Raw genomic sequence first — 57,671 nt, forward strand, 5'->3', positions numbered from 1 at the left:
TACTAAATTGTCAAAAATTAAAGACTCCCGTAATATTTTAGTTATAATTGTAATGAAACAGAAATATAGAAGGCGTTTCTTAGCGAATTCTGCCACTCCCCCACCAACTTCACGAGTTTCTTCTTTATTAAGTAAATAATCAATTCTATCTGTCCCCATGTTGTAATAATAGATTGCCACTTTTTATGCTACACTTTTGATAGTTTGATAGGACATGATCAACTACTGAAGGGAGCTTGAAAAATGAAACGTAAATTTCCTCTTTATGGAGCAGTTTTGGCAGGTATGTTATATCTTGCCCCTACTACCGCTTCAGCAGAAGATATTTCAAAGCACTGGGCCTACCATGAAATGAACTATCTCATTACCAACGATTTAATGAAGGGCGATGAATTCGGCCATTATCGTCCTAATGATGCTGTCACTCGTGCTGAATTTGCTGCTTTTCTTGTCAGAACCCTGAATTTGCCAGCAGCTTCTAGTCAGGCAACCTTTGCAGATGTTAAAAAAGGTGACTGGTATTATGGAGTGGTTGAGCAAGCAAGCTATCACGGATTAATTAAAGGTGACGAGCAAGGCAAGTTCCATCCGAATAATCATATTAATCGTCAGGAAATGGCGGCTATGTTAAAAAGAGCTCTTACTTATCAAAACATCAACACATCTTCCTCCCCTATTGCTTTTAGTGACAATGCACGCATTGCCAAATGGGCCTATGCAGATGTACAAGCTGTCGTCTCAACAGGACTACTTGTTGGGAAGCCGAATAATCAATTTGCACCTCTTGCTCAAACAACTCGTGCAGAGGCAGCTACCGTGCTCTATCGTTTAATCCATCTGGAAGCGCCTGGGACAGGTGGTAAGCAATACATGACGACGAATTACTCACATGATTACTCTTCTGTAGTGAGTAAACAAACAAAGAATAATCCAAAGGTCGATGGTGCTGGCATTTTCACGGCTAGCGAGGCACTAGTGTCATACTATGTACACCCAAAAAGCTTTATGCAGGATAGCCCATCTTATTATCAATTCTTAAAATTATCTACGGTAGTCAACAACCTGAGTGCAAAAGAGCTGAATGATAAAGTACTTGCAAATAAAGGAAGCTTAGCTGGTACCGCGGATGCCTTCATTCAGGCTGGTGTCGACAATAAGATCAATGCTATTTATTTGGTCTCCCATGCCTTACATGAAACAGCCAATGGTGGTTCTGCTCTTATTAAAGGGATTGAAGTTGGCTTAGATACAAATGGCAAACCAATGATGGCAACATCAGAAAATCGCGATAAATTAACAGCAATTAAGACAGCCTACAATGCTTACGGTATTGGCGCTATTGATGCCGATGCTAATAAGTATGGTGCTGAGCGTGCTTATACAAATGGATGGTTTACTGTTCAGGATGCCATTATCGGTGGTGCCCAATTTGTAAAAGACCAGTACATTAGCAAGGGTCAAGATACGCTCTATAAAATGCGTTGGAATCCTGACAACCCGACAGTCCATCAATATGCAACACATGTGATGTGGGCCGTCATTCAAGCGAAAAAGATTTATGACATTTATGAATTAATTGGTGCTCATACGACAACTAATCTAGTGTTTGATGTACCTGCTTATCAAAGTCAATCTTCCGCTCCTTCATTACCAAGCCCAACGAAGCAATATGCATTGGATTTAGGTTTAGCTGGAGCAACAGGGACGACGACGATTAATCTCAATATGAGAACGTATCCAAATATAACAGATAATGCTTCGATTATTACGAATTTGCCAAAGGATACCTCCTTTAAAGTTCTTGGTGAAAATGGTGGTTGGTTGAAAGTGAGCGTCAATGGACAAGAAGGCTGGATGCTTGATGATTATGTGAGTCTTGAAAATGGTTTACAAATTGTCAACATGAACATTACACTCAATGTTCGAAGTGAACCATCTACTACGAGTGCTATTTTAGGTACTGTTAAACCGAATGGCTTTATTATCGGCGTTGTAGACGATAAAGGTGAATTTGTAAAAAATGATGCCTGGTATCAGGTAATCTACAACGGAAAAACAGGCTGGGTACATGGCGATTATATTGTAAAAAAATGATTTTAATAGGATGCGTCAAAGAAGAGTGCGATGATGATTCGCACTCTTTTTGTTGGTCATTTTTTATCACGGAGATGTAAGCGCTATATAATAGAAGAAACTCGAAATTTTAGGCTATCATTTTCAAAATGTTTCCCTAAAATTTAGTAAATTTCTACGCCTAAAAAGTGCGCTAAAAAGCTTCATATGATGATCCATATTCTTTTTAAAATTCGTTATCTTATGAGAGCTATACCCTAGTTAATCCCCGTTAAACCCATTATCGAAAATTTCCTGTCAATATTGCTTTTATGGTATGATAGATTGCAGTGAAAATGGAATTACAGAAAGGTTTGAACACTATATGAGGCATGTAACGATTATGGGCGTACCCTTTTTACATATTGGTCAGCAAGGGTTTGTTGATTTACTCGTTAATCGTATTGAACAGCAAGAAAAAACTTTCGTTGTGACAGCCAATCCTGAAGTTGTCATGCAGGCAAATGAAAATCCAACTGTCATGAATTACTTAAAGCAGGCAACTTACATTTGTGCGGATGGCATTGGTGTCGTTAAGGCTGCACAAATTCTTGGTGAGTCACTTCCAGAGCGTGTAACAGGCTATGATACGATGGTACGTCTGTTGGAAGTTGGTCAACAAAAGCGTTTTAAAATCTATTTATTAGGTGCTCAAAAGGAAACCATCGAAAAGACGGTTGCTAATATTCATAAGAACTATCCAAACGTTGATGTCGTTGGCTATCATGATGGCTACTTCGACTGGAATGATAATGATTTTGCAAAAGAAATTGCTACTCTACAGCCTGATCTTGTATTTGTGGCATTAGGTGTACCAAGACAGGAAAAATGGATAACGGAAAACCTTGAGAAATTTTCAAAGGGTGTATTTATCGGTGTAGGTGGCTCCTTCGATGTCATCGCTGGCACTGTCAAACGTGCACCAGTTATTTGGCAAAAGTTAAATCTTGAATGGCTCTATCGACTGTTACGCCAGCCAAGTCGATTTGGCAGAATGCTTGTACTTCCACGCTTCGCTTTAAAGGTATTTGCATTAAAGCTTAAAGGTCAGGGCAAAACAAAATGAGTCAGTCAACATTTGTTAAAAGCACACTCATCTTAACGATTGCGACCTTACTTTCAAAAGTAATCGGTAGTATCTTCCGTATACCACTTCAAAATATTGCTGGTGATGAAGTACTCGGTATTTTTAGTCTTGTCTATCCTGTTTATATGGTAGCACTTTATTTATCCGTTGCAGGTATCCCTATCGCTATTTCTAAGCTGATTGCGGAAGCCAAGTCGAGTCATGATACTGCCAAAATTAAGAAAATTTATGTGACTGCAAGAATCCTTGCATTATCCTTTGGCGTCATTAGTTTTACAATCATTTACGGCTTTTCAGAGCAGATAGCGAATGCACTTGGTGGGCCTTCAACAGAGATTGCCTTAATTATTGTTGCCCTCACATTACTGGTAGCGCCCTATATGGCTGTCTATCGTGGATTTTTCCAAGGTTTTGGAGATATGCGACCTACTGCCATCTCGCAAGTGATTGAGCAGTTAGTACGTGTTGCGTTAATTTTAATTGTGGCGTATTTCCTAGTTGCGATGGATTATTCGAATGATATCGTAGCTGGGGGGATTATGGCAGGCTCTGTACTAGGAGCTCTCGGCTCACTTTTCTATTTACTCTTTAAATATTTCCGTTCTTCGGTAAAAGTGACGAGCAAGGAGAAATATTCTGGTAAGGATTTCTCTAAATACAGTAAAACCATTTTAAAAATTTCCATTCCAATCGCGATTGGTTCTGTCACAATGGCACTCTTTAACTTTGTAGATTCCTTTACGGTTACATATGGCTTAAGAAGTGCTGGTGCAGATGCTAGTGAGATCAGTTACCTTTATGGTATTTATGGTCGAGGACTAACATTAGTTCAAATTACGACTGTTTTTGCTTCTTCGATTATCTTACCGCTTGTACCGCTCATTACAACGAAGCTAGCTGAACGTAAATTGGATGAAACACGCAATATTATCGAAAAAACCCATCGTATGACACATCTTATTTCATGGCCAGCTGCGATTGGACTACTAGCCTTAACCTTGCCTTTAAATCTAGCTCTTTTTAAAGACTTAGAGGGAAGCTTAATGTTAGCCATCATCAACCTGAGCTCTGTCTTTACATCTCTGACTTTGCTTGGAACAGGTATTCTACAGGGCATGAATGCTGCCAAAACAGGGGCTATCATTATATTGAGTGGTGTTGTCCTTAAGGTGTTTTCTAACATCTTCCTTATTCAGGCATTCGGTTTAGATGGTGCTGCCTATGCAACTTTGCTCGTGTATTTTGTGTTATTTATTGTGAATTCTGTCTTTATTTATCGTACGATTCGCTTTACTGTCCTTGGAAAAGATACGGTAAAAATGATTGTGTCTTCGATTGTAATGGGAGCAGCAGTTGGATTACCAACGCTTTGGCTTGACTTTACACATTGGTCAAGAATGGCGGCAATGGGCTATCTAACTGTCGCAATCGTAGCTGGAGGGGCTCTTTACTTCCTTCTACTATGGCTAATGAAAGCTATTCATAAACAAGATTTAAAGAAAATCCCTGTTATCGGAAAAAGATTTTCATAAATAAGAGAGGTAGGACACTTATGTCAAAACAGAAATGGCTTTGGGGAATCATTGTTCTTTTACTCGTCGTTTCCTCTACAGGTATCATGATGAGGTGGAATGCGGAGCAATCGAATGATGCTTATGAGATTGTCATTCCCTATGATGAAATACAAACCGCAGAAAAAAATAGCGACCTAACAATGGATGAAATCCTTTCCTCATTAAAGGATGCTGGACTGAATACTGTGAGTCTAGAGCCCTTAACATTAAAGGAAATGGAAAAGCAAAACTTAATTACCGTTTATAAAGAAAGTGAATTGGCCGCACAATTATTGTTTACACCTTATAAAGATGCTGTTGATATCTCTAATAGCGGCTATTATATTCGAGTGCCTGAAAATGAAAGCTACCAAAAGCTAATCATGGAGAGCGTTGAACCAGCGGAAGTACAAATAGGAGAAGAAGCTTTCTATTTCCTTCCTGCTTCTAACCACAATTTTGATTTAAAAACACCAATTGGCTACGATCAGCCTGCTATTGACATGATTAGTAAGCATGGACTAGCTCACATCTTTAAGGTAGAAAATGCAGATAATGAAGTAGCTAATGAAAAGTTGGTTAATCAATTAGTCGCTTTAAAAGAAGCTTCTGCTGGCCGCTTACTTGGTCAAGGTGATGAAGCTATTGGTTTTGGACAAGAAGACGGCAATCAATTAGTTGAAAAATTAAATGATGCTGGCTATTACTTCTACACAATTGAAAGTAACCCACTTAAAGGTGAAAGTAAAATCGCTCAAATAACGGATTACAATATGATTCGTTTGCATAGTATCAATGTCAACAGAGAGACTAAATTAAAGTTAAATGCAAGTATTGACCGTACAACACGTGCTGTCAAAGAGCGTAATATTCGCTCCATCTTCTATCATATTAAAACAACAGGCAATGCCAAAGAAAATGTAGAAGAAACGATTGATTACTTAAATGGCGTGCATGACACAATGCCAGATCATTTCCAACCAGGTGAACCAAAGCTGTTTGATAAAGTAGCCGTACCAGCTTGGGTTACAGCAGCCGTATTAGTAGCAGGTATTTTATTTACCTTTATCATTTCAGAATTAGTAAAATGGATGCCTCTTCGTATCGCGGCAGCTGGCTTTATGGCTGTACTAGCCATTGCGTACTTTATCCTGAAAAGTACCCTATTCTTACAAGCATTTGCACTCATTATTGCAGTCCTTGCACCAACCTATGCAGTCATCAAATCGGCGCAAGGTTCTACGAAGCTGTCTAACATATTGGTCCAATATTTAAAAGCAGTAGCGATTAGTGTTATTGGTATTGTTATTGTTATTGGCTTATTGAATGGTAATGCCTTTATGACAGGGTTTGCAGTATTTAAAGGAGTTAAGCTTGTTTATCTTATTCCAATCATGGGTGTTTTATTATTTACAGTGATTGAGATTAACCGACTAGCGGATCAAAACATTAAGAACTCTTTATCGAATACGGTAACATTGTTAAATAAAGAATTAAAATATTGGCATGTGCTACTACTCGTTGTGTTGGCAGGTGTCGGATTATTTTACATTAGCAGAACAGGTAACTCTGGCTCTGTGAGTGATATGGAATTAGCCTTTAGACAATGGCTAGAAAATACATTGTATGTTCGACCAAGAACGAAGGAATTTTTAATTGGTTTCCCATTCTTTATTTTAGCGTTATATGTAATGGGTATTAATCGCAAATGGGGTAGCATTCTCCTTGTACCAGGTGTTATCGGTTTCTTATCCATCATGAATACATTTACTCACCTACACATCCCAGTAGCTGTTTCTGTCTTACGTACACTGTACAGCGTATCTCTTGGTCTTGTAGTAGGACTAGTGTTTATCCTACTCTTCAAAATCGGTTATCGTTGGGTTTCTAAGGCAATCGCGAGGTGGTCATAATGCACGTTGTTTTATCTGGCTATTATGGATTCGATAATGTCGGAGATGATGCCATTCTACTGTCCATCATCCAATCTCTCAAAAAGTGGCAAAATGATATAGAGATCACGGTATTATCTAATAACCCAGCAGCTACTGAGCAAACATATGGTGTCAAGGCCGTTAATCGTTGGAAAATGAAAGAAATTCGCCAATTACTTAAGACAGCAGATGGACTTATTAGTGGTGGCGGCAGTCTCATGCAGGATCAAACAGGCATGAAAACTATTCCTTACTATGCGGGCATTATTCAAATCGCAAAATGGTTGAAGAAACCAGTATTTGTTTACGCCCAAGGCATGGGTCCGATTAATCACTCGCTTAGTAAATTCATTGTTCGTACAGTCTTTAATAAGGTCGAGCAAATAACCGTTAGGGATAGAGCCTCTCTAGCTCTTTTAACAGAGATCGGTGTGCGAAAAGAAACAATGATAGTACCAGACCCTGTTATGGGACTTAACGGTAATGACTTTCATTGTGATTGGCTAGAAAATGAATCTTTGTCAGCCGATAGCTATATCTCGGTAAGTGTTCGTGACTGGCCTTCCGCTGTTGCCTACAAAGAAAAAATTGCACACAGCCTCGATGAATTAGCGCGCCAAGGTGAGCAAATCGTCTTTCTCCCTATGCATGGTGAGCATGATTTTATCACTTCACAGGAAGTAGCAGCACTCATGAAGGAAAAGAGCTTGATTGCTCCTGCTGATTTATCCATTGAGGAGAAAATTGCCGTGATTGGTCAATCGCAACTATTAATAGGTATGCGACTACATTCCTTAATTTTCTCCGCAATCTATGCAACACCTTTTATTGCGATTTCGTATGATCCGAAAATTGATGCATTTGCTGATATCGTTGAACAACCTGTAATCGGTCATGTCGAAGTAGATGATTGGAATGGTGTGACATTGTTTGAACAAGCTGTGGCAATCCTTGAATCCTATACAACGGTTCAAGAAAAAATGCGCCAGGCTGTCATCCCATTGCAAGACGAAGCAACAGCAACAGCTAAATTAGCAATTGAAGCTTTTTCAAAATAAATATTAAAAAATGATGAATTTCAATGTTTATTGAAATTCATCATTTTTTTCCTACTTCTAATAATTTTAATATCGATTGTGCTTGCTGCATATGCATGGCTAACACGTATTGACTTGCTTGCATCAAAATTTGCGCCTTCACCATATTCATCATCTCTTTTGCGATATCTGCATCTCGGATTCGAGATTCTGCTGCTTGTAAATTCTCTGCGGTGTTCACATTGGCATTGTAGGCATGTTCCAAGCGGTTTTGATAGGCACCAAGTCTTGAGCGTTCATTGGAAACTCGTTTTAAGGCTTCATCCATTGAAGACATGGCTTTTTCCGCTTCCTCACGAGTGGCAATGGAAGCATCCTTCAAACCAAGTGCCTCGGACCCCATCCCATTGATAAATAATTCTATATTTTGCCCTGCATTGGCGCCTGCTTGAATCTTAATGCCATTTGTTTCATAATCCCCATTGAGCAATGTCTTCGTATTAAATTCTGTATCGGTCGATGTGCGCTGGATTTCCTTTTTTAATTCCTGGAACTCCAGATCTAATTGTTTACGATCCTCATCTGTTAATGTATCATTGGCTGCCTCCACTGCTAGCTCACGCATACGCTGAATCATGGCATGTGTCTCATTTAATGCGCCCTCTGCCGTCTGCACAAGAGAAATACCATCCTGTATATTTTTAGCTGCCATATTCAATCCACGAATTTGTGCACGCATTTTTTCAGAAATCGCCAGTCCAGCCGGATCATCCGCCGCACTATTAATCCGATAACCGGAAGAAATTCGTAGCATGGCTTTACTCATCGCACCATAATGACGATTCATATTATTCAGGATCGCCATCCCCGTTGCTGACCACTTACCAAGCATGATTTCACCACCTTCTTGACCTATATATCGGTTCGTCCACTCATCTATTGACTTTATTTTTGGAAATGGTTTCTAATTTTTTATGAGTTATTAACATTTTATAGTTGATTAACCACATCATAAAAGCACCTGCTTTTCATTTATGAAAAGTAGGTGCTTACTGGACAATCCATCTATTCAATTTTGAAACCTCCAAGTTGATGGCTCTTTTGCTGTAGCAACTCGAAAAAGAGTACTTTATCATTCTCTAATAATGCCTGATCAATTAAATGATCCAAATTTTTCTCCTCTAGCTCTGCAATAAGCTGATCGATTTCGCCAACCGTCACAGTAGAAACCATCGGAATTTGTTGCTTTGGTGTAGCGCTTTCAAGTATTGGTGCTAGATGCTCGTGAACATTGGTAATAAGCAATAGTTGATAAAGTGGTAATCGAATAAAACGATTTCCTTTTTGGAAAACAAATACCTCAGATAAATTTTCAATTTGCTGTGTCTTCATGTTGATGATCATCTCTTTACCTTCTATGGGAATGAAATGGAAAATCTCATTCTCTTTTAAAATAGAGAAATATTGATAAGCAAATACGAGACGTAATTTATCTCCAGTAACTTTTGTGTAAAACGGCTTCATGTATTGAACTTGCATCATCCTTCATCCCTCCTTAGTTATCTGATTATTCAGATTTTAACACAAATCAAAAGCCTTGTTAACTATCTTTATTTCATTTTTTTCTTTCTGATCATTCAGCTTATCATTACTGCATTTTAATCGTATAATGGAAGGACAGTCTTTTTTTCCTTTTTACAATTAACAATGTTAACTATAGCCATACATGATGAAAGGAGTGAGGTTATGGCATTGTCTATATCGCAATTAGCTAAAGAACATCAAGCATTTGTGCTGACTAAATTAAAAGAAGCTGAACAAGGCTTACATCCTTCCTCTACCGAGGATGAGGAACTAGTGCGTCGTGCTGTCTTTTCTGTAAGGAATAAATCCATTGTTTTTGAACGGTTTAATGGAGCGAGTTCTATATTATATGCAAGTGTTCAAGATGTCAGACCCGCTTCTGTTGAAATTGATTTTTCCAAGGAAGAGCTACACTGTAGCTGTCCTCAAGCAAAATGGTGCCGACATCAAATAGGTGCTTTACTCGCTCTCTATCAATATTTTGATTCAGTTCAAAATTGGTCGAGTGCTTGGCGTGCTCAAAAATCAGTTCAGTTAAAATTTTTAGCAGACGAACGCAGCCCGCAAAGCTGGTCGATGATGGTGGATGAGGTGATGAAACGATTATTACCACCTGGGCGCGTATTAGAAGGCTATGGGCTCTCCGCTGTAAGAACCGATGCATTGGAGCGTCTTCGTCGACATATGCCCTTTGAGCGTGAATGGCAACCCCTTTATAAGCTGTATATGGAGCTAGCTATTTTTAATTCGATATGGCGGCATTTAAATGAAACACCTGGACATTCGTTAGATTCACCTTATATGAAATATTTTATCGATCAAAGCACTCAATCTTTTGAGAGCATTCTCACAGAGCTTTCTAATCGGTCACGTCTGTTTGCGACTGACCCATTTTATGATGCCATCCAAGAGCTAGTAAGAGAATTTTTATTAGAACGACAAGGGCTTTTCGCTAACCGACTTCGTCTATACATGCTGCTGTGGGCAGTGCTTTTTTATGAGAAGCCTCGACGTGAACAGGAATTGGCATTTATAAATAATCTTGATCACCCTTCAGCAGAAATTTCTCTACAATCGCTAAAATTATTATTTTATGTGCTATTACAAAAAGAAGATTTGCTGCTTGAAAGTTTGGCACAGATTGATTTACCACAAATGCAGGATTTGTTTGAACTAGCTACTTTTGCTCAACGTGCTGGTGAGTCCTATTCATTAGCAGTCATTTTACGAGCAATTTTACCTTTGACTGAAGAATTTCTACAGGAAGTCGTTCCAGTTGTTCAGCGTGCCCAATACGTAAGGCAATTCCAACTTTTATTTGACGAGATACAGCTTACAGATGAAGAGGAAGCAATGCTATACAGTGCCTTTGGTGTGTATGGGCTACAGCCGTTCTCAAGTTTTTTAATAAAAAAAGGACGTTATCGTGAATGGGCAGCTCTCCATCAATTAAACCCATCATCTCTATCCTATTTAGAACTGTGTGGATTAAAGGATGTATTACAGGTTGAACCTGCAACTGTTTTACCTTTATATCATGTCTATGCCATGACTGAAATTGCTCAAAAATCGCGACTAAATTATAAGCAGGCTGTGCGTATTTGGAAAAGTATGCGTAGCGCTGCAAAACGGGCTGGCAAAGTAGCTTATTTTGAAACATATATGCAAACCATTCGTGCAGAATATAAACGACTCCGTGCGTTACAAGAAGAAATTGAGAAAGGAAACTTAGTATGATGACAATAAATGCTCCTTCCCCTTTTTCCAAAACACAACAGCTCCGTATTGAAGTAGCTCGGGAAGGATATTTTACGTTGCAGGGTTTTACTGCAAATGGTACAACAATCGATGTTGATACATTAATTTCTTCGCTATTCTTTACTTATGAGGCAAATGTTTATGGATTATTAACAAATCGGGCTGATTTTACGATTGAGGTTTCTACAGCTGAGTTACTAGATATTTTTTCATCAAGCTTCCAGCACCCCTTTATCAGTTGGATTGGTGCAAATGAAGATAGTATGGAATGGTTGAAAAAAGTATACGCCTTACAGGAATACTGGCAAGAGCCTTCACTTTGGTCACATGCTGTCATTGCAGATGATTTTTCATCATTAAGTTTTCCTATTGATCATATAGATTCAGCATTATTGGAAACAGCTGTACAGCAAAAGCTTTCACAGGTTGGACTAATACTAGCTGATTTACCAAAGTTACTACCCTTTTTCCTACGAGGCGGCTGGCCATTGGATCAAGCTCGTCAAGCTGGAGCTGTTTCCGTTTCTTTACGGTTAAGTGAGCCAGAAGAAGATGCCGATGTATGGTTATTAGAAACGGTCCTAAGTACTGCTACAACAAAAAACTACTGGACACCTGCTATTCGTAAACAATCCTTACCTATAGAAGAAGCACTACCTACAAAGTGGCGAATGTTTGCAACTGAAATTGCGCAGCAACAACAGCAAATTGTAGAACTTCTATCCACCGATACGATCAATAGTGACATCTTTATTCGTGTGACACTGGAAGATTTAGAAGTGCGCTCTTTCCTACGTGAGGATCTCGCTAGATTGCAGGCACTTGGTTTTGATGTTGTACTACCAGCATGGCTAAAGGATTTAAAACAATCCAAAATTAGAGTACGCGTCACAACTAGCAATGTCTCCACAAGAAAGGTAGCAGGTTTAGATGATATTTTAACGTTTAAATGGCAGTTTTCTATGAACGGACAAACGATTTCAGCTGAGCAATTTAAAAAGCTCGTGGATGAGAAACGTGAATTTATTCGTATTGGAACTGAATGGTTCCGAGTAGACGCCAATTGGATGCAAGAAATGCGTGAATTAATGCAGCAGGCTGAAGATGAAAGCTGGACTGTTCGGGAATTGTTATTTAGAGAGTTACCAGAAGACTTGTCTGCTCCTCTTGAGGAAGAAGATGCAGATGATGCACTGAGAGATGATCCAATCTTTGCATTAGAAATACAACAATCATTAAAAGCATACATGGAGCAGCTTTTGGAGAAGAAAGGCTTGCCTGCCGTTCCAATTCCATTGTCCTTACAAACCGAATTACGCCCTTATCAATTAGAGGGCTTTGAATGGTTAGTCTTTATGCGTCAACAAGGTTTCGGTGCGTGTCTAGCCGATGATATGGGCCTTGGAAAAACGGTTCAATTGATTACCTATTTACTTCATATTTATGAGTCCGCAGCTGATTACACGAAACCATCCATCATTATTTGTCCCACTTCAGTGCTTGGGAACTGGCAAAAAGAACTTGCTCGATTTGCTCCGTCCCTGATTGTGCATACGCATTATCAAACAAATCGAGCAAAGGATGAAGAGTTTAAACAGCTAGTGACAGCAGAAAAGCCACATGTCATTTTATCAACTTATGGTACTGTGTCACAGGATACTGAATTTTTACAGAATATCGATTGGGCAACGGTTGTACTCGATGAAGCTCAAAATATAAAAAATATGCAAACATTACAATCAAAAGCCATTCGTAAATTGCTAGGTGACCATCACATTGCTCTCACTGGGACACCTGTAGAAAATCGTTTATCTGAGTTATGGGCTATTTTTGATTTCATTCATAAGGGCTATTTAGGTAGCTTTGGCCGCTTCAATGAAGAATTTATTTTGCCTATTGAACGGGACGAATCAGAATCGCATAAGCAGAAGCTTCGAGCTAAAATTCAGCCATTCTTATTGCGTCGTACAAAGCGTGATCCACATTTACAGCTTAACTTACCTGATAAGCTAGAATCGAATGAATATTGTCCATTAACAACGGAGCAAGCTTCACTCTATGAAGGCTATATTTTAGAAACACTTGATCAACTAGAGCAGTTAACAGGCTTTCAAAAAAAGGGTCGCGTCTTAAAGATGCTCAGTAAATTAAAGCAACTATGTAATCATCCTGCCTTATATTTAAAGGAACCTTTCGAGGATGCCGAAACAATGCTTGCACGTTCAACTAAGCTGGAGCGCATTGTACAAATGGCAGCTGAGATTGTGGACAATGGGGAGCAATGTCTCATCTTTACACAGTATATTGGCATGGGACAATTGCTACAGCATTGCTTTAGTGAATTATTTAATGTAGATGCACCGTTTTTAACTGGTGCCATGCCTAAGCAGCAGCGAGATCGCTTAGTAGAGGCTTTCCAGGCAGGAGATTTCCCTATATTTATCCTTTCATTAAAAGCAGGTGGAACAGGACTTAATTTAACAGCTGCTACTCATGTTTTACATGCGGATCGCTGGTGGAATCCCGCTGTCGAAAATCAAGCAACAGATCGTGCTTATCGCATCGGACAGACACAATTTGTGCAGGTCCATAAATTTGTGACAATTGGTACGATCGAAGAAAAAATTGATAAAATGCTGGTGCAGAAATCTGCATTATCGGAAGAGCTTATTCAATCAAGCCAGTGGTTGACCGAGTTAGAAGATCAAGAACTCCGCGATTTAATAACATTAGATATATAATAATGAGATGCGCCAAGAGCAAATAGTTCTTGGCGCTCTTTTAGTGGAACTTGCTACTTCTTTTCCCTACTTACTTCATCATTCATATTTAGTTGTGTTGTAAATTCCATTGCTGTGCGGTCTTCAGCAATGTTTATTATTAGTGGTACACATCATTCCTTTCTGCTGTTACGGTGCAAGAAATATAAGGAGAATGGCGGATCAGACAATGAATGTTCTCTTGCCCCGTATGTAAACTTTCCTTGCTAAGGTAAGACAAAATCCTTTAAGCCTTCCTGTTCATTCGGTGGCTGCGACGGTACTATAGCTGTTTCGTCACTATCTCTTTGTTTAAGTTGATAAAATCTAACATCCTCAACCACTACCTCTGTCATAAAAATCTTCGTGTTCTCCTCATTTACAAATGACCTTGTTTGAATACGGCCATTGACACCGATTAATGAACCTTTACCGCAATATTTAACGATGTTCTCTGCAAGCCTTCCCCAAGCTGTACAGAAAACAAAATCTGTATCTACTTCCCCATGATTGTTTTTAAAATTACGGTTAATGGCTAGTGAAAAATGAGTCTGCACACGATTTCCAGATAAGTAACGTAACACCGGGTCTTTCGTAAACCTTCCAACCAATCCGACTTGATTCATCCGTTCACCTCCTTTGTTTTTGATTGCTCTCATCTTACAAAATGATTCCGGCATTAGCAAAAATCAATATTGTTAATTTCCTTCAGTTTTTGAGCATAAATTGGGTAAATTAACATTTTTGTTTTTCTATTTTTTATTAATTTTTTAGCTGAATGCTTTAGGCTTTAATAGCAAATGCTATTTCATGAAATCTGCAATTTCGCAGTTTTTGAAAAATCGTCACAGGGGCACATCACAAACAACCGCTACCTCATGTGTTATACTAAAAGAATGACAGACTTAGGAGGAATATACATATTGAAAACATTTAAAATGCTTTCCTTTGACCTTGTCACAAAAGATGGCGTGCAACCATTCCCTTTAATCGATGGCATCATTATTAATCAGGAAAATAGTCATCAATCTTGGGTACTTGAATTGTTTATGGAAAAACAATATCGCTCAACCTTTGATGAGCTCTTAGCGAATGCTACAGTATTCAATGTACGTGCAGTTATTTCGTTTCCAGATAATGAACCCGCTCCTTTCCAAGTGATCGTACATACTGTTGAAGAAATCGGTGACCATGTTTCAGTACTATTAAAAGGTACGCTTAAAATTAAACGCTCTAAATATGCTGAGCAATTACTGTCAGAGTTACTTGCTGAGGGCGTTTCCCTAGAGGATTTATTGGATCGCTTTACACAAGATATGAAAAAGCGACCAAAATTAAAAAATGACTGACGATGCGAATTTTTGCATCGTTTTTTTTATTGGACAAGCAGTAATTTTTTTGTACAATACAATTTGAAAAAGGAGGGTTTCATTTGGTGGTTGCTATGAGGGGGAGGCCTTTAAGGCTGTTGGAGATGTTCGTTTTGTCATTATAGGAGTATAGGAATTTTCTCAGGGCCATGCTTGATTAGTGATTAGTTACTCTTCATGAGTATTCTGCTTCTGGCATTTCCCGCTTACATGGGTATAAAAAAGAGTGTTTTCCGCAGAGGAAACACTCTTTTTATGTTATCGGTTATTCATACCATCACGGTATTTTTCAGTGTTGTTTACTTTATCGTCGACAACATCATTATTATTGTTACCGTTCATGTTGTCATTGCGTTCAACACCATTTACACCGTTTGCATTTGGTGTGTTGTCATAGCCGTTTGTGCTGTTGATATCGGCATTTGAACCAGGTGTTGTTGCTTCAGGTAATGTTGTATTATCGTTAACAGTACCTCGATCTACACCATTCCCATTTACATTATTGCGATCGTATGCATCGTCACGATTATTCGGATCTAATGCGTCCTCGACATCGTCGACTCCTCGACGTACGTCATTCTCGACTTCTCGAACAGGGTGATCTTCTACTGCATTATTTCCCCAGTTACAACCTCCAAGGAATGCAGTTGCAAGAATGATGGTTAAAAATGACATTTTCCACATAGTAAAAAACCTCCTTTCTTGGGTACTATGTCATCAAATACATCTACTGTATTTGTGATCCTACATAGATTGCCCGAGAAAGGAGGGAACTATCCGATTTTTGTACAAACTATTTTTGTTTTTCTTTTAATAACTGTTCAATATATGCTGCCTCTGCTTTACAGTCGTAGCTATAGTTTGTGCCTAGCTCTTTTTGCAATGCCTCGATTGTTTCGACTTGCTGTGCTGTTGGTTCTTCATTTAAAATTTTGGCAATAACCTCATCGATTTTTTGTGCCATTTCTTCATGAAACTGTGCGCTCATCAATGTATCAGCAGGGATTTTTTCGATCCACGCGGCATTCTCCTGAAAATAAGTCTGCCAGTTTGCAATGAAGTCTTCCATGGAAAAGCGCTCTTCATCCCAACCAATACTTGCTAAGTATGTTTCAAAAGATGTTGAAATCGAACGAGTAATGCTAATTTTAATACCTGAAGACAATTCCTTATACATCTTAATAATCCTCCTACGTTTGTAAAACCTAAAAATTACATCTATTTCAATTCACAATCGCTTATTTACCATCGCAATTTAAGAACCTACTAATCAATTTTTGACTTGACTTTATCTATTTTATATCTTTTGGTCTACAAATGCAAATTAAGCTTGTTTAGGCTGTTCAGGCCCAATTGCAAATAGAATATCGGCTTCACATACAAGTTCTCCATCTACAGTTGCTACACCATGACCTTTACCCATTGCGCCACGAAGTTTTACAAATTCTACTTCCAATTTAAGTTGGTCGCCAGGTACGACTTGACGCTTGAAACGACAATTATCAACACCCGTTAAAAACGCTAAACGACCCTTAAATTCTTCAGCATTTAATAAAGCCACTCCACCTACTTGAGCTAAAGCTTCCACAATTAACACACCTGGCATAACTGGATAACCTGGGAAGTGCCCATTAAAAAAATCTTCGTTAATTGAAACGTTTTTTAATCCTACTGCACGTTTCCCTTCTTCTAATTCAATGATGCGATCGACGAATAAAAAAGGATAGCGGTGTGGTAAAATTGCTTGAATTTGTTCTGCAGTTAACATGTCATTTCCCCCTCAAAAATTAAGTATGTATACACAAAGTAAGGTAAAGAATAATGTTATTCTTTACCATTCATAATATCAAATATATGCTGCCATGTTTCTCGTTTAAAAATATCCATAGCATTGCCTTCTCCAATAACGCTAAAGCCAAACATTGCGCCTAATGCTGCGGCAACAACGACTAAAATGAGAACAATTACAATGCGTAACCAAATCGGAATCAGTCGGATTTGCACCCATCGAACCTCGCGTTGCTCTCCAGTCGAGCGGCGTTCTTTCTTTTCTGGTTGCGGTTGCGTATCGGTTTCTTGTGTCGGCACAGAACGTCGACGTGAATCGTTTGTCATAGATTGTACTCCTCTTCATTCCTTACTATGCGTTTTTGGATAACTTCCTATCGAATGCCATTAATAAGTCCTAGCATTTGATCTGCTAATGTCACCGCTCTTGCGTTGAATTGATAAGAACGTTGTGTTTGAATGAGTTCTGTCATTTCTTTCGAGAGGTTAACATTGGACATTTCTAGTGTACCACTTTGCATGCCAATTTGCTGACGGTTGGCTCCCACAAGCTCTGTCAAAACTTCTGCCTGCGTATAGCCAAGTTCAGCTAAATTATTAGGTAATCCCATATAAGAACCGGCAACATGCTCCATTAATTGCGGCTTTTGGAATTCTGTTACAGCTAAATCCGTACGAATAATATCCCCATTTGGATAAGATGCTTCTAATACGCCACCATCTCGAACAGCAAACTTTTGAACCGTGTCTGGTAATGTAATAGCTTGTCCTGCAGCATTAGCTACTGGATAACCCTCTGCTGTTACAAGCATAACTGTTCCATTATTCAATGGAGATAAATAAAAGTCACCTTGTCGAGTATACACTGTTTCAGTTCCATTTTCACCATCTGGCATCAAAATATTGAAATATTGTTTCGCTTTTGTGAAAGCTAAGTCTAAATCACGATTAGTTGTTTGTAATGAACCTTGCTTTTCATTGGATTTAATTTGCCCAATCATTGCGCCAGATCCATAGCGAATACCAACAGGTGTTTGTCGTTCTGCACGATCCTGCTTATCATTATTAAATTGCTGATAAAGTAATTCATTAAAGGATGCTTCCTTTGTTTTATAGCCTGTTGTATTACTGTTAGCAATGTTATTACTAATGGTATCCAGTTTGTTTTGTAATTGCCCCATTGTGTTTGTAGCTGTAATCATTGTACGTAGCATTGATAAAAGCCTCCTGTTCGCCCATTAAATTTTTCCGATTTCATTTACAGCCTTTTCCATGCTACGATCATAAGCTTGTAATACTTTTTGATTTGCTTCAAATGCACGGTAGGCAGTCATTAAATCTGTCATTGTGCGACCAGAATCTACGTTTGACCCTTCTAAAAAGTTTTGACGTAGTGTAAATGAAACATCATTCGCTCCATAAGCTGTTGGCAAGTTCTCACCATTTTCTGTACGAATAAGGCCATTATCTTGTTTTTGTAGCATGTTCGGGTTAGCAGCAAATGATACACCAACACGAGCTACTTGTTGATTATTTACAAAGATAGCGCCACTTTCATCTAATCGGAAATCATCATTTGGTAGCTGGATACGTTGCCCAGCATCATTTAGTACATATAATCCTTGACCGTTAACTAAATAGCCTTGCCCATCTAATGTGAAATTACCATTACGTGTGTAAGCCTCACCACCAGCAGGATGCTCTAGTCGGAAGAAAATTGAACCCGTAACACCATCTTCATTTTGTGGTAAGTTTCCATTAATCAATGCCATATCTGTTGTAAAATCCGTGTTATAGATTTGGCCTTGTATGTAATTTGGCAATGTTTCTTGTAAATATGTCCCTGTATTTAAAGCTCCTACTTGACTCATATATTCAGCGCCGGCTTGTTGGTGAGCAGGAGCATTTGTTTTTCCAATGCTAGACATTAGCATATCTGGAAATGAGCGAATTGTAGATTGATCTGCCTTAAATCCTGGTGTATTCGCATTTGATAAATTATTGGTAAGTAATTCTGTTCTTCTTTGTTGCGTGATCATACCTGTTGCAACTGTATAAAATCCTTTAAACAAAGAAATCACCTCATTTTATTTTTATAAGGATGCTGGCACACGATCAATATTTTCAAGCATGATACCTGTACCAATGGCTACACAATCCATAGGTCTCTCTGCAATGAAAACAGGTACCTTCAACTCTTCTATTAATAGCTGGTCCATTCCATGTAACAATGCACCACCACCAGTTATAATCACTCCACGATCAATGATATCGGCTGATAGTTCAGGTGGTGTTTTTTCTAAGACATTTTTAGCTGACTGGACAATCATGGCTACTGACTCATGTAGTGCACGTTCAATTTCTTCAGACTCAATTGTAATTGTACGTGGTAAACCTGTTACCATATCACGGCCACGAATATCCATTGTATCATTGCGACTACCTTTGAAAACTGTACCAATTGTCATTTTGATTGCCTCTGCAGTACGTTCTCCAATCAGCAATTTATATTCTTTTTTAATATATTGCAAAATATCGTTATCAAACACATCGCCTGCTACTTTAATGGATTCACTTGTTACGATATCACCCATTGATAGAACCGCGATATCTGTCGTTCCGCCCCCGATATCGACTACCATATTTCCACTTGGTTGGAAGATATCCATTCCAGCACCTATTGCTGCAACTTTTGGCTCTTCCTCTAAATATACTTTTTTACCACCGGATTTTTCAGCAGCTTCACGAATTGCCTTTTGTTCAACACTTGTAATATTCGTTGGACAACAAATTAATATGCGTGGCTTCGCCAAAAATCCTTTTACGTTTAATTTATTGATGAAATGTCTTAACATCGCCTCTGTCACATCAAAATCTGCAATGACTCCGTCTCTTAGTGGACGAATAGCTGTGATATTACCTGGCGTTCTCCCTACCATTTGGCGGGCTTCTTCCCCAACCGCTAATACTTTATTTGTCTTTTTATCGATCGCCACAACAGATGGTTCATTGAGGACGATCCCTTTCCCCTTAACGTGGATTAATACGTTCGCAGTCCCTAAGTCAATGCCAATATCTTTCGAAAACATTTTATAATTTCTCCTTCCCGCCAGTTCCAACTACATAACGTTCATTTTATCTCTTTATCTAGAATATTTTATCATATTCTATTGGTAATTTCACCTAAATTTAGTGAATAAGACTGTTTTCTTTTTAGGCAGTGAACGGCTATAATATAGAATTACTATTCTTAGAAAATCATCACTTATGCTTGTCCAACACAGCAAAAAAGAACGAATCATTCTTGACTCGCTCTTTCTTTCCACTTGTTTTTCGTTGCTTCTCCTCCGCGAATATGACGTACGGCCTTATGGTAGGCGAGTATTTCTTTCACTTGGTCAGCTAATCCTTCATGAATTGTTGGTAATCGCTCTGTTAAATCCTTGTGCACCGTACTTTTTGAATAACCAGTCATTTTCGCGAGGACACGCACAGTCTCACGCGTCTCAATCAGTAATTCACCGAGGCGTATGCAGCGCTTCCGAATGTGCTCATGCACGTTCTTCGTCCTTTCCACACAATTTCACAAAATGCTTTGGCAATCAGATGCACATTTGCGCATTTCTTCACCTTATGTGAGGACAAAGCTATTCAGAACACGTTTTGCATTTTCTTGATAAAATGCTGACTTTTTATGCGTTACTAGCTTTTCTCATTAAAAAGCTAGTAATTTTTTCGGATTGATATATTTTCCGTTTTCAAGAATTTCGAAATGCATGTGGACGCCAGCCGCTTGATTCCACTCGTTGTCAGTCGCTTTTCCTAATGCTTGACCTTGTGTAACCTCATCGCCTTCTTTAACAGCGATATCCTTCACAGAACTATAATGTGTCTGCATACCATTTGGATGCTCAATCACGATCTTATTGCCTGTAAATGCGTCTAGTTTTACCTCTAGTACTTTACCACTCATAGCAGCTAGTACTTCAAACTCTTCACCATTCATAGCAATAGAGATTCCTGAAGATGTAGTAAATGTTTGATTAAATACCATTAGTGCATTTTCACGAGACTCTTCATTTGCCTCTAACTCGTAAAATTCTTGTAAGACTTGTACTTTACTAAAATTCTCTTCTTTGAATGGATACTTCATGTTTTCAGTTCGTGCATTAGTTTCCACTACAGGACCTGGATCTACTTCAGCTAAATCTGGTAAAGGAGCCTCTTCTACTTTTGATACGAGACTATTGTAACCAAATAACAATCCTGCTAGAACAAGTGCACCACCTGTGTAAACTACTGGCCAAAACCACGGTTTCTTTTGTAATTGGCCATTTTCCTTTTGATTTGGATCTTGGTTTTGAGAAGCTTTGTTATTTTTATCCTCTCTCATTTTCATCACCTCTAGTTGCAGTGTGAACAACTAGAAGTTATTTTAAACATGCATCTATTTTTTTTATTTCAATATCTTGATAATAATAGTGTAAAATTTCGGCAGCTGTTTTTCCTTCATTTGCCATTGCCTCAGCTCCATATTGACTCATGCCCACTCCATGCCCATAACCTTGAGTTTTCACTTGAACTTTTCTTTTATTGGCATTAAAGATGATTGTGAAATCAGTTGATGGTATACCAAGGAGCGTTCTTACCTCTCTCCCTGTCCAGACGTTATTCCCTAGCTGTAAACGTTCTACTCGTCCAGAATCATTATAAAATAACTGGATACGATTAAAATCACTAGGTTGCCATTGTATAGGCCATAGCTTATTCCATTGAGCTAAAGTCCATTCTTGCTCAGCCTCAAACTTAGGAGATGTTTGATCAGATATACTTGCAACACTTTGCAAATATGGAATATCATTTCCACCATATCCATAAGCACTTTCTGTTTTACCATTGCTTGTTGAATGAAACATGGCTGTAATCAATTCATTATTATAAAGAATAACTTGTCCTTGTGTTTCATTGATAGCTTCGACAATTTTCTTTTCATTTCCCAGGAAATTGCTAGCCCAATTCGCCTTTCTTTGCTCTTCATCATAGAAGACTTGCTTTGCCACAGTTGGAGCAATTGCAATTTTTCCGTAATTTGTCGTTTTCAACGCATATGTGCGTGCTGCAATAGCTTGTGCCTTCAGTGCCTCTTTTTTAAAAGAAACAGGCATTTCTGCAGCAACTACCCCTGTAATATACGTTTCCAAAGGGATTTTTTCTTCTTGCCCCTCCACTTCTATAAATATTTCACAAGCATTCTTATCACTAGTTTGAGGTATGAGAGCCTCTTGTCTTTCACTAAACCCTACTATAGGAAGCATATATAATGCCCCAATCAAGCAAATGACACCTATACTAATCATCCATTTTTTCATAAGGAATAATATGCTAGATTTCTTGTAGTTATGAGAAAACAAAAACCCTCTGCATAAAAAGCAAAGGGTTTTAAAATCTATTTAGTTTGTAGGCAATTCAACTGTTACATCTTCAATTGTCACTACTTCTTCTGTAATACGTTCAATATTAGCACCAAGAGATGCTAATTTTCCATGGAAATCAACATAACCACGATCTAAATGATGAAGTTTTGTGACACGTGTCATTCCTTCTGATACAAGACCCGCTAAAATTAATGCAGCCGCAGCTCGTAAATCCGTTGCCATTACCTCAGCTCCCTGAAGATCCACAGGCCCCTCGATAAACACAGAACGTCCCTCTATTTTAGCACCAGCATTCATGCGACGGAATTCTTCAACATGCATAAAACGATTTTCGAATACCGTTTCTGTAATAATACTCGTACCTTCAGCAGTAAGCATTAACGCCATCATTTGTGATTGCATATCTGTTGGGAAACCAGGATGTGGCATTGTTTTGATATCAACTGCTTTTAGTGTTTTAGGAACTCGTACACGGATTCCTTCATCCAACTCAGTAATTTCTACGCCCATCTCACGCATTTTAGCTATTAAAGCAGTCATATGCTCAGGAACTGCGTTTTCAATCACCACATCTCCTCTCGTAATAGCTGCTGCCACCATAAATGTACCAGCTTCAATACGGTCAGGAATAATATGATGCTCTACTCCATATAATGTATCGACTCCTTCGATACGGATTGTATTTGTCCCCGCACCGATTACACGGCCACCCATACTATTAATAAAGTTTGCAAGATCCACGATTTCAGGCTCTTTCGCTGCATTTTCAATTACAGTTGTCCCTTCAGCTAAAGATGCAGCTGTCATAATATTTTCAGTTGCCCCAACACTTGGGAAATCCAAATACACATTAGCCCCTTTTAAGCGACCCTCTGTCTTCGCCTCAACATAGCCATGGCCAAATGAAATTTTTGCACCCATTGCTTCAAAGCCTTTTAAGTGTAATTCAATCGGACGTGATCCAATTGCACAGCCTCCAGGAAGTGCTACACGAGCATAGCCATTACGAGCAAGTAGAGATCCCATTACTAAAATAGATGCACGCATTTTACTAACAAATTCAAATTGAGCTTCACTTGAAAGTTCTTTTGTTGCATCTATATATACGGCATTATCTTCAGGTATATATGTAACTGCTGCGTTTAAACTTTTAAGTACTTCATTTATTGTAAAGACGTCTGCTAAATTAGGGACTTCTTTAATTACATTTTCTCCTTTTGAAGCAAGTAAAGCTGCTGCAAGGATTGGTAACACTGCATTTTTTGCGCCCTCTACACGTACTTTTCCCTGTAGTTTTTGGCCGCCAGTCACTATTATTTTATCCACCCTATGTCCCTCCGAATTCAATCTATTAACCTACCAAATTTTTATTTTAATAAAGAAGTATAATGTCATAATCAGTAAACAAACAACTCTATAGTACAACTTTTCTAACGCTCGTTCAAGCGTCCAAATCACTATTTTAAGCCATTATTAGATTTTTTGCTATTTATTTATTGTACGCTGCTAAATTTTTTTTGTGAATGACCAATAACCCGTTCGCTTCTAATACATACCCAAAGATATATGAATAAAAAACAACTTTTCATTTTTTTCTATAAAAAATGAAGTGGCAGGCCCTATTATCGTACATTTATCAATGGGTATCTTGGTAGCTAATAGCGTAAAATTCATAAGAATTTAATGTATTAGCGTCTTTTTACATAGTTCAAAGGGCCACACAAATGGTATTATAAAGTCCTTTGAAGTATGTAGACCTATAAATTTATGAAAGAAAGCAACGAATTCTTTAAAATAAATAAGGAAGTTTGCCTGACCAGCTAGATATTTGAAGAAAGAAATTAGATACTGCTGAGCCTATCGCAATACTAAGTAAAATATAAATGAGCTGAATTTGAAAAACTCGATTCTTTTTAAATAGTTTCTCGATCATAAAAGCTTGTAATGCGTAAAAAGTAATAGCAATAAAAAATAGGTGGGATAAAATACCCAATAAAGCTTCTTGTCCGATCGCTTCATATATTTCCATGTAGCATCCTCCATTTCTCCTTCAATACGTTTATTCACCTTAAAAAACGGGCAGATGCGATATCTGCCCGTTAAAAATGAATTAGATATTACCCTCATGAACGTTGATACGATTCAACGCACGTTTTAATGCTAGGTCAGCACGTTTGAAATCAATGTTGTCTTGTTTACTTTGAAGACGTCCTTCAGCACGTTTAACGGCTTCTTTAGCACGTTGAACATCGATGCTTTCAGCAATTTCAGCAGACGGCGCTAAAATTGAGATTTTTTCTGGACGAACTTCAATGAAACCACCGCTTACAGCAACAATATCAGTCGAACCGTTTTCTTTTTTAAGCTTCACTGCACCAATTGCAAGTGGAGCAACCATTGGAATATGGCCAGCAAGAACACCGATTTCTCCTGAAGTTGTTTTAGCGATTACCATTGATACTTCAGAATCGTATACTGGGCCGTCGGGAGTGACAATATTGACTAGAACTGTCTTCATATTTTTTCCTCCTCGTCCCTAGTATTAAACCTCTACGCCCATGCTTTTCGCTTTTTCAACTACTTCATCAATTGAACCAACTAGACGGAAGGCATCTTCTGGTAGGTGATCCCATTTGCCATCAAGGATTTCCTTGAATGAACGAACAGTTTCTTTTACAGGTACATAAGAACCTTTTTGACCAGTGAATTGTTCCGCTACGTGGAAGTTTTGTGATAAGAAGAATTGAATACGACGAGCACGTTCTACTGTTTGTTTATCTTCATCAGATAACTCATCCATACCTAAGATTGCAATGATATCTTGTAATTCACGGTAACGTTGGATTGTACGTTGTACACCAGTAGCAATTGCGTAGTGCTCAGCGCCTACGATTTCAGGTGATAATGCACGAGAAGTCGAAGCTAATGGGTCAACCGCAGGGTAGATACCCATTTCAGATAATTTACGCTCAAGGTTAGTTGTTGCATCTAAGTGGGCGAAAGTTGTAGCTGGAGCCGGGTCAGTATAGTCATCGGCTGGTACATAAATCGCTTGAATAGAAGTTACAGATCCTTTGTTCGTAGATGTGATACGTTCTTGTAGTTTACCCATTTCAGTTGCAAGTGTTGGTTGGTAACCTACCGCAGAAGGCATACGACCTAATAGGGCAGAAACCTCAGAACCTGCTTGTGTGAAACGGAAGATATTGTCGATGAATAAAAGTACGTCTTGACCTTGCTCATCACGGAAGTATTCCGCCATTGTAAGACCAGTTAAAGCAACACGCATACGTGCACCAGGTGGCTCGTTCATTTGACCGAATACCATCGCTGTTTGCTTGATAACGCCTGAATCGCTCATTTCGAAGAATAAGTCGTTCCCTTCACGAGTACGCTCACCTACACCAGCGAATACAGAGATACCAGAGTGCTCTTGTGCGATATTGTTGATTAATTCTTGGATTAATACAGTTTTACCTACACCGGCACCACCGAATAGACCAATTTTACCACCTTTGATATATGGTGCAAGTAAGTCTACTACTTTGATACCTGTTTCAAGAATTTCAACTGTAGTTGAAAGATTCTCGAAAGTTGGTGCTTCACGGTGAATTGAATCACGACGTGCGTCTGCTGGAATCTCTTCACCTAAGTCAATTACTTCTCCAAGTACGTTGAATACACGACCTAGTGTAACTTCACCAACTGGTACTGAGATAGCTTTTCCTAAGTCTGTTACTTCTGCTCCACGTTGTAAGCCATCAGTAGATGACATCGCAATTGTACGAACAGAATCATCACCTAAATGAAGCGCAACTTCTAATGCAAGAATTGTTGGTTCTTCATTAGGACGTTCAATCTTAACTGTTAAAGCGTTATAGATTGCTGGTAATTGGCCATTGTCGAATTTAACGTCAACAACTGGACCCATTACTTGAATAACATGTCCTTTATTCATTACTGTGTACCCTCCTATCGTATTCTTATACGACATTGGGAAGCTGCTTGCCTATTCTAAGGCTGCAGCTCCACCAACGATTTCTGTAATTTCTTGTGTAATCGCCGCTTGACGTGCACGGTTATATTGCAAAGAAAGGTCTGAAATAAGATCAGTTGCATTATCTGTTGCATTTTTCATAGCCGTCATACGAGAAGCATGTTCACTTGCTTTTCCATCTAATAATGCGCCATAAACTAAGCTTTCCGCATATTGTGGAAGTAACACTTCTAGAATTGCTTCACCAGATGGCTCGAATTCATAAGAAGCAGTACCGCTTGCCGGGGCAATATCTGTTAATGGAAGAAGTTTTTTCTCTGTCACTTCGCTAGCAATAGCGCTGACAAAGTGATTATAGTACATATAAAGTTCGTCATACGTACCATCAATGAACATACCAACAGCATTACGAGCGATTTCTTTAATATCAGCAAATGTTGGTTGGTCAGGTAGACCGACAACATTACTGATGACATTATGATCACGTTTCACAAAGTAGTCACGAACAACACGACCTACTGCTAAAATAACGTATTCGTCTTTTGATTTATGACGCTCGTTAATCGTACGTTGTACTTGACGTAGGATACTTGAATTGTAAGCACCTGCAAGACCACGGTCAGAACCAATGACTAAGTAAGCCGTTTTCTTAACAGGACGAGCAGTTAACATTGGATGTCCGCTGTCTTTTGTCCCTGAAGCGATCGCGCCTACTACGTCCTGAATTTTTTCCATGTAAGGAACGTAAGCTTTAGCATTTTGCTCTGCACGACGTAACTTAGAAGAAGAAACCATCTGCATTGCTTTTGTAATTTGCTTCGTACTCTTTGTTGAAGTAATACGACCTTTAATTTCGCGTAAGTTTACCACTGGTATTTCACCACCTTCTGTTTTTTAATCAAGTGACTAGCTAAGACTTATTCTGATTTAGCGAAAGTTTTTTTGAATGCATTGATTGCTGCTTCATAATCCGCATCAGGAGCAAGCTCTTTAGTAGTACGAACATGATCTAAAACGTTTGTGTGGTTTGAATCTAACCAGCTTAAGAATTCTGATTCGAAGCGAACGATATCTTGTACTGGAATATCATCTAAATGACCTTTAGTTAATGCGTAAAGGATTGCAACTTGTTTTTCAACTTTTAGTGGTTTGTTAAGGTCTTGTTTAAGAACTTCAACCGTACGTTTACCACGCTCCAGTTTAGCAAGTGTTACTTTATCTAAATCTGAACCAAATTGAGCAAATGATTCAAGCTCACGGAATGCAGCTAAGTCAAGACGAAGTGTACCCGCAACCTTTTTCATCGCTTTAATTTGAGCAGATCCACCTACACGTGATACAGAAAGACCGGCGTTAATCGCTGGACGTACACCTGAGTTGAATAAGTCAGATTGTAAGAAGATTTGTCCATCAGTGATTGAGATTACGTTAGTTGGGATGTATGCAGAGATATCCCCAGCTTGTGTCTCAACGAATGGAAGAGCTGTAATTGAACCATTTTGATATGTTTCATTTAACTTCGCAGCACGTTCAAGTAAGCGGCTGTGTAAGTAGAAAACGTCACCAGGATATGCTTCACGACCTGGAGGACGGCGAAGAAGAAGTGAAAGTTCACGGTAAGCTGATGCTTGTTTAGAAAGATCATCATACACGATTAATACGTGTTTACCTTGTAACATGAATTCTTCAGCCATAGATACACCAGCAAATGGTGCTAAGAATAATAATGGAGCTGGTTGAGAAGCAGAAGCTGTCACAACGATTGTGTAATCTAAAGCGCCATGTTTACGAAGAGTTTCTACAACACCACGTACAGTAGATTCTTTTTGACCGATTGCTACGTAGATACAAATCATATTTTGGTCATTTTGGTTAAGAATTGTATCAATAGCTACAGATGTTTTACCAGTTTGACGGTCACCGATGATTAACTCACGTTGACCACGACCGATTGGTACTAATGCGTCAATCGCTTTAATACCAGTTTGTAGTGGTTCGTGTACTGATTTACGAGCCATTACACCGAAAGCTGGACTTTCGATTGGACGAGATTTTGTAGTGTTGATAGGACCTTGTCCATCCACTGGTTGTCCAAGTGGGTTTACAACACGACCAATTAGTTCTTCACCAACTGGTACTTCCATGATACGACCTGTACGACGAACTTCATCGCCTTCTTTGATGTCAGTGTATGGACCTAAGATTACGATACCAACGTTACCTTCTTCTAGGTTTTGAGCCATACCCATAACACCATTAGAGAACTCTAGTAGTTCTCCAGCCATGGCGTTGTCGAGGCCATGAGCAAGAGCAATACCGTCACCAATACGGATAACTGTACCAACTTCGCTTACTTTAAGTTCAGATTCATAATTCTCAATCTGTTGTTTAATCAGACTGCTGATTTCTTCAGCCTTGATGCCCATGTATGTCACCTCTCACATTTCTAAATTATTAACCGATTAATTCACGTTTTAGACGCTCTAGTTTATTAGCTACTGAGCTATCATAAATATGGTTACCGATTTGAACACGAATACCACCAAGTAAAGATGGATCAACTTCGTTTGTAATATTTAATGATTGTTTTCCAACAAGTTTCGCGAACGCTGCTGAAATATTAGCGCTTTCTTCTGCAGAAAGTGCACGTGTTGAAAATACTGTTGCATCTGCAGTGCCTTGTGCTTGCGCAGCAAGTTCAGCATATGCCTTAGCAATTTGTGTCATCTCGTTTACACGTTTTTTCTCAACTAGAAGTTGAACAGTGTGTAAAACTTCTGGTGTTGCACCATTAAAGATATCAGCTACCATTTGTTTTTTTCGTTCAACGGAGAACTTAGGTGCATTTAAAAGCGTTAAAAAATCAGGCGATTCTTTTACTACTTTTGTTAGTTCACTTAAGTCTGCTCCTACTTCAGTAAGAATATTTTTTTGTTGCGCCAATTCAAAAAGCGCTTGAGCGTAACGTTTTGCTACAGTTGAATTACTCATCGAGCTTCCCCTGCCTTCGCAATCGTCTCTTCAATTAGAGCACGGTTGTCTGCCTCAGAAATCTCTTTGCTAAGGACTTTAGATGCTGCAAGTACAGATAATGAAACGACTTCATCACGTACAGCTGCAATAGCTTTTTCTTTTTCAGACTCAATTTCACGTAAAGCCGATTCTTTTAAGCGATTTGCTTCATTACGAGCTACAGTAAGAATTTCTTCTTTTTGTAATTCGCCTTGCTTCTTAGCGCCATCAACAATCGATTGTGCTTCTGTACGAGCTTCCTTAAGAAGGCTCTTTTGTTCTTCTAAAAATTGGTGCGATTCTTTGCGCGCTTTTTCAGCTGCTTCGATTTCACTCGCTACTAATTCTTCACGCTGTTGCATAATGCCCATAAGTGGACCCCAAGCGAATTTCTTTAGTAGTAACATTAATACGATGAAAATAACTAATGTTGCGATGATATCTCCACTATTTAACGAAGCACCGCCTGCACCTAGTACAAGATTATCTAAAAACACGATTGTTTCACTCCCTTCAAGAGCTTTAACTTCAACATAATTTAATGACTAAAAAACTACCTATTTTAAAAAGCTATATTTACACATAGCTTTTATCAGTTCCAAAATGAAGGGCGAAGTTTCATCTGGTGAATCCTGCTTCGCCACTAGTAAAATTCAGTGTTCAACTGAATTATTTGTTCATTACGATGAATGCTACTACTACTGCGATGATCGGTAGGGCTTCAACTAATGCAACCCCGATGAACATTGTAGTTTGAAGAACGCCACGAGCTTCTGGTTGGCGAGCGATACCTTCTACTGTTTTTGATACGATAAGACCGTTACCAATACCTGCACCAAGTGCACCTAAACCGATTGCGATTGCTGCTGCTAATAAACCTAATGAACCTGTCATTTGAAAATTTCCTCCTTGGAATTGTTTGTATTTGTTGTTCAAGCATAGGATATATGCTTTATATTAATGGTCATCGCTCACTTTATGAGCCATGTAAACCATTGTTAACATTGTGAAGATAAAGGCTTGGATAAAGCCGATGAAAATTGAGAAACCTTGCCATGCCATCATAGGAACGATTGCCCCGATGAATCCCACAGCACCTGATGATGCTAAACCTGCAAGTAAGCCAAGTAAAATCTCACCCGCGTAAATGTTACCGTAAAGACGTAAACCTAATGTTAATGTGTTTGCAAATTCTTCTACTATTTTAAGTGGGAACATGAATGACATTGGTTTGAAGAATGTACCAACATAATGACCTGTACCCTTCATTTTAACACCATAGTATTGCGTTAAGACTAAAATCATCGCTGCCAACGTCATCGTAACTGTAGGATCAGCTGTTGGTGATTTCCACCATAGCTCATGATCATAGACGATAGAGAATGGAAGACCTAATAAGTTAGATACTGCGATAAACATAATTAGCGTAATGGCTAGAACGTGGAATCGTCCACCAGTTTTCCAGTCCATGTTGCTTTTAATAATATTCTTAACGAAATCCATAATCCATTCCATAAAGTTTTGCATACCAGTAGGTTTTAACTTTAGGCTTCTAGTTGAAATAAAGGCAATTAAAAATACGATAATTGCTGCAACTAGTAACATCATAACTGTCGATTTGTTAAATGTTAAAAAACCGACTTCTAGTAACGGAGCTTCATGATTCATTGTTATTTTTCACCTCTCTTTCTAATTTAAAGCACATTAGCGGTTCCTTACATGTGACACAATTCTCTCGACAAAGAGAAAAACGTACGGAATCATTAGCCCTATAACCGTGCTAATTAAGTGAAAATAGTTTGGCAACGAAATGGCTATTGCGACTGCCGCAACACCTGATCCAAAGCGAAGCGCTGTACCAAGTGAGCCTATTTTCTTCCCTTCACTAATGGATCTGTCAAACTTCTCCATACGACGAACTAAGATCCAAAAATTATACGTACCAAAGAATGCACCGACTGCGATGCCCGCAAAAACAGTTTGATAGGGGGTAAATCCCCAGCCTAATGCGCAGAGTGCAAGCAAAAAAAATAACGCCCTCTTCTGCACAGCAAAAATGTGATGCAAATCTAGCATTGGTTGTAATCTCCTGAATCATTTTTTCGAGTAATGAAAACGTTTGCTGACCACTATGTGAAATCAGAAAAGAGCAGTGAAAAGCACTACTCACAGCGGAATAGTAATGGGAGAGTCATTTCAATTACAGGTGTAAATGCCCAAAAAAATAACTTACACCCCTTACCGACTCGGTAAAAACCGAAACGCACAAAACGTTGCAAATCGACAGTTTTATTTTGAACTGTCAATTTAGTAGAAAGTTGATATAACAAGTGTTTCAACGTCCTATTTATGAACAGAAACCCTTATCATTCTTACCCTTTGTAAGCATACAATAGGTGATATTTGAAGTCAATTGGTAAAGGAGAAAAACTTCACAGCCTCTATACTCTTGTCAAATTGTTGACAAATTTGTGTATGAAATTTCATAGTTTCAAAATTTCACAACCTTCTCACGCATAAAAAAAGCTAATTTACGACAAGATTATGCTCGTAAATTAGCTTACCCATTTCAATAGGTACATTAGACTTATTTTTAATATAAAATATAGTATATTAATTAGTTTTTTGTAAAAATCCTAGCAATGCCTCCACAATACGCTTAGATGCATGCCCATCGCCATATGGATTTGATGCTTTAGCCATTGCTTCATAGGCGTTTTTATCTGTTAGTAATTCCTTTGCTAAAGCGTAAATCGTTTCCTCTTCCGTTCCTGCTAGCTTTAATGTTCCTGCTGCAATCCCTTCTGGACGTTCTGTCGTATCTCTAAGAACAAGCACCGGCTTCCCTAATGAAGGAGCCTCTTCTTGTACACCACCTGAGTCCGTTAAGATCATATATGAATTTGCCGCAAAGTTATGGAAATCAAATACTTCAAGAGGCTCAATTAAATGCACTCGTTCATTATCCCCTAAAATTTCATTTGCAATTTCTCTCACAGCTGGATTCATATGCACTGGATAGACAACTTGAACATCCTCATGTTCTGCTAGTATTCTGGTGATCGCTTTAAACATATGGCGCATTGGTTCACCAAGATTTTCGCGACGATGTGCCGTTAATAAAATCATGCGATCTTCACCCATTTTATCTAATACAGGATGTGTGTAGTGTTCACTGACCGTTGTTGCTAATGCATCTATTGCAGTATTACCTGTAACAAAAATCGTCTCAGAATTTTTATTCTCATCTAAAAGATTCTTTTTAGATACTTCTGTTGGCGCAAAATGTAAATCAGCCATCACACCTGTTAGTTGACGGTTCATTTCCTCTGGATATGGTGAATATTTGTTCCATGTTCGAAGTCCTGCTTCTACATGCCCTATAGCAATTTGGTTATAGAACGCCGCCAAGCTTGCAATGAAAGTCGTCGCTGTATCACCATGTACCAACACGATATCTGGCTGTGCTTCTTTCATTACTTTATCTAAACCTTGTAATGCGTTTGTCGTTACATCGATTAATGTTTGGCGATCCTTCATAATATTTAAGTCATAGTTTGGTGTAATTTTAAATGTCTCTAGTACTTGATCGAGCATTTGGCGATGCTGTGCTGTTACAGTTACAATGGATTCTATTTGCTCAGGATACTTTTGCAACTCCAAAACAAGAGGAGCCATTTTAATTGCTTCTGGTCTTGTACCAAAAATCGTCATTACTTTCCATTTCTTTGTCAAAACGATCTGCACCGTCCTTTTTGTTATTGTATGCAAAGGTCAATCCTCCCCATTGATGCTAATCAAGAGGGATTACTTACCTACACATACTATGAAACGCCCTTCAATTTGAAGGACGCTTTCACAAGTTATTAGTTTCCTAAATGAGGAAACTTCATGTATTGATTTTTATTTTGTACCGAATAAGCGGTCTCCCGCATCACCTAAACCTGGTACAATATAGCCATGATCGTTTAATTTTTCATCAAGTGCAGCAATGTAAATATCTACATCCGAATGTTCTTCTTGAATAGCTTTTACACCCTCTGGTGCAGCGATTAAGCACATGAATTTAATGTTTTTAGCTCCACGTTTTTTCAGTGAATTGATTGCTTCCACTGCAGAACCACCCGTTGCAAGCATTGGATCTACAATGATGAAATCGCGTTCTTCAACATCTGCAGGAAGTTTTGCGTAATATTCAACTGGTTTTAATGTTTCTGGATCACGATAAAGACCAATATGACCAACTTTTGCAGCAGGGATAAGCTTTAATACGCCATCTACCATGCCGATACCCGCACGTAGAATCGGTACAATTGCAAGTTTTTTACCAGAAAGTACTTTTGTTTTTGCAATTGTTACAGGTGTTTCAATTTCAATTTCTTCTACCGGCATATCGCGTGTAATTTCAAATGCCATAAGTGTTGCCACTTCGTCTACTAGCTCACGAAATTCTTTTGTTCCTGTGTTCTTGTCGCGAATATAAGTTAATTTGTGTTGGATTAGTGGATGATCAAATACATAGACTTTGCTCAAAGGGATTCTCTCCTCACCGTTCGGATTCATTTTTATCTCAACTAGTATAACAGAAAAAAGGAGTCGCCTCAAAAATAAATTTAGGACGACTCCATTTATCATCTATTCTTTTGTCAAAAATAAGTTATTGATCCAGGATTATATCTAATTGTTCAATTGGCATTGGCTTAAAATAGAAGTATCCTTGTCCTACTGTACAGCCTAGCGCACGTAAAATTTCAACCTGTTCCTCCGTTTCTATGCCCTCTGCCACTGAAATCATCCCTAAATTTAATGCTAACTGAATGATAGAGCGAACAATAGCTAGTGTTGCGGGATCTTCAATAGCATTGATAAAGCTACGATCAATTTTTAATTCAGCAAACGGTAGTTGTTGCAAATAGCTTAACGAAGAAAAGCCTGTTCCAAAATCATCCACTGACGTTTTAAAGCCATAGCTCTTTAGCTCTTGAATTATTTTATAGGCAGATTGAAAATCTACTAAACCAATATTTTCCGTCACTTCTAAGATAACATAGCTAGGGTCAATATTATACTTCCGCACAAGTTTCAGCGTATCCTGAACAAAGTGTGTGTAGTAAAAATGATCAGGTGAAATATTGACAGCTATTTTCACTAATTTCTTTCCCAAGCGTTGTCGTTCGGAAAGCCATGTGAGCACCGTCTCTAAAATAAGCACATCAATTTCTCGAACCTTGCCAGCACTCTCTGCCACAGGAATAAAGACTGCTGGTGAAACAAAACCTAGTTTTGGAGAAATCCACCTTGCAAGTGCTTCAATACTTTGAATTTCTCCATTGCGTAAATCGACTTTAGGCTGTAAATGGACTGTAATTTCTTTATTTTTGATGGCTTCTGACAAATGATTTAAAACCGTCATCTTCTGTACAAGCACATCATTTTTCTCTGTTGTAAATATTTCGGTATGTGTGCCTGGTCTATCGATTGCAAAGGATAGCGCATTATCTGCAAAACGGATCGCATCATTAATATTTGTATCATCATTATATGAAGCAATTCCTGTTTTTAATGTAATATAGATTTGCTTTCCTCCTATAATAAAGGGCTGGCGAATCGTTTCTTTTATTCTCATCTCATAATCATGCAAATTTTCTTTCAGTGACATTGTAGTCATAATCAAACTAGAACTTGTAAATCTAGCAACATACTCATTATTTTCCAACTTGTCTTGCTCAAGACGTTTGGCAAGTTGTCTTAAAAGTTCATCACCAATTTCACGGCCGTACAGTTCAACTACTTGATGAAATTCACTTGGTTTTAATATTTTAATAAAACCGCTTTGTCCCTGTTGAACTTCTCGTTCAATCGTATTAACAAAGCTGTGACGATTAGGTAAACCTGTTGTAATATCTGTATAGGCTAAATCCCAAATTTTTTTCTGCGTCCTTGCATACGAAAAAGCCAATGCAACAAGTGCACCCATTTTCCGAAACATATTTTTAAACGTTTGGTCACTTTGTGTTTTTTGGCTAAATATCGAAAAAACACCTATCACTTGCCGCTGTTGATTGCGTATAGGTATAAACCATCCATGCGGCTTTTTAGCTAGCGAAGCATATTGCTTATGTTCTATAGGAATATTCACTTCATCTAAATTCTCTATAAAAGTAGACGTTTCTGATTGCATAACCTCGTTAAAGAAATCATTGTTTGCACAACATCTTGGTATGCTCTCTGTTTGATTATCTCCTGTGAAAACTTGTAATTGATTTACTTCTGTTTTTATGAGCACCATACTCGCAATATTTGGCATAAAAAATTCATTGAGACCGTTACAAATAATCTTCATCTTCTGCTCGAAGGTAAACTCCTTCTCAATTGCCTTGTACATATCATTTTCTAGACGCATTAAGAAGTCTTCCGTATGATAATACGTAACATCCTTCACAAATACTAAAACAAATTGCGTTATATTTGCATCATTGCAAAATGGTAGTGCTTGTATTTCTGCCCAAAAGGGAGGTTTATTGATGCCGTTATGATTTAGTTTTGCCTGCACCATTATGCCGTTATGTATTTTTTCTTTAATCATTTCAATGGTTGTCTTTTTTTCGTCCATAGATAGCCATGAAAAATAATTAGTATTTAGAATTTGAGCGCGTGAAGCATTAGTAAGCATACAAAAAGAATCATTACACTCTAATATGCAATGATGATTTGTTGCATCAAAAATAACGTAGCTTTCTTTCGAATTATTCCCTAATTTGCGAATGCTGTTTAATAATACATCATAATCTGTGTTTAACGATTTAGTGACCATCCAACCCCTCCTTTTCTATCACTTCAGCTCATTTCCATTGTACATAAAATTTAATTAAATTTTCACTTTTATTAAAAAAAACTTCTTTTCTAGGACACTATCTGTCCTCTGCCTACTATAATATATCCTTTTATACCGATTTAATGTAAATTTATTCAAAAATAAGGGGATTATTCTACTTTATTAGAAAAAAGATGTTTTTTACAGTTTAATCCTTCGTTTACAAAATAAAAAGCTGTATTTAAAGTAAAATTTGTACTTTAAACACAGCCCTATTATTCTATTGATTATGCGTATAGTGGATGCTTATCTGTTAATGCTTTCACACGATCTTTTGCATCTGCTTTAACTGCTTCATCTTCAGGGTTTTTAAGAACTGCTGCAATAATTGCTCCTACTTCTTTCATATCTTCTTCTTTAAACCCACGAGAAGTAACAGCTGGAGTACCAATACGAATTCCAGAAGTAACGAACGGAGATTCAGTATCGTAAGGAATTGTATTTTTATTTGTTGTAATACCCACTTCATCTAGTGCATGCTCTGCTACTTTACCTGTTAAACCAAGAGATTTAACATTTAGCAGTAATAAGTGGTTATCTGTACCACCAGAAACAATTTCAACACCTTCAGCAATTAATACTTCAGCTAAAGCTTTTGCATTCGCTTTAATTTGTTTTGCATAGTCTTTAAATTCTGGTTGTAATGCTTCTCCAAATGATACAGCTTTAGCAGCGATAACATGCATTAATGGACCACCTTGAATTCCTGGGAAAACAGATTTATTTAGTTTTTGCTCCCATTCCTTTGAAGCAAGGATTAATCCACCACGTGGTCCACGTAATGTTTTATGTGTCGTTGATGTAACAAAGTCAGCGTATGGTACTGGTGATTGGTGTTCGCCAGCAGCAACAAGACCAGCGATGTGCGCCATATCCACCATGAAATAAGCACCTACTTCGTCTGCAATCTCGCGGAATTTAGAGAAGTCAATTTCACGTGGATAGGCAGATGCACCTGCGACAATAAGTTTTGGTTTATGTTCTAAAGCTTTTTGACGTACATCTTCATAATCAATCACTTGTGTATCTTGTGTTACGCCATACTCAACAAAATTGTATAGGATACCAGAGAAGTTTACTGGAGAGCCGTGTGTTAAGTGACCACCATGAGAAAGGTTCATACCAAGCACTGTGTCTCCTGGTTCTAAAATTGTATGGTAAACAGCCATGTTTGCTTGTGCACCAGAGTGTGGTTGTACATTTGCATATTCTGCTCCAAAGAGTTCTTTCACACGATCACGCGCAATATCTTCTACTACGTCTACATGTTCACAGCCACCATAGTAGCGTTTACCAGGATAACCTTCAGCGTATTTATTTGTCAGTACTGATCCTTGCGCTTCCATAACTGCTTCGGATACAAAGTTTTCTGATGCAATCAATTCAATATTTGCTTGCTGACGTGTTTTTTCTGCAAGAATTCCATCTAATACTGCTTTGTCTTGTACTGCTAATTTTTCATATGCCATGTTTGAAAAAGCCTCCTAAAGTATCATTATTTATCTATACCACTAATAAATAGTAGTAATTATTTATATACTGCACGTTCTCCGCCAATTAGCTTTGGACGTGTTGTTGCAATCGTTACAACTGCGTCTCCTACCATTTTTACCGATGTTCGAACTGGAACAGCTACTGCTTTCAAATGCATACCGATTAATGTTTGTCCAATATCAATACCTGCATGTGCCTGTATTGTTTCAACAATCACTGGGTTATCAAATTGCGTATAGGCATATGCTGACATTGAGCCGCCTGCCGTACGTACTGGGACTACCGCAACTGGATCATAGCCAAATTTTTCAGCTGTCGATGCTTCCATAGTAATGGCACGATTTATATGCTCACAACCTTGGAATGCTAAATGCAATTGATGCTTTGATGCAAATTCTTGTAACGGCTCAAAAATGGCTTCTGCTATTTCCAATGCGCCTGCTGTGCCAATTTTCTGACCAATCACTTCAGATGTAGAGCACCCTACTACAAAAATTGTATGGGGTCGTATCGTTACCTGCTCTTCAAATTCACTGAGTAACTGAGTCAAATGTGTTCGTATTTGTTTTACAACCATTAAGCTCAGCTCCTTCATCTATATCCATTAAAATCATGCCATATATGACATCCTCTACGAATGCCATATATGGAATAACAAAATCACTATTGCTCTAGTTCAGTAATTTTTTCAATACGGCGTGTATGACGGCCGCCTTCAAAATCTGTTTCTAGCCATGTTTGTACGATTTCACGTGCAAGGCCTGGACCAATAACACGTTCACCCATCGCTAAAATATTTGAGTCGTTATGGCAACGCGTTGCCTTGGCACTAAATACATCATGTACTAATGCACAACGAATGCCCTTAACCTTGTTAGCAGCAATGGACATACCAATGCCTGTGCCACAAATTAAAATACCTTTATCAAATTCTCCGTTAGCAACACCCTCAGATACAGGTTTTGCATAGTCTGGATAGTCTACTGAATCCGCAGATTGTGGACCAAAATCTTCGTAGCTAATGTGAAGTTCATCTAATAGCTGCATAATCTCACGACGTAAGTTATTGCCTCCGTGATCAGAAGAAATTGCTATTCTCACTGGGTTCCCTCTTTTCGAATTATAGTCAACCTTAGTGTACCACTTCTTTCTGAAGAATAACATGATTTTTCTTGTATTTTTACGCTGATTTCTCCCGAAAGACGAACATTAATTGTATATTAACATAAAAACATTCACTTTTAAACCTATATTTTTGTGGATAATGTGAATATCATGTTAATAAGTTCGGATAATGGTCTTTTGTTGTAATATTCCATCTTCTGAAGTTTTTTTAGCTTTTTACTTACAGTGGACATAAATTGCCCTCTAATAAAAAAGGCTATACATAAATCCGATTTTTCATCGCATTTACGTATAGCCTATAGCACTATGCTTGTCTATCAAATTGTTGAATCATTTTATGCAGTGCTTCCGATTGCTTTTTCAAACTTTGAGCTAGATGCTCTACCTGTTCAATTGCGTAGGCTTGCTCTTCAGCGGCACTACGAACTTCCTGTGCACCAGCTGACGTTTGTTCCGCAATGGCAGCAACTTCCTGTGATTGTCGCGCTGTCGTTTCAATATTATGCATTTGCTGTTCGATTAAAGAAGAAATCTCAACAATTGATGCTGCCATTTCATGTACATTAGAAGCCATATTTTCTACTGCTGTCGTTGTTTCAGAAACTCGATCGGCTTCCTTTGTAGCAAAGGCCACTTGTTCGTTCATTTGTTTCACAACTACTTCTACATTTTGCTGCATGGATTGAATTAAAGCTGTAATCCCTTGCACAGCTTTCGCACTTTCATCAGCCAAACCACGAACTTCCTCAGCTACTACCGCAAAGCCCTTTCCATGCTCCCCTGCACGTGCAGCTTCTATAGAGGCGTTTAGTGCCAATAGATTGGTTTGTGCCGCAATGTCACCAACTAAGCTAATTATACGTTCTACCTGTCCCGCATTTTCTTCTAGCGCATGAATGCTCTTTAATGCTTCACTATTGCCTGTCGCAATTTGTTGAATACTATTCACTAATGTTTCAATGGCTTTTGTTGTCGTCGATAAATTATGTAGAATCTCTTTCGTTTGTGATGCTGATGCCTCTGCTCTACTATTTACTTCTGTTGCAAGCGTTCTTACATCTTCAATTGCTTCAGCAGTATCTTGTACAGCTGTTGCAGATGCTTCTGCTCCAGTAGAAATATGCTTTACTGTAGACGCAATACCCTCTGCCTTTTTTGTTGCCACGCCTGCCTCATCGGATAGCTGAATAATTGATTGATTTGTTTGTTGGAAGTTATGATCAATACTTTCCACCATTTGGCGCAAGTTTAACACCATTTGTTGGAATGCCTCTGCAACTGATCGAATCTCATCATTTGTATTAGGCATTTGGACATCCTGCCCTATTTTTCCTTCTGCCACAAGTGTTGCTGAATGCTCAAGCTGCTGTAATGGCTTGATGAGAATTACACTTAAAAAGGCAGCTAGTATACCTGACCATGTTATGCCTAACGCGTAAGTAATCACTTCAAAAACTTTCCTGTTAGTGTCAGGGAAGAAGGTAGGTTGTAAAAACTCAATGAATATAAAACTGACACTGTAGGTGATTAGCGCAAGAACACTAACAAATAATACCAACTTTAGTCGTAAACCAAATTGTTTTTTCATAGGACCCCTCAATTCTTTTCTAGTTTTTGTATTAATTGATCAACCAGTTCCTTTAATTCTGCAAATGTTGCTTCGTAAATTGCTCTATTACCACCGTAAGGATCCCCTACATTTTCCAGACTGCCCTCATTTGTATACTCTTTCAATGTAAATACTTTATGTTCAGCTTCTGGATAATTAGAAATGACGGTATCTTTGTGAGCAGTCGTCATCGTTAAAATTAAGTCTGCCCATTCCATTTCAGCTTTTGATAATTGCGTTGCCAAATGCTGATGAGGCATTTGGGCTTCATTTAGCACTTGTTGTGCATGTGCTGACATTTGTGCATTAGGCATCGCATAAATACCTGCTGAGCGCACGTCTACATTGTTTATTTGTTTATGTTTTAAAATAGCTTCTGCCATCGGACTGCGACAAGTATTGCCTGTACAAACAAATAATATTTTCACACTTATCACTCTCCAGTTTAATCTATTGTTGAATAGCTAGAATACTCATGATAATAAATATAATGCCAGCAACTACTTGAATTTTATTGCCAAAAAAGACTTGGCTTCTACGTGCAATGACTAATGACCCATATGCACAAATTAATGCACTTAAGCCTGCACTCATAATAAAGATTGTTTTTTCTAAGTTAAGCATACCAAAAGAAACACTAACTGAAAAGGTATCTAGGCTTGCAGTCACTGCTAAAAGTACAGGTGAAATTGTTACTTTTTCATCTCTATGAGAAAATAATAGTAAATGTATACCGATACAAAATAATAAAATACTTGAAATCCATTGTCCCCATTCTAATAGAAATTGAACTAAATAGCTTCCTAATTCAAATCCTAATAAAGGGAAAAGCATATGCAATGCAGCCGTCCATAATGATAAAAATAATCGATATCTAACATTGGGCAGCAAAACATATAGACCAATCACATCAACAGACGTTAATATACCTGCAAGAATTCCCTGCAAGAACGCACTCCTTCGCTCCCTAATATTTTATCATTTTATGCTCGAAAATACATTATTATCATAGTTGTTCACTATTGTTTTTCATTTTTAAAGTATAATAATTAGACAAAAAAAGACAAAAAACATCAGGTTGTTCAATGTCTTTTGTCTATAATGACTCTATTATTCTTTACAATGAATACCATTTACCTCCAGAGGCTTTTTCAAGTCTATTCATAATAGCTGCTCCAACTCCTTCTATTGAAGTAGTTGTTGCTAATATAACGGTAGCGGTAGTTTTATCACATGCTCTTAGTGCATTGTATAAGGCCGCACCCATTTCTTCTTTACTTCCAGCTTCACCAATCGAAAAGTAAAAATCAGCCTTGATCTTCTCAAAATTCACAGGTGCAAGTAGCGCTACGCTATGTCCATCACTCTGTAATTGCTGAACTGCTTCACTGACTTTCTCAACATCACAATCTATTAAATATACTGGAGCATTTGGTGCATAATGTGTATACTTCATTCCTGGTGCTTTAGGCGTTGCTTCTAGCTTCTGCTCTATTTTAGTTGGTTGAATAACAGGGCCAATCTTAGCTTCAAGCATTTCCTTTGTAATGCCGCCTGGACGTAAAATTACTGGAGGTTCATGTGTCACATCTAACACAGTGGATTCAAGCCCAATTCCGGTAGAACCTCCATCTAAAATATAAGGTATGTACCCTCCTAAATCATCTAATACATGAACTGCTTCTGTAGGACTTGGCTTTCCACTACGATTAGCGCTCGGTGCAGCTAGCGGTTTTTGAAGCTGTTGCAGTAAGGCAAGTGCTACTGGGTGGTCAGGCATCCGAATGCCCACTGTTGATAGCCCAGCTGTGACACTTTTAGCTAATACATTTGGCTTCGCTGGCATCACAAGTGTTAATGGTCCTGGCCAAAATAAATCCATGCATTGTTTCGCTATGTCAGAAATATCATCGATATAGATCGCTACTTCCTCTTTTGTACCTACGTGGACAATTAAAGGATTATCTGAAGGTCGACCTTTCGCTTCAAATATCTTTTTAACTGCCAGATCATTTGTGGCAATTGCTCCTAAGCCATAAACCGTTTCTGTCGGAAATGCGACTACCTCTCCTGCATTTAAGATATCCACAGCTTGTGTATAATTAATCTGACTATTCACATTACTGTCCACAACCTTACAAACGGTTTCCATGATTAATACCTACCTTCAATTATTCGTTTTTACTGAATTATCCACATATTGTTTATAACTTATTAAAAAATGTGTATAAGTTGTCTGAATTTGTGCACAATTCATCCAAAAATCCCTTTAATCCATTCCCATATAAAGAATGTTACTTGCTCTTTTTCTTCCTCTACTTCTTCTTTTGCCTCTTCTTTATCCGGCTCACAAATAGATGGGAAGATACTGCACCACCAGTTATCCCCACGCGCATTACCAATCTTCACAACAATCGATTGATATACATTTTGTGGATAAAGTACAGCACCTTGTCTTTTCGGTGGGAATAGGTTATCCCCAACAACAACCTGTGTATCTAATTGTGGATAATTTTCGCTCAGTTCAGCTTCAATTTGTTGTTTTAACGAAAGAATTTGCTCATTCCCTACAAATCCAGCGGTAGTCACCTGCAGAAAGTAAGGCTTTAAATCTTGGACAAGCTGCTGTTTCTCTAGCTGATCTTGTGCAGTATTACTGTTTGCAATAACACGTATACGAAAATCTTTTTCTTGCTCCTCATCGGAAGATTCCTTCGCAAAACCTACTAATGATGGAATATATAAAACACATAACTGTAAAGCAATCGCAATTAATACTAGTCTAGCAAAAGCTAGCAAGATATTTTGTTTAGGTAATCTAATAATCTTGTATTCGTTTAACATAAAAATCCCTCCTTGCTCAACATTGTTGGCAAGATTAAGAAACTTTATACATGAATCTCACAAAAAATCATTCGAGGTTTACCATTAATATCTTTTTCTACTGAAACTGTCGCCTGTGGAAAACTATCTTGAAAGAGTTTGGCTACTTTCTCCCCCTGTGTATAACCGATTTCTAATCCAATCAATGCTGGCCTATTCATATACGCTGGTAATTGTTCAGCTAATTTTCTATATAAAATAAGACCGTCTTCCTCTGCAAAGAGGGCACTATGCGGCTCATGCTCTAGAACAACACTGGACATTTCTTGTGCCTCATCAAAAGCGATATATGGTGGGTTCGATAAAACAATATCAAATTTCTCTCCTGCAAGTGGCGCGGCTAAATCTCCCAATCTAAAATCAATATCCGCCTCTAATTGCTGTGCATTTTTTTGTGCGGTTGCTAGTGCATCTTTCGATAAATCAGTTGCTATGACTGTTAATGCGGGACATTCTAGCTTCATTGAAATAGCTATGGCTCCACTGCCTGTACCGATATCAGCCAACTTTAATGCTTGCTTTGTAAATAGTTTAGGTAGTCGATTAATTGTTCCAAGTACCAATTCCTCTGTTTCAGGTCGCGGTATTAAGACAGATTCATCCACTAGAAAAGAACGTCCATAAAATTCCTCACGCCCAACACAATATTGTACAGGGCGTCCACTCGCATGTTCTTCTATGAGCTCATTAAATGTCATTTGCTGTACTGCTGTTAATTCATCCTGCAAATGCAACATAACCTCTGCATAACTAGTACCAAGCACATGTTGCATGACAATACGCGCTGCTGTTTGTTCACGACCATTATCCACTAAAAAAGAAGAAGCCCACTCAAGGGCCTCCATTACATTTTTATAAGTCATCATTTAAGCGCTCTAACTTCGATGCTTGTTCTTCTAAAATTAGAGCATCGATAATCTCGTCTAGTCTACCTTCGACGATTTGGTCTAGCTTTTGAATCGTTAAACCGATACGGTGATCAGTTACACGGTTTTGTGGATAATTGTATGTGCGAATTCGCTCAGAGCGATCGCCAGAGCCTACAGCAGATTTACGTGTAGCATCAATCTCTTTTTGTGCTTCCTGCATATACATATCTGCAACACGAGCACGTAGAATCTTCATTGCCTTTTCACGGTTTTTAATTTGTGAACGTTCATCCTGCATCGAAACCACAACACCTGTCGGTAAATGGGTCATACGAACAGCAGACATCGTTGTATTTACAGATTGACCACCCGCACCAGAAGATGCAAATGTATCTACACGGATATCTTTTTCATGGATTTCAACATCTACTTCCTCAACTTCAGGTAAGCAAGCAACTGTTGCTGTGGATGTATGAATTCGGCCTTGTGATTCTGTAGCAGGGACACGTTGTACACGGTGCGCGCCGTTTTCAAATTTGAATTTTGAATAGGCTCCTTGTCCGTTAATCATAAAGATTACTTCTTTATAGCCGCCCATTGGGTTTGGCGTAGCTTCCATAATATCAATTTTCCAGCCTTGCGTTTCTGCATAGCGGGAGTACATACGGAACAAGTCACCTGCAAAAATATTGGCCTCATCACCACCAGCTGCGCCACGGATTTCCATAATAACGTTCTTATTATCATTGGGATCTTTTGGAATTAATAAAATGCGTAAACGTTCTTCTAACTCTTCCTGCTGTGCTTTTAATAGGTTAAATTCTTCCTTTACCATTTCATGCATATCAGGATCTTTTTCGCTATCTAACATTTCACGTGTGTCTACTAGTTGCTCTTTAACATTTTTATATTCTCGATAAGTATCTACTGTCTCTTGGATATCTGATTGTTCCTTGGAATATTCGCGTAATTTCTTACTATCATTAACAATATCCGGATCGCTCAAAAGCTCTGTTAGCCTTTCATAACGATCTTCCACTGCCTGTAATCGATCAAACATGGATTTCACCTCTATTTAGTTTTTTAAGATGCTCCTTTTTTTACAGAGAAGCCGCTTCAATCAAAATTACGCTTAGGCGTAATGGCTTTTTCATTTCTTATTTCCACTACTTAGTATAAGGAAATTTTCACATGTATGCTACTTTTTCTTAGCGCTGTTACATGCTATTTAGCTTTATAGTGGTGGATTTGCGTGACATTTTCGGCAAACAGGATAATACGAATCATTGCCACCGATTTGAATTTGATCACCTGTGTAAACTGGCTTTCCACTTTCATCCACTCGCAAATTCATTGTTGCTTTTTTATGACAGAACCAGCAAATTGTTTTCATTTCCTCAATTTTATCTGCATATGTAAGCATGTACTGGCTGCCTTCAAATAGCTCATTTTGGAAATCATTTTTTAAACCAAAGCCCATTACGGGGATGTCCAATTTATCCACAATGTTAGCTAGTTGTAAAACATGTGCCTTTTTTAAAAATTGAACTTCATCCACAAGCACACAGTAAGGTTTAACAGCATTACTTTTCACTATTTCAAAAATATTTGTATCTTCATAAACAGGAATGGCTTGTTGTCGTAAACCTACCCGACTGGAAACAAAGCCCACCTCATCACGCGTATCTAGACCTGAAGTAAATATCATTACAGGCTTTTGTTGTTCTTCATAATTATGGGCAACTTTTAGAATTTCTATTGATTTCCCACTATTCATTGCACCATGTTTAAAATATAGCTGTGCCACTTTGTCTTCTCCCTTTCTTTGCGTCAATCTGGATTTTGAAAAGACTTGCATCAACGTAATTATTTACTGAAAAAAATACCTGCCAAGCGCATGCTTGGCAGGTATTAAACTAACATTAGTTTTTAAGACCGTATTTTTTGTTGAAACGATCCACGCGACCATCAGCAGACGCGAATTTTTGACGGCCAGTGTAGAATGGGTGACATTCGTTGCAGAACTCGACAACGATGTTTTCTTTTACTGAACCAGTTTTGAAAGTGTTCCCACAAGAGCAAGTTACTGTTGCTTCTTTGTAGTCTGGATGAATTCCTTGTTTCATATTCGTTTTCTCCTCTCGCCCTGAACCATCTGGAACAGAGTATTATCGAACTGTACCTTACATAGCCCGAATATGTCGACTACAAAAATTGTGTCGAAGTGGAACGTCAGCTACATATGTACACGTTGCATACTTTTGAAGTATAGCATAGTCATTTTATCATTTTCAAGTAAAAAATATTAACTGGGAGCCTTCCCTAATTCTTATCCGCGAACTTCACGATAGTCATTGTCTACTAACCCAATTTTTTCATTTCGTTCTTTGAAGCGAATATTATGGGATGATACATAGGCTACTTTCGGTGCATCTGGTTCCAAATAGAGTTTGGCACTATTTAATGCTAGTACCCCATCCGTAAATGCACCTGCTATTAATCTGACTTTACTAGGATGATCAATAAAATCACCAGCGCCATAGATTCCTGCTACGTTCGTTTCACGATTCTCATTGACAATCGCTACGCCATCTTGGATGTTTAAACCCCATTCTTCAAGTGCACCGTAATCACATTTTAAACCATGATTCACAATGACAGCATCTACTTCTACTCGTTCCATTTCATCAGTTTCTTTATTGACAATGGATACATATTGAATTAAATCACCGTCTCCATGCAATTGAACGACTTCATAAGGCGTTTTTACACGAACTGAGGATTCCTTCATGCGCAAGACATTCTTTTCATGACCACCAAAATCATCTCGACGATGCACAACTGTAACACTTGCTGCAATTGGCTCTAGTTCATTTGCCCAATCGACCGCAGAATTGCCACCACCTGAAATTAACACATGCTTGTTTCGGAAAATTTCTAATTCCTGTACTGTATAATGTAAATTCGTTACTTCATAGCGATCTGCTCCTTCTATTTCAAGCTTTTGCATAGAAAGAACGCCATAACCTACTGCTAAAATAACGGTTTTAGAATAATGCTTTTCACCTGTAGAGGATGTTAAAATAAATGTTCCATCCTGTTGTTTATCTAATTTTTCCACCTTTTGATTTAAGATAATCGTAGGATCAAATGTTTCAGCTTGCTCCACAAGTTGTTTAATAAGCTGCCCGCCTAAAATAGGTGTTACTCCACCAACATCCCAAATCATTTTTTCAGGATAAATTAACATACGACCACCTAGTTGTGAGCTATATTCGATAATCTTCGTTTTTAAATCTCGCATTCCACTATAAAAGGCAGTATAAAGCCCTGCTGGACCACCGCCAACAATCGTAACATCATATAGTTCTTCTGACATTTCTCCTTCTCCATCCCCTTTTAACTTGATTCAAACGTTAAATGTTTGATAAGTATTAATCTAATTTTCCCTTGATGGCAATACTATTTACACAACGGAAAAAGCGCCATTTATTCTTTTAATCGTGCTAGTAAATATAAGAAATAAGGTGCGCCTAAAACTGCTACAACAATCCCTGCTGGAATTTCTGAAGGTTCTAAAATCGAACGACCGATTGTATCAGCCATTAACACTAAAAAACCTCCTAATAATGCTGCAGTTGGCAATAAAAATTGGTGTTTGGCGCCAACAAGCTGTCGAGCTAAATGTGGCGCTACAAGTCCTACGAAACCAATACCACCACTTACAGAAACACTAGCTCCAGCTAAACCAACAGCAGCAGCCAACAGCCAACGTCGCTCTTTTTCAATTGAAGCACCTAGTCCTACCGCTGTTAATTCACCTAAATTCAATATGTTTAATACACGTGATTTTGAATAGACGAAGGGCAATAAGATGACTAACCATGGTAATAATGACAGAACAAATCTCCAATTTGAGCCCCAAATGCTACCTGCTAGCCATGTTGCGACAAATTGATAATTCTCTGGTGATAGACGTAGTGTTAACACAATCATAGCCGAGCTAATCCCTGCTGCCACAGCTACCCCTGTTAAAATTAAACGCATTGGTGTAATACCTTCATGGCGTCGATAAGAAAGTGAATAAATCAGTACTGCTGTCAAACCTGCTCCTACAAAAGCCAGTATCGGCAGTAAATAAACTGGCGCTGCTTTCGTAGTTGGGAAAAATGACACATAGAGCATAACGGCAAGACCTGCCCCAGCATTAATCCCTAAGATTCCTGGGTCTGCTAAAGCATTTTTAGAAATGCCCTGTAAAATAGCGCCTGAAATAGCTAAACCCATACCTACTAATACAGCAATCACAATTCTTGGAAGTCTGAACTCATATAAAATAAGTTGCTGTTGTGCATCACCTTGACCAAAAAGTGTCCGAAGAACTTCCATTGGTGTCAGTTTAATTACCCCTGTATTCATACTTATGACAAAGGTAATAACGATTAACACAATGAGCGTAGCAAGAATGGAGAAATTTTTCCTTTTCGCTTTCAGCTGACTTGGTGTTAAATAGCTGTTACTCATAGTTCTTTTCCTCCTTTTCGAGCTAAATAAAGGAAGAATGGTACACCGATAAAGGCTATGAGCGCACCAATTGGTGTTTCATAAGGTGGATTGATCACACGTGCTACTAAATCAGCTAACACAACAAGCAATGCTCCATATACCAAGGAACAAGCGATAATCCAGCGATAATCATGACCAACTATGTATCTCGTTAAATGAGGGATAATTAACCCTACAAAACCAACCGCACCGACAACAGATACTGCTGCACCCGCTAAAACTAAAACAATGATCATTCCCCATACTTTTACCACAGCAGTACGTTGCCCAAGCCCGACTGCAATTTCTTCACCTAAGCTTAGCACTGTGATGGAACGCGATAGGATAAGAGCTCCTATCATCGCAACAAGTATCCATGGAGATAAAATTTGTAGATGACTCCATTTTGTGCCTGAAACACCGCCCGCATACCAAAATGCTAGGTCTTGTCCAATACGAAAATAAAGAGCAATCCCTTCTCCTAGCGCTCCAAGTAATGCACTAACAGCAGCTCCGGCTAAAACTAGTCGCATAGGTGTTAAGCCACCTTTAGAAAGTGAGCCAATACCATAAACGATAGCAACACCAAGACCTGCACCTACAAAGGACCATAAAATTAAAAACATATAAGGCAGACCAGGGAAAAAGGCAAAACACACAGCTAACATAAAGGCAGCTCCTGAGTTCAAGCCTAATAATCCGGAGTCAGCTAATGGGTTACGTGTCATCCCCTGCATAATCGCACCTGCTACTGCAAAGCTTGCACCAACTAATGCTGCTCCCAGTACCCGTGGTAAGCGAATATCATGGATAATTTGATGTGTTGTTAATTCTGGTGAAAAATGGGTAACTGCTGTCCAAACAGTACCCAATGAAATATCTGCAGCACCAAAAGAAATTGATAAGCCAATGGCAAATATTAATCCAATAACTCCTACGATTAAAGCCACTACTCCACGGATCGGATGGGATCGCTTCTGTAGCTCTTCTAAATCGTTGAGCTCTCCTACTCCTGTCGACGTAGTCATTTTATTTCCTCCTCATAACTTCCAAATAACCATACTAACTAGCTTTTATTTTTTCATATCGTACAACTGATAAGATAGGCAGATTGGATTTTTACTATAGGGACATACAGCCATTTCAGCATCGATATTAAATACCTTTTGTAAATTTTCTTTTGTCATCACTTCTTTTGGACTGCCATTCACCATTAAATTGCCGTCTCTCATGGCCATCATAAAATGAGAGAATCGTGATGCATGATTTAAATCATGTAAAACCATGATAATTGTTCGTCCTTCTTCCTTATTTAGTTTTTGCAGCAGCAATAAAATATCAAGCTGATGTGCTAAATCTAAATAAGTTGTTGGTTCATCCAGTACTAAAATATCCGTGCCTTGCGCCAATGCCATGGCAATCCACACTCTTTGACGCTGACCACCTGATAATGCTTCAATTGGTCGATCACTAAATTCCCTTAGCCCCGTAACATCGATAGCCCAATGGATATATTCATAGTCTTCCTTTTGCAATGTACCAAAACCTACTTGATGCGGAAACCTACCATAGGATACTAGCTCAAAAACCGTTAATCCTCCTGGTGCTGTTGCTGTTTGAGGTAAAATAGCCATTCTTTTAGCCACTTCTTTTGTCTTTAATTGGTGTATAGCTTTGCCATCTAAATAGACAGCTCCATTTTGTGTGCGTAATACACGTGCAACAGCCTTTAGTAAAGTAGACTTGCCACAGCCATTTGGACCGATAATCGTGGAGATTTCCCCTTTCGGAATCTCCACACTTAAATCATTGACGATGAGCGCTGAGGAATAACCAATCGCAACATGATCTATTTCGAGTACTGACATCTTTAACTTCCTTTCATTTTTGAGAATGCTATTGATTTTAAATTTGTAAACCGAATTGAGCTGTATACAAGCCATAATATGCATTTTGGCGTTCCATTAATTGCTCGTGTGTTCCCTCTTCAATGATGCCCTTCTTCGATACAACGACAATTCTGTCTGCATCCTTAATTGTTGCTAAGCGATGGGCAATCACTAATGTAGTACGACCGATGGAAAGCTCGTTTAGGGCTTGCTGGATAGCTTGTTCTGTTTCTGTGTCCAATGCAGATGTTGCTTCATCCAGTATTAAGATTTTTGGGTTTTTCAAGAAAATACGGGCAATCGATAATCGTTGTTTTTGACCACCTGATAATTTCACGCCACGCTCACCAATTAATGTATCCATGCCCTCTGGTAAAGCATTGATCACATCTGTCAGTTGTGCTCGTTGTGCGGCATACCAAATATCTTCTTCACTGGCATTTAAATCACCATAGGCTATGTTTTCACGAATGGTACCATCGAATAAAAAGACATCTTGCTGAACAATCCCAATATGCGAACGTAAAGATTGCAGTTTAAAATCTCGTATATCAATACCATCAATTTTGATGGAACCTTCATTTACTTCATAAAAACGTGGCAATAAACTACAGATTGTAGATTTCCCTGCACCAGATGGACCTACCAAGGCAACGGTTTCACCAGGATTTACTTTTAAATTAATATGATGTAGGGCACGATTATTGGCAGCGTAGCCAAACGATACATTTGAGAAAGTAATGGCGCCCTCAATTTCCTCAACCGCTTTTGCCTCTGGACGATCAGCAATTTCAGGTTCCGTTTCTAGAAATTCGATATACCGTCTAAATCCTGCCATACCTTTCGGATAGCTTTCTATAAACATATTGATTTTGTTAATCGGGCCTAAGAGAATGCCTGACAGTAAAATAAATGCGATAAAATCACCATTTGTTAAATGTCCATTTAACACAAAATACGCTCCTACAGATAAAGTGAAGAGTGATAAGACCTTCGTGAGTATGCCTGAAATAGCTTCATTCCAAGCCATTACTTTATAGGAGAACAGCTTTGTCATACGGAATCTTTCATTATTTACTTTAAAGCGTTTAATCTCATGATCCTCATTTGTAAAAGCCTGTACAACACGAATACCACTTACATTGTTTTCAACACGTGCATTGAAATCTGCGATATCTCCAAACATTTGACGGAATGCTTTGGACATTAATTTACCAAAAATAATGGTTAAAATTAAGATGATCGGTACTAGTAGGAAAATAAGAATCGTAAAGGTTGGATCAATATAGTACATGACACCGAATGTTCCAATAATCGTCATTGCTGCAATAAAGATATCCTCTGGACCATGGTGAGCAAGTTCGCCAATATCCATTAAGTCATTCGTTAAACGAGAAACAAGATGCCCTGTTTTATTGTTATCAAAATATCTAAAGGATAGCTTTTGTACATGGCTGAAGGATTCTTTTCTCATATCCGTCTCTATATTAATGCCCAGCATATGTCCCCAATACGAAACGATAAAATGAAGAATGGAGTTAAAAATGTATAATCCAAACAGCAACAAACTTGCCATAATGATCCACTTTATTTCCCCATCTGGCAGAATATCATCTATTACCTTATTTAAAACAATTGGAAACGCTAGCTCGATTAGTGCCACTAATATGGCACAGCTAAAATCTAAAATAAATAAACCTTTATAGGGCCTATAATATGAAAAAAAGCGCCGTAATAACATGGTGTAGCCTCCTATTGTGATCTCGTTTTACGTATCTAATAAATGAGCTATCAGCTATAGCTCTCATGTTTTCTCAGTTATTGTTGATGAGCCTTCGTAAAATCAACTATTTTGTCAGCTAGTTCTTCAGCTTGATGTAAGCCAGAGAGCGGATCAGAAGCAAAATAATATTCAGATGGAAGCTCTAATATTTGATTATTTTTAACGACATCTAAATTTGTCCATGTTGCTGGCAACTGGCCATCTTTGTTAAAGAAATTAATCATGAAGTTATAGTCACCTACATAATCACCTACTACTTCATAGGAAATCTCATAGCGTCCATTACTTGCTTCCTTTGTATCAAAAATCTCCTGCACCTTTTCTTGAGGTTTCATGCCCAAAATTTGATAGAGTGCTCTACCGCCTGATACACTTGATTGCCCTACAATCGTTGCATTTTTTTCAAACATTTCATAAATAGTAAATGTGGATCCTTCTGGAATTACATCCATGATTTTTTCTTTAGCTTTTGCTATACGATCGTCAAATTCTTTTGTAAAGCTCTCAGCCTCTGCTTGTCTTCCTAAGTAATTTCCCATTGCCTTAATCTCCTCAATCGCTGACTGATGGGCATCTTCAGCGAAGACAATTGTCGGGGCAATTTTTTCATATTTCGCTACATCTTCCACATTCCAAGTAATAATCAAGTCTGGCTTTAACTCTAAAACTTTTTCTAATGATACCTTACCATCTGTACCAATATTCGTAATTTCCCCATCCTTATAGTGTTGCTTTAAGAAAGCTGCATAATCAAGGTTAGCCGTGACGCCTCCAACTGGTACAACATCTAACGCTAAAATTTGCCCAAGATACCAATCGGTTACGATTCTCTCTGCCTTCACTGGAATTTCTACTTCGCGTCCACTATCATCTGTTACGGTTCTAGTCTCTGCCGTATCAGGCGAAGTTTGTTCGTCAACCTTAGATTGGCTCGTATCTTCATTACATGCTGCCAGTAACACAATCAGGCCTAGTAAAAAAGGTAGCTTTATATGCTGAATCATCTTACTCATCATGATTTCATTTTCTCCATTCTCAAATCGTTTTGCTTGCGCGAGCTGATTATTATTGTATTGAAAATGATTCTCATTTGTAATGGCAATTTCGGACATACTAGCTGTATATTTCAGCCTAAAGCTACTTGGAGCCATATTTGTTGCTTTTTTAAAAGCACGACTAAAATAATATTCATCTTCAAACCCAAGAGAAATGGCAATTTCTTTTATGCCATATTGATTGGTTAGTAAATACTGCTTAGCTTGCTCTATTCTCAATTGTTGTAAATAAATTTGTGGACCTATTTCATAACGCGCTTTAAAGATGCGTAATAAATGCCGTGTACTAATCTGAAGCATGTCTGCTAATGTCTGTATAGATAGTGGTTGATGAATGTGTTGCTTAATAAACAATCGTGCAGCTTCTGCCTTATCCATCTCATGTGGTTTCCCTTGCCCTTCCGCTAATTCTCGAAAGACATGGTAGATAAGCTCATAGAAGGAGGCCTTTACAGATAAATGCTCCTGAATAGAGCCAGATTGCCATTTACTGTACATATCTTGAAGGATGCTGTGAATGACGATCGGATTAGCGGGTACACAAGAGAAATGTGTTTGAAATGGTTGATAGTGCATGTGCAAATGTTGCATAAAAGCATCTTTGTACATGACATCCCCTTTATAGCTAATGAGAAAATAGCTAACACTCTGTTGTGCTGTAATCTGAAGACATTGAGATTTTCCTATATGAAAAATACTGAAGCGCTGCACATGATAGGGTTGATCATCAATGACAATCTGTGCACCACCTGCTGTGACAATAAGAAACGAGCTATATGTTAAAACCTTTGACACATGAACATCTGATTTATTTATGTAATCGATTTGCTTCAACTGGATAAATGCATTTTGCCAAAGAAGCATATAGGCATCATAATTCATCTTCGTCTCCTTCAAAATACATATTTACTTACTATTATATTGATAATGATTATCAATTTCAATATACATTTATAAAATAAAACTTATACAAAAAAATCACCATTGACAATTTGCTCGTCAATGGTGATACCTTTTATAAAAGCCCCTTACCTTTTGTTGCTTTTTTCATATCTTCGTTCAGCTTTTCAAAAAATTCTTCATTTGATTTTGTTGTACGTATTTTTTTCAGGAAGCGCTCTGCAAAATCAGGTGCATCAGAAAATGTTTTACGAATTGCCCATAGTTTTTCAAGTTGTTCTGGCTCAAGAAGAAGCTCTTCTTTACGTGTACCTGAACGACGAATATCAAGCGCAGGGAATATACGGCGTTCTGCTAACTGACGATCAAGATGAAGCTCTAAGTTCCCTGTTCCCTTAAATTCTTCATAGATAACTTCATCCATACGAGACCCTGTATCTACTAAAGCGGTCGCTAAAATTGTTAAACTACCACCTTCTTCAATATTACGAGCTGAACCAAAGAAACGTTTTGGTCTATGGAATGCTGCAGGATCAATACCACCAGAAAGTGTACGTCCACTTGGAGGAATTACCAAGTTATAAGCACGCGCTAAACGTGTAATGGAGTCCATTAAAATAATTACATCACGCTTATGTTCCACTAAACGTCGTGCACGTTCTAATACTATTTCAGCCACTTTCACGTGGTTCTCAGGTACTTCATCAAATGTCGAGCTAACAACATCTGCATTGACAGACCGTTCAATATCTGTCACTTCCTCAGGACGTTCATCAATCAGTAAGACAATCAACTCCGCTTGTGGATGATTGGTTGTAATAGCGTTCGCGATCTCTTTTAATAAAGACGTTTTCCCTGCCTTTGGCGGAGCCACAATTAAACCACGTTGTCCAAAGCCTACAGGTGCCACTAAATCCATTATACGTGTCGATAAATTGCGTTGGTTTGTTTCAAGCTTAATTTGTCGATTTGGATATAAAGGGGTTAGTGCTGGAAAATGAACACGTTCCTTCGCTACCTCAGGATCTTCACCATTGACAGCATCTACTTGTAATAGGCCATAATAGCGTTCATTTTCCTTTGGTGGTCGCACCTTTCCTGACACCTTGTCCCCATTACGTAAGTCAAAGCGACGGATTTGAGATGCAGAAATATAAATATCTTCTTTACTTGGTGAGTAGTTGATTGGTCGTAGGAAGCCAAAGCCCTCTTGCGAAACAATTTCTAGTACGCCTTCCATAAAGAAATAGCCCTCTTGCTCTGAACGCGTTTTCAAAATAGCAAATATTAATTCTTTTTTCGTTAGCTTGCTATAATATGAAATTTTATATTGGCGTGCAAGGGCGTAAAGCTCTTTTAACGTCATGTTTTCTAATTGAGCGATTGTCAATGCAGACATATGCACAACTCCAGTCTTTTTCAAAATATAATACAATTTTATGGGGTTATCATTGAAGTTTACGATCGGCTCTGCTATTGCTTATATGGCTGCCTCAGTTTAACAATAACTATTGATATACTTTCCACCATATAACTAAACATAGCCTTAAAAATATGGGATGGTTATTTTAAGAAGAAGGTACCTAGCACAAAAGATGTACTAGGTATATTTTAGAAGAAAATAACATTAATATCTAGGTTTTTTCTCAAGAGCGTGACGGCCTTCAACAAAGCGAACCGTACCAGATTTAGCACGCATAACTACTGAATGGGTTAAGGCATAAGCACCTTTATATTGTACACCCTTTAAAAGCTCGCAATCTGTTACAGCTGTCGCTGCAAAAATAGCATCGTCACCTTTTACTAGGTCATCTAAATAAAGAACTTTTTCAACATCCACACCCATTTTTGTGCAGCGTTCTAATTGTTCTTCATCTTCAGGTACTAGTTTTGCTTGGAAATCTCCACCAAGGCATTTTAAGGCTACAGCCGCAATAACACCCTCAGGTGCGCCGCCTGTTCCAAACATAATATCAATACCTGTTTCATCAAAGGCCGTATTGATTGCTGCGCCAACATCGCCATCTTGGATAAATTTAATACGTGCACCAGCCTCACGAATTTCATCAACAATCGCTTGGTGACGTGGTCGATCTAAAAGAGTAGCCACAACATCAGAAATATCTTTATTTTTAGCTTTTGCTACTTGTAATAAGTTATAAGTGACTGAAGCATTGATATCTACTTTGCCTGCTGCTTCTGGCCCTACAGCAATTTTCTCCATGTACATATCTGGTGCATTTAACAGATTCCCTTTGTCTGCAATAGCAAGAACTGTCATTGCACCATTAGTACCTTTTGCCACAATATTTGTACCTTCTAAAGGATCCACTGCAATATCTACTTTTGGACCACCATTTCGTAAACCAAGTTCTTCACCAATATAAAGCATTGGCGCTTCATCCATTTCACCTTCACCAATTACTACTGTAGCATGCATTGGAATTGTATCGAACATTTTTCGCATCGCTGTTGTTGCTGCATCATCTGCCTCAATTTTTAAACCGCGTCCCATCCATTTCCCGGATGCGATTGCTGCTGCTTCTGTTACTCGTACTACTTCCATCGATAAACTACGTTCCATTGTTGCTTTGCCTCCCGTTATCGGCATCTTTATGTGCCAAAACATTCAAATTACCTCTATTGTAACATAATTGGTTGAAAACTTTTAGCTCTCATTATTCCTTTGTTTCAGCTACACGTGCCATGATTGTTTCACGTCGAATATCAGCGCCTAAATCACGTAATTTCTCAATAAGTGAGCTATAGCCACGTTCGATATGATAGATATCCTGAATCTCAGTTTCTCCTTCCGCTAAGAGTCCAGCTAATACTAAAGCTGCTCCAGCGCGAAGATCTGTAGCTGTTACGGTTGAGCCATGTAATTTACTTGGCCCTTTAATAATCGCTGTGTTTCCTTCCACACGAGCATCTGCATTCATACGACGAAGCTCATCGATATGCTTAAATCGAGCTGTATAAATAGTATCTGTTACTTTTGAGGAACCGAATGCTTGTGACATTAACACGGCCAGTGGTTGCTGAATATCTGTTGGCAATCCAGGATATACCAATGTTTTGACATCCACTGCCTGTAATGTGGAGAGATCTGTTTTTGGTACATAAATACTTTCTTCACCGATTTCGAATTTCACACCCATTTCACGAAGCTTGGCAATGATTGCTTCTAAATGCAGTGGAATAACGTTATCAATTGTA

General features: G+C 38.3%; 57 protein-coding genes (2 of these 57 cut by a window edge). 8 read left to right on the top strand and 49 right to left on the bottom strand.

All coding sequences use genetic code 11. From position 1 onward, the window contains the following. Positions 1–159, bottom strand: the 5' portion of a protein-coding gene (locus tag ACEVFT_RS05935; RefSeq protein ID WP_393948709.1) for a hypothetical protein. Its footprint begins 51 nt before the window's first position; the window shows 159 of its 210 coding nt (coding positions 1–159); it begins with the start codon at positions 157–159; its stop codon lies off the left edge, out of view. Positions 160–243: 84 nt separating this feature from the next. Here ACEVFT_RS05935 and ACEVFT_RS05940 point away from each other — a divergent pair, with 84 nt between their 5' ends. The 5 genes from ACEVFT_RS05940 (at position 244) to csaB (ending at position 7,744) form a co-directional block, all read left to right on the top strand. Further along, positions 244–2,094, top strand: coding sequence for an S-layer homology domain-containing protein (locus ACEVFT_RS05940; RefSeq protein WP_393948710.1), 1,851 nt, complete (start codon positions 244–246; stop codon positions 2,092–2,094). Positions 2,095–2,437: 343 nt separating this feature from the next. Next, positions 2,438–3,178, top strand: coding sequence for a WecB/TagA/CpsF family glycosyltransferase (locus ACEVFT_RS05945; RefSeq protein WP_393948712.1), 741 nt, complete (start codon positions 2,438–2,440; stop codon positions 3,176–3,178). Beyond that, complete coding sequence (locus tag ACEVFT_RS05950; RefSeq protein ID WP_393948714.1) at positions 3,175–4,731, top strand: putative polysaccharide biosynthesis protein; 1,557 nt, start codon at positions 3,175–3,177, stop codon at positions 4,729–4,731. The genes ACEVFT_RS05945 and ACEVFT_RS05950 overlap by 4 nt, the downstream gene beginning before the upstream one ends. Positions 4,732–4,751: 20 nt before the next feature. Then, the gene (locus ACEVFT_RS05955; RefSeq protein WP_393948717.1) at positions 4,752–6,665 is read left to right on the top strand and encodes a DUF5693 family protein; all 1,914 of its coding nucleotides are present in this window, start codon (positions 4,752–4,754) and stop codon (positions 6,663–6,665) included. Then, a complete protein-coding gene (gene csaB, locus ACEVFT_RS05960) occupies positions 6,665–7,744 on the top strand; it encodes a polysaccharide pyruvyl transferase CsaB (RefSeq protein WP_393948718.1) in 1,080 nt (359 codons plus the stop codon). Before ACEVFT_RS05955 ends, csaB begins: the two co-directional genes overlap by 1 nt. Before the next feature lie 40 nt (positions 7,745–7,784). On the opposite strand, the gene ACEVFT_RS05965 is transcribed toward csaB, so the two are convergent. Together ACEVFT_RS05965 and ACEVFT_RS05970 are read right to left on the bottom strand one after the other, a co-directional pair. Beyond that, positions 7,785–8,615 carry a flagellin N-terminal helical domain-containing protein gene (locus ACEVFT_RS05965; RefSeq protein ID WP_393948720.1) on the bottom strand — a complete coding sequence of 277 codons (831 nt, stop codon included), beginning with the start codon at positions 8,613–8,615 and terminating at the stop codon, positions 7,785–7,787. Positions 8,616–8,788: 173 nt separating this feature from the next. Next, on the bottom strand, positions 8,789–9,265 hold the full coding sequence (locus tag ACEVFT_RS05970; protein WP_205446896.1) for an IDEAL domain-containing protein: 477 nt from the start codon (positions 9,263–9,265) through the stop codon (positions 8,789–8,791). A 204-nt stretch (positions 9,266–9,469) separates the two neighbouring features. Between ACEVFT_RS05970 and ACEVFT_RS05975 the strand changes: the two genes are divergently transcribed. Both ACEVFT_RS05975 and ACEVFT_RS05980 read left to right on the top strand, forming a co-directional pair. Beyond that, positions 9,470–11,044 (top strand): hypothetical protein, encoded by a 1,575-nt coding sequence (locus ACEVFT_RS05975; RefSeq protein WP_393948722.1) that lies wholly within the window; start codon positions 9,470–9,472, stop codon positions 11,042–11,044. Then, on the top strand, positions 11,041–13,806 hold the full coding sequence (locus ACEVFT_RS05980) for a DEAD/DEAH box helicase (protein ID WP_393948724.1): 2,766 nt from the start codon (positions 11,041–11,043) through the stop codon (positions 13,804–13,806). The genes ACEVFT_RS05975 and ACEVFT_RS05980 overlap by 4 nt, the downstream gene beginning before the upstream one ends. Positions 13,807–14,051: 245 nt before the next feature. Here the strand turns inward: ACEVFT_RS05980 and ACEVFT_RS05985 are convergent, their stop codons facing one another. After that, a complete protein-coding gene (locus ACEVFT_RS05985; protein ID WP_205446890.1) occupies positions 14,052–14,450 on the bottom strand; it encodes a single-stranded DNA-binding protein in 399 nt (132 codons plus the stop codon). A gap of 297 nt (positions 14,451–14,747) precedes the next feature. Between ACEVFT_RS05985 and ACEVFT_RS05990 the strand changes: the two genes are divergently transcribed. After that, the gene (locus ACEVFT_RS05990) at positions 14,748–15,173 is read left to right on the top strand and encodes a YwpF family protein (protein WP_131520802.1); all 426 of its coding nucleotides are present in this window, start codon (positions 14,748–14,750) and stop codon (positions 15,171–15,173) included. A gap of 279 nt (positions 15,174–15,452) precedes the next feature. On the opposite strand, the gene ACEVFT_RS05995 is transcribed toward ACEVFT_RS05990, so the two are convergent. The 45 genes from ACEVFT_RS05995 to ACEVFT_RS06215 all read right to left on the bottom strand — a co-directional run. Next, positions 15,453–15,878 (bottom strand): hypothetical protein, encoded by a 426-nt coding sequence (locus ACEVFT_RS05995; RefSeq protein WP_048395642.1) that lies wholly within the window; start codon positions 15,876–15,878, stop codon positions 15,453–15,455. A 109-nt stretch (positions 15,879–15,987) separates the two neighbouring features. Further along, the gene (locus ACEVFT_RS06000) at positions 15,988–16,371 is read right to left on the bottom strand and encodes a hypothetical protein (RefSeq protein ID WP_048395640.1); all 384 of its coding nucleotides are present in this window, start codon (positions 16,369–16,371) and stop codon (positions 15,988–15,990) included. A gap of 147 nt (positions 16,372–16,518) precedes the next feature. Further along, positions 16,519–16,962 (bottom strand): 3-hydroxyacyl-ACP dehydratase FabZ, encoded by a 444-nt coding sequence (fabZ, locus tag ACEVFT_RS06005; protein ID WP_016991806.1) that lies wholly within the window; start codon positions 16,960–16,962, stop codon positions 16,519–16,521. Between the two features lie 56 nt (positions 16,963–17,018). Then, on the bottom strand, positions 17,019–17,309 hold the full coding sequence (locus tag ACEVFT_RS06010) for a DNA-directed RNA polymerase subunit beta (protein WP_004269489.1): 291 nt from the start codon (positions 17,307–17,309) through the stop codon (positions 17,019–17,021). 47 nt (positions 17,310–17,356) lie between these two features. Further along, positions 17,357–18,196, bottom strand: a complete 840-nt coding sequence (locus ACEVFT_RS06015; RefSeq protein ID WP_048395638.1) for a flagellar hook-basal body protein — start codon at positions 18,194–18,196, stop codon at positions 17,357–17,359. 24 nt (positions 18,197–18,220) lie between these two features. Further along, a complete protein-coding gene (locus ACEVFT_RS06020; protein ID WP_393948728.1) occupies positions 18,221–19,054 on the bottom strand; it encodes a flagellar hook-basal body protein in 834 nt (277 codons plus the stop codon). A gap of 21 nt (positions 19,055–19,075) precedes the next feature. Then, complete coding sequence (gene mreB / locus ACEVFT_RS06025) at positions 19,076–20,071, bottom strand: rod shape-determining protein (protein WP_004269486.1); 996 nt, start codon at positions 20,069–20,071, stop codon at positions 19,076–19,078. A 209-nt stretch (positions 20,072–20,280) separates the two neighbouring features. Continuing rightward, positions 20,281–20,541: a sporulation transcriptional regulator SpoIIID gene (locus tag ACEVFT_RS06030; protein WP_004269485.1), complete on the bottom strand. Its 261-nt coding sequence runs from the start codon at positions 20,539–20,541 to the stop codon at positions 20,281–20,283. Between the two features lie 156 nt (positions 20,542–20,697). Further along, positions 20,698–21,375: a M23 family metallopeptidase gene (locus tag ACEVFT_RS06035; protein ID WP_048395635.1), complete on the bottom strand. Its 678-nt coding sequence runs from the start codon at positions 21,373–21,375 to the stop codon at positions 20,698–20,700. Between the two features lie 37 nt (positions 21,376–21,412). Continuing rightward, on the bottom strand, positions 21,413–22,351 hold the full coding sequence (gene spoIID / locus ACEVFT_RS06040; protein WP_393948732.1) for a stage II sporulation protein D: 939 nt from the start codon (positions 22,349–22,351) through the stop codon (positions 21,413–21,415). A gap of 81 nt (positions 22,352–22,432) precedes the next feature. After that, positions 22,433–23,743: a UDP-N-acetylglucosamine 1-carboxyvinyltransferase gene (gene murA / locus ACEVFT_RS06045; RefSeq protein ID WP_048395622.1), complete on the bottom strand. Its 1,311-nt coding sequence runs from the start codon at positions 23,741–23,743 to the stop codon at positions 22,433–22,435. 463 nt (positions 23,744–24,206) lie between these two features. Then, entirely contained in the window at positions 24,207–24,446 is a 240-nt protein-coding gene (locus ACEVFT_RS06050) for a DUF1146 family protein (protein ID WP_004269481.1), read from the bottom strand. 81 nt (positions 24,447–24,527) lie between these two features. After that, positions 24,528–24,935, bottom strand: a complete 408-nt coding sequence (locus ACEVFT_RS06055; RefSeq protein WP_004269480.1) for a F0F1 ATP synthase subunit epsilon — start codon at positions 24,933–24,935, stop codon at positions 24,528–24,530. A gap of 24 nt (positions 24,936–24,959) precedes the next feature. Continuing rightward, a complete protein-coding gene (gene atpD, locus ACEVFT_RS06060) occupies positions 24,960–26,375 on the bottom strand; it encodes a F0F1 ATP synthase subunit beta (protein WP_004269479.1) in 1,416 nt (471 codons plus the stop codon). Between the two features lie 51 nt (positions 26,376–26,426). Further along, entirely contained in the window at positions 26,427–27,284 is an 858-nt protein-coding gene (gene atpG / locus ACEVFT_RS06065) for an ATP synthase F1 subunit gamma (RefSeq protein WP_004269478.1), read from the bottom strand. A 47-nt stretch (positions 27,285–27,331) separates the two neighbouring features. Further along, positions 27,332–28,840 carry a F0F1 ATP synthase subunit alpha gene (gene atpA, locus ACEVFT_RS06070; RefSeq protein WP_004269477.1) on the bottom strand — a complete coding sequence of 503 codons (1,509 nt, stop codon included), beginning with the start codon at positions 28,838–28,840 and terminating at the stop codon, positions 27,332–27,334. 28 nt (positions 28,841–28,868) lie between these two features. Continuing rightward, complete coding sequence (locus tag ACEVFT_RS06075) at positions 28,869–29,405, bottom strand: F0F1 ATP synthase subunit delta (RefSeq protein WP_036076089.1); 537 nt, start codon at positions 29,403–29,405, stop codon at positions 28,869–28,871. Beyond that, a complete protein-coding gene (gene atpF, locus ACEVFT_RS06080) occupies positions 29,402–29,923 on the bottom strand; it encodes a F0F1 ATP synthase subunit B (RefSeq protein WP_393948735.1) in 522 nt (173 codons plus the stop codon). Before atpF ends, ACEVFT_RS06075 begins: the two co-directional genes overlap by 4 nt. A gap of 172 nt (positions 29,924–30,095) precedes the next feature. Continuing rightward, positions 30,096–30,320, bottom strand: a complete 225-nt coding sequence (atpE, locus tag ACEVFT_RS06085; RefSeq protein ID WP_004269474.1) for a F0F1 ATP synthase subunit C — start codon at positions 30,318–30,320, stop codon at positions 30,096–30,098. Between the two features lie 63 nt (positions 30,321–30,383). Then, complete coding sequence (atpB, locus tag ACEVFT_RS06090; RefSeq protein ID WP_205446847.1) at positions 30,384–31,094, bottom strand: F0F1 ATP synthase subunit A; 711 nt, start codon at positions 31,092–31,094, stop codon at positions 30,384–30,386. A gap of 36 nt (positions 31,095–31,130) precedes the next feature. After that, complete coding sequence (locus ACEVFT_RS06095; protein ID WP_004269472.1) at positions 31,131–31,502, bottom strand: ATP synthase subunit I; 372 nt, start codon at positions 31,500–31,502, stop codon at positions 31,131–31,133. 537 nt (positions 31,503–32,039) lie between these two features. Next, complete coding sequence (gene wecB / locus ACEVFT_RS06100) at positions 32,040–33,161, bottom strand: non-hydrolyzing UDP-N-acetylglucosamine 2-epimerase (protein WP_279381331.1); 1,122 nt, start codon at positions 33,159–33,161, stop codon at positions 32,040–32,042. A 168-nt stretch (positions 33,162–33,329) separates the two neighbouring features. After that, positions 33,330–33,959, bottom strand: coding sequence for a uracil phosphoribosyltransferase (gene upp, locus ACEVFT_RS06105; RefSeq protein WP_008180557.1), 630 nt, complete (start codon positions 33,957–33,959; stop codon positions 33,330–33,332). 124 nt (positions 33,960–34,083) lie between these two features. After that, positions 34,084–36,240, bottom strand: coding sequence for a sensor domain-containing protein (locus tag ACEVFT_RS06110; RefSeq protein WP_393948739.1), 2,157 nt, complete (start codon positions 36,238–36,240; stop codon positions 34,084–34,086). Between the two features lie 287 nt (positions 36,241–36,527). After that, positions 36,528–37,769, bottom strand: a complete 1,242-nt coding sequence (glyA, locus tag ACEVFT_RS06115; protein ID WP_205446843.1) for a serine hydroxymethyltransferase — start codon at positions 37,767–37,769, stop codon at positions 36,528–36,530. Positions 37,770–37,828: 59 nt separating this feature from the next. Then, positions 37,829–38,371 (bottom strand): TIGR01440 family protein, encoded by a 543-nt coding sequence (locus ACEVFT_RS06120; RefSeq protein WP_342442425.1) that lies wholly within the window; start codon positions 38,369–38,371, stop codon positions 37,829–37,831. Positions 38,372–38,457: 86 nt separating this feature from the next. Next, positions 38,458–38,895 carry a ribose 5-phosphate isomerase B gene (gene rpiB / locus ACEVFT_RS06125; protein ID WP_205446839.1) on the bottom strand — a complete coding sequence of 146 codons (438 nt, stop codon included), beginning with the start codon at positions 38,893–38,895 and terminating at the stop codon, positions 38,458–38,460. 328 nt (positions 38,896–39,223) lie between these two features. Next, positions 39,224–40,507 carry a methyl-accepting chemotaxis protein gene (locus tag ACEVFT_RS06130; RefSeq protein WP_205446836.1) on the bottom strand — a complete coding sequence of 428 codons (1,284 nt, stop codon included), beginning with the start codon at positions 40,505–40,507 and terminating at the stop codon, positions 39,224–39,226. A gap of 8 nt (positions 40,508–40,515) precedes the next feature. Further along, positions 40,516–40,956 carry a low molecular weight protein arginine phosphatase gene (locus ACEVFT_RS06135; protein ID WP_393948742.1) on the bottom strand — a complete coding sequence of 147 codons (441 nt, stop codon included), beginning with the start codon at positions 40,954–40,956 and terminating at the stop codon, positions 40,516–40,518. Positions 40,957–40,978: 22 nt separating this feature from the next. Then, on the bottom strand, positions 40,979–41,476 hold the full coding sequence (locus ACEVFT_RS06140; protein WP_205446832.1) for a manganese efflux pump MntP: 498 nt from the start codon (positions 41,474–41,476) through the stop codon (positions 40,979–40,981). A 169-nt stretch (positions 41,477–41,645) separates the two neighbouring features. Next, a complete protein-coding gene (locus ACEVFT_RS06145) occupies positions 41,646–42,680 on the bottom strand; it encodes an L-threonylcarbamoyladenylate synthase (protein WP_393948745.1) in 1,035 nt (344 codons plus the stop codon). 101 nt (positions 42,681–42,781) lie between these two features. Then, positions 42,782–43,372: a stage II sporulation protein R gene (locus ACEVFT_RS06150; RefSeq protein ID WP_393948747.1), complete on the bottom strand. Its 591-nt coding sequence runs from the start codon at positions 43,370–43,372 to the stop codon at positions 42,782–42,784. 44 nt (positions 43,373–43,416) lie between these two features. Beyond that, a complete protein-coding gene (gene prmC / locus ACEVFT_RS06155; protein WP_393948749.1) occupies positions 43,417–44,277 on the bottom strand; it encodes a peptide chain release factor N(5)-glutamine methyltransferase in 861 nt (286 codons plus the stop codon). Continuing rightward, positions 44,264–45,340: a peptide chain release factor 1 gene (prfA, locus tag ACEVFT_RS06160; RefSeq protein ID WP_205446817.1), complete on the bottom strand. Its 1,077-nt coding sequence runs from the start codon at positions 45,338–45,340 to the stop codon at positions 44,264–44,266. The genes prmC and prfA overlap by 14 nt, the downstream gene beginning before the upstream one ends. Before the next feature lie 174 nt (positions 45,341–45,514). After that, positions 45,515–46,087: a thymidine kinase gene (locus ACEVFT_RS06165; RefSeq protein ID WP_342533850.1), complete on the bottom strand. Its 573-nt coding sequence runs from the start codon at positions 46,085–46,087 to the stop codon at positions 45,515–45,517. A 115-nt stretch (positions 46,088–46,202) separates the two neighbouring features. After that, on the bottom strand, positions 46,203–46,406 hold the full coding sequence (rpmE, locus tag ACEVFT_RS06170) for a 50S ribosomal protein L31 (RefSeq protein ID WP_004269457.1): 204 nt from the start codon (positions 46,404–46,406) through the stop codon (positions 46,203–46,205). A 203-nt stretch (positions 46,407–46,609) separates the two neighbouring features. Continuing rightward, positions 46,610–47,659: an NAD(P)/FAD-dependent oxidoreductase gene (locus tag ACEVFT_RS06175; RefSeq protein WP_393948753.1), complete on the bottom strand. Its 1,050-nt coding sequence runs from the start codon at positions 47,657–47,659 to the stop codon at positions 46,610–46,612. Positions 47,660–47,769: 110 nt separating this feature from the next. Then, complete coding sequence (locus tag ACEVFT_RS06180) at positions 47,770–48,804, bottom strand: FecCD family ABC transporter permease (protein WP_205446811.1); 1,035 nt, start codon at positions 48,802–48,804, stop codon at positions 47,770–47,772. Continuing rightward, entirely contained in the window at positions 48,801–49,853 is a 1,053-nt protein-coding gene (locus ACEVFT_RS06185; RefSeq protein ID WP_205446809.1) for a FecCD family ABC transporter permease, read from the bottom strand. Before ACEVFT_RS06185 ends, ACEVFT_RS06180 begins: the two co-directional genes overlap by 4 nt. A gap of 45 nt (positions 49,854–49,898) precedes the next feature. After that, positions 49,899–50,693, bottom strand: a complete 795-nt coding sequence (locus ACEVFT_RS06190; RefSeq protein ID WP_205446807.1) for an ABC transporter ATP-binding protein — start codon at positions 50,691–50,693, stop codon at positions 49,899–49,901. Positions 50,694–50,730: 37 nt separating this feature from the next. Beyond that, a complete protein-coding gene (locus tag ACEVFT_RS06195) occupies positions 50,731–52,455 on the bottom strand; it encodes an ABC transporter ATP-binding protein (protein ID WP_342533847.1) in 1,725 nt (574 codons plus the stop codon). A gap of 77 nt (positions 52,456–52,532) precedes the next feature. Next, the gene (locus ACEVFT_RS06200) at positions 52,533–54,434 is read right to left on the bottom strand and encodes an AraC family transcriptional regulator (protein WP_393948756.1); all 1,902 of its coding nucleotides are present in this window, start codon (positions 54,432–54,434) and stop codon (positions 52,533–52,535) included. Positions 54,435–54,567: 133 nt separating this feature from the next. Continuing rightward, entirely contained in the window at positions 54,568–55,851 is a 1,284-nt protein-coding gene (rho, locus tag ACEVFT_RS06205) for a transcription termination factor Rho (protein WP_205446801.1), read from the bottom strand. A 228-nt stretch (positions 55,852–56,079) separates the two neighbouring features. Further along, positions 56,080–57,036 carry a class II fructose-bisphosphatase gene (gene glpX, locus ACEVFT_RS06210; protein ID WP_004269449.1) on the bottom strand — a complete coding sequence of 319 codons (957 nt, stop codon included), beginning with the start codon at positions 57,034–57,036 and terminating at the stop codon, positions 56,080–56,082. Positions 57,037–57,130: 94 nt separating this feature from the next. After that, on the bottom strand, positions 57,131–57,671 hold the final stretch of the coding sequence (locus ACEVFT_RS06215; protein ID WP_205446799.1) for a UDP-N-acetylglucosamine 1-carboxyvinyltransferase. Its footprint extends 746 nt past the window's final position; only the last 541 of its 1,287 coding nucleotides appear in the window; its start codon lies off the right edge, out of view; the stop codon is at positions 57,131–57,133.

The sequence above is a fragment of the Lysinibacillus sp. PWR01 genome, assembly GCF_043359455.1.
In the GTDB taxonomy this organism is placed as follows: Bacteria; Bacillota; Bacilli; order Bacillales_A; family Planococcaceae; genus Lysinibacillus; species Lysinibacillus fusiformis_F.

Coding starts and splice junctions, on each gene's coding strand:
- atpA (WP_004269477.1), bottom strand. CDS start 28,840: ATGGGCATCAAGGCTGAAGAAATCAGCAGTCTGATTAAACAACAGATT.
- ACEVFT_RS06010 (WP_004269489.1), bottom strand. CDS start 17,309: ATGACAAACGATTCACGTCGACGTTCTGTGCCGACACAAGAAACCGAT.
- ACEVFT_RS05995 (WP_048395642.1), bottom strand. CDS start 15,878: ATGTGGAAAATGTCATTTTTAACCATCATTCTTGCAACTGCATTCCTT.
- atpD (WP_004269479.1), bottom strand. CDS start 26,375: ATGAATAAAGGACATGTTATTCAAGTAATGGGTCCAGTTGTTGACGTT.
- ACEVFT_RS06185 (WP_205446809.1), bottom strand. CDS start 49,853: ATGACTACGTCGACAGGAGTAGGAGAGCTCAACGATTTAGAAGAGCTA.
- ACEVFT_RS05975 (WP_393948722.1), top strand. CDS start 9,470: ATGGCATTGTCTATATCGCAATTAGCTAAAGAACATCAAGCATTTGTG.
- ACEVFT_RS06000 (WP_048395640.1), bottom strand. CDS start 16,371: ATGTATAAGGAATTGTCTTCAGGTATTAAAATTAGCATTACTCGTTCG.
- ACEVFT_RS06180 (WP_205446811.1), bottom strand. CDS start 48,804: ATGAGTAACAGCTATTTAACACCAAGTCAGCTGAAAGCGAAAAGGAAA.
- ACEVFT_RS06035 (WP_048395635.1), bottom strand. CDS start 21,375: ATGAGAGAGGATAAAAATAACAAAGCTTCTCAAAACCAAGATCCAAAT.
- atpE (WP_004269474.1), bottom strand. CDS start 30,320: ATGACAGGTTCATTAGGTTTATTAGCAGCAGCAATCGCAATCGGTTTA.
- ACEVFT_RS06200 (WP_393948756.1), bottom strand. CDS start 54,434: ATGAATTATGATGCCTATATGCTTCTTTGGCAAAATGCATTTATCCAG.
- atpB (WP_205446847.1), bottom strand. CDS start 31,094: ATGAATCATGAAGCTCCGTTACTAGAAGTCGGTTTTTTAACATTTAAC.
- mreB (WP_004269486.1), bottom strand. CDS start 20,071: ATGTTTTCGAAAGATATTGGCATTGACTTAGGGACTGCGAACGTATTA.
- ACEVFT_RS06130 (WP_205446836.1), bottom strand. CDS start 40,507: ATGAAAAAACAATTTGGTTTACGACTAAAGTTGGTATTATTTGTTAGT.
- ACEVFT_RS05965 (WP_393948720.1), bottom strand. CDS start 8,615: ATGCTTGGTAAGTGGTCAGCAACGGGGATGGCGATCCTGAATAATATG.
- prfA (WP_205446817.1), bottom strand. CDS start 45,340: ATGTTTGATCGATTACAGGCAGTGGAAGATCGTTATGAAAGGCTAACA.
- glyA (WP_205446843.1), bottom strand. CDS start 37,769: ATGGCATATGAAAAATTAGCAGTACAAGACAAAGCAGTATTAGATGGA.
- rpmE (WP_004269457.1), bottom strand. CDS start 46,406: ATGAAACAAGGAATTCATCCAGACTACAAAGAAGCAACAGTAACTTGC.
- ACEVFT_RS06055 (WP_004269480.1), bottom strand. CDS start 24,935: ATGAAGACAGTTCTAGTCAATATTGTCACTCCCGACGGCCCAGTATAC.
- ACEVFT_RS05980 (WP_393948724.1), top strand. CDS start 11,041: ATGATGACAATAAATGCTCCTTCCCCTTTTTCCAAAACACAACAGCTC.
- ACEVFT_RS06095 (WP_004269472.1), bottom strand. CDS start 31,502: ATGCTAGATTTGCATCACATTTTTGCTGTGCAGAAGAGGGCGTTATTT.
- ACEVFT_RS06110 (WP_393948739.1), bottom strand. CDS start 36,240: ATGGTCACTAAATCGTTAAACACAGATTATGATGTATTATTAAACAGC.
- ACEVFT_RS06050 (WP_004269481.1), bottom strand. CDS start 24,446: ATGGAAATATATGAAGCGATCGGACAAGAAGCTTTATTGGGTATTTTA.
- ACEVFT_RS05970 (WP_205446896.1), bottom strand. CDS start 9,265: ATGATGCAAGTTCAATACATGAAGCCGTTTTACACAAAAGTTACTGGA.
- glpX (WP_004269449.1), bottom strand. CDS start 57,036: ATGGAACGTAGTTTATCGATGGAAGTAGTACGAGTAACAGAAGCAGCA.
- ACEVFT_RS05985 (WP_205446890.1), bottom strand. CDS start 14,450: ATGAATCAAGTCGGATTGGTTGGAAGGTTTACGAAAGACCCGGTGTTA.
- ACEVFT_RS06145 (WP_393948745.1), bottom strand. CDS start 42,680: ATGGAAACCGTTTGTAAGGTTGTGGACAGTAATGTGAATAGTCAGATT.
- ACEVFT_RS05940 (WP_393948710.1), top strand. CDS start 244: ATGAAACGTAAATTTCCTCTTTATGGAGCAGTTTTGGCAGGTATGTTA.
- ACEVFT_RS05950 (WP_393948714.1), top strand. CDS start 3,175: ATGAGTCAGTCAACATTTGTTAAAAGCACACTCATCTTAACGATTGCG.
- prmC (WP_393948749.1), bottom strand. CDS start 44,277: ATGATGACTTATAAAAATGTAATGGAGGCCCTTGAGTGGGCTTCTTCT.
- spoIID (WP_393948732.1), bottom strand. CDS start 22,351: ATGAAAAAATGGATGATTAGTATAGGTGTCATTTGCTTGATTGGGGCA.
- fabZ (WP_016991806.1), bottom strand. CDS start 16,962: ATGTTAACTGCAGAACAAATTCAAGCAATTTTACCACACCGCTATCCT.
- ACEVFT_RS06175 (WP_393948753.1), bottom strand. CDS start 47,659: ATGTCAGAAGAACTATATGATGTTACGATTGTTGGCGGTGGTCCAGCA.
- ACEVFT_RS06150 (WP_393948747.1), bottom strand. CDS start 43,372: ATGTTAAACGAATACAAGATTATTAGATTACCTAAACAAAATATCTTG.
- rho (WP_205446801.1), bottom strand. CDS start 55,851: ATGTCTGCATTGACAATCGCTCAATTAGAAAACATGACGTTAAAAGAG.
- ACEVFT_RS06075 (WP_036076089.1), bottom strand. CDS start 29,405: ATGAGTAATTCAACTGTAGCAAAACGTTACGCTCAAGCGCTTTTTGAA.
- ACEVFT_RS05945 (WP_393948712.1), top strand. CDS start 2,438: ATGAGGCATGTAACGATTATGGGCGTACCCTTTTTACATATTGGTCAG.
- ACEVFT_RS06120 (WP_342442425.1), bottom strand. CDS start 38,371: ATGGTTGTAAAACAAATACGAACACATTTGACTCAGTTACTCAGTGAA.
- csaB (WP_393948718.1), top strand. CDS start 6,665: ATGCACGTTGTTTTATCTGGCTATTATGGATTCGATAATGTCGGAGAT.
- ACEVFT_RS05955 (WP_393948717.1), top strand. CDS start 4,752: ATGTCAAAACAGAAATGGCTTTGGGGAATCATTGTTCTTTTACTCGTC.
- ACEVFT_RS06195 (WP_342533847.1), bottom strand. CDS start 52,455: ATGTTATTACGGCGCTTTTTTTCATATTATAGGCCCTATAAAGGTTTA.
- ACEVFT_RS06190 (WP_205446807.1), bottom strand. CDS start 50,693: ATGTCAGTACTCGAAATAGATCATGTTGCGATTGGTTATTCCTCAGCG.
- ACEVFT_RS06015 (WP_048395638.1), bottom strand. CDS start 18,196: ATGCTACGTACAATGATTACAGCTACAAACACAATGGGGCAATTACAA.